This window comes from Gimesia sp., from assembly GCF_048260065.1.
GTDB lineage: Bacteria > Planctomycetota > Planctomycetia > Planctomycetales > Planctomycetaceae > Gimesia.
The window spans coordinates 22,205-79,875 of the sequence record NZ_JBLXHC010000020.1 but is presented as its reverse complement, the minus strand read 5'-3'; the positions used below and the strand labels follow the sequence as shown (position 1 = coordinate 79,875).

Below are 57,671 nucleotides of genomic sequence, written 5' to 3'. Positions count from 1 at the left end.
TGACCATGAAGACTCACTTTAAGCGTTTCGTTTCGAGCTGTGCAGTGTTCTGCATTGCTGGAGCCGCGTTCGCTCAACCGCACCCGCCCCTCACGAAAGAGGCGGCTGAGCAGGCCGGCAAACAACAGGACCTCAGCAAATGTCCGGTCATGGGGGGATCTAAAGAGTCTGCCATGCGACATACGGCAGCAGGCAGCATGTCGAACGGGGACTGGTGGCCGAACCAGCTGAACCTGGACATGCTCCATCAGAACTCGAAGAAGAGTAATCCGATGGGCGAAGATTTCAACTACGCCGCGGAGTTTCAGAAACTCGATCTGGCAGCCGTCAAGAAAGACATCAAAGAGTTAATGACCACCTCGCAAGACTGGTGGCCGGCGGACTACGGGCACTACGGTCCGCTGTTCATTCGCATGGCCTGGCATAGCGCGGGCACCTATCGCGTGACCGATGGTCGCGGCGGTGCTTCCGATGGCACACAACGCTTTGCTCCACTCAACAGCTGGCCCGATAACGCGAACCTCGACAAAGCCCGTCGCCTGCTCTGGCCGATCAAACAGAAGTACGGTCGCAAAATTTCCTGGGCTGACCTGATGGTTTTGACCGGAAATTGTGCGCTGGAATCAATGGGATTCAAAACATTCGGATTTGCCGGCGGACGTGAAGACGTCTGGGAACCACAGAAGGACGTTTACTGGGGACCCGAAAGTGAATGGCTGGGCGATAAACGTTATTCGGGCGACCGCGAACTGGAGAACCCGCTTGCCGCCGTGCAGATGGGTTTGATTTACGTCAATCCGGAAGGACCGAACGGCAAGCCCGATCCGCTGGCGGCAGCCCGTGACATTCGTGACACCTTCGGTCGGATGGCGATGAATGATGAAGAGACGGTCGCGTTGATCGCCGGCGGACATACATTCGGAAAAGCACACGGCGCCGCCAGTCCCAAAGGCAACGTAGGTCCCGAACCGGAAGGTGCGAGCCTCGCGGAACAGGGGTTAGGCTGGAAGAACAAATATAAAAAAGGAAACGCAGGCGATACAATCACCAGTGGTCTGGAAGGTGCCTGGACCTCCACGCCGACCCAATGGTCGAACGGCTACTTCGATAACCTGTTTGGTTATGAATGGGAACTGGTGAAAAGTCCCGCTGGTGCATATCAGTGGACTCCCAAAGAAGCGTCAGCCAAGGGAACCGTTCCCGATGCACACGATCCGGAAAAATCACATGCCCCCATGATGTTCACGACCGACCTGGCGCTCAGAATGGATCCCGCGTATGGCAAGATTTCCAAACGCTTCCATGAAAATCCGGATGAGTTTGCTGCTGCCTTCGCGAAAGCGTGGTACAAGTTGACTCACCGCGATATGGGTCCTGTTTCCCGCTGTCTGGGACCGGAAGTGCCCGCAGCACAGTTGTGGCAGGATCCGGTGCCGGCCCTCGATCATAAGCTGATCGAAAAGGATGATATTGCAGAATTGAAAGCCAAAGTTCTGGCATCGGGATTAACGGTACCCGAACTGGTCTCGACCGCCTGGGCGTCGGCTGCCACATTCCGTGGTTCCGATAACCGTGGTGGTGCCAACGGTGCCCGCGTGCGTCTGGCTCCGCAGAAAGACTGGAAAGCCAACGATCCGGCTCAACTGGCAAAAGTGCTCAAGACTCTGGAACAGATTCAGTCTGAGTTTAACAGCGAGCGGACCGACGGGAAGAAAGTTTCTCTGGCCGACCTGATCGTTCTGGGTGGTTCTGCTGCTGTGGAAGCCGCTGCGAAAAAAGCCGGTCATGAAGTGGAAGTACCATTCATACCCGGACGTACCGATGCGACTGATGAAATGACAGACGCCGCCGCATTCGCTGTGCTGGAACCCAAGGCGGATGGATTCCGTAACTATCAGGATCACGGTCAAGTTTACGACCGACCTGCGGCGGAGATGCTCGTGGATCGTGCCAACCTGTTGACGCTGACAGCGCCTGAAATGACGGTCCTTGTGGGAGGCATCCGGGTATTGAATGCCAATGCGGCGAATTCACCACTGGGTGTGTTCACAAAGCAGCCGGGTACTTTGACGAATGACTTCTTCGTGAATCTGCTCGACATGAATACCAAATGGGACAAGTCCAAAATGTGCGAGCACTTTTATGAAGGTCGCGACCGCAAGACGGACGAACTCAAATGGATGGCCAGTTCAGTCGACCTGGTGTTCGGGTCAAATTCACAACTGCGGGCGATCGCAGAAGTGTATGGCAGCGAAGACGCCGAGCAGAAGTTCGTCAACGATTTCGTAGCCGCCTGGACGAAGGTCATGAACCTGGACCGATTCGACCTGGACCCTGCGTTACAGAAAGGAAGCAAAGCGGTGGCAGTCGGCCAGCGCTGAGCTGCGACCCGTTTCGGTAAAGTGAGTGCGCGGAGACTGGCCGATCGGCTCTGTGAGTCGATCGGTCAGAGCGCAAGCAAGTAAGAACATTGATGCCCGCTTCGATTTCAACAGGCTGAAATCCAGGCGGGCATCTTGCGTTAGGAATCGCAGCCTGATAAATTAATTAACATGAGATCAGTTTTGTGTTGCTATCTAGCTGATCGCAGCCAGTGCTCTCGGAAGCAGCGAAAGATTTGCAGAACCGACGCGTTTCTGGCATCGAATGAGGTCGATGATTTTCTTGAGAACATTCACTCATAAGAAGTTAGGAATGAACGAACCTGTCGAGGGTACAGGAAGTCAAACAGAACCGGGCCTGTCCAGTCTGCTGGCCCGCATCAAAAACCAGAACGAATTTCAATCTGCGGCTGCCTCCACGCGACAGTCGATCATTGCCGCCCTGGGGGACTCGGGGGCTGTGGCTGATTCTGCTGTGCCTGACCTGCTCGCAGCTTACCAGGCACTGCCAGACGATGCGGAAGTTATCTCCCGGGCATTGAAACAGATCTGTCGGGATTCGAAAACAGCGCCGGTGGAACTTGTGAAAGCACTGACCGCTGATGATCTGCGGATCAGTGATCTGGCGGACGAACTGCTGACGGAGGCCGCCTGTCTCAAGTACGCATCCGCGAATCTCTGGGTGATATTGAACGATCCGAACTCGCCGGTGAGAGATAAAGCCGCCTCCCATTTGCAGGAGATTGGCAGCGACGACAGGCAACTGGTCTCAGTGCTGATCGAGCTGCTGGAGGAAGCGGAACCCAGCTGGGAGACTCAATCTGTGCTGAAGTCTGCGTGGCTCTATGCGTTACCGGAACTGGCAAGACTGATCTGTGATCCATCCAGATCCCCGCGCAGCAGACTGAGGGCAGCTGCCATCATTCTGGAAATCAACAGTATCAAGAGGATCAAACATCTGACCGATCGGTCTTTCCGGACTTTGGGCAGGGCCGATCAAGGTCTGCTGGAAGCGGCTCTGGAGGGAACGGATTCCTGGACGCGTTCCTGTGCGGCCTGTGCACTTTCAGGTTCAGATTCACGCCACCCGAAGATTTATGACACGTTGATCGACGGGCTGCAGTCGTCGCAGGCGGAGCTTCGTTGTTGCTGTCTGAAGGCGCTGGGCCGACGTAGGAATGAGCGGGAGCAGGTGGACGCGAATGTGACCGCGCGCTTAATCGAGCTGCTGGAAGATCCCGATCCTGAAGTGGTCTCTGCCGCCGACGCTCTGCTGGCGCAGTTACGTTTTACATCCGCCGACTGGATTGCGTTGATCGGCCTGCTGGAACAACGGACTTTAAGCTACCGGGTATTGAGTTTGTTGCGGGAACAGGAAGAAGTGCCCGTAGTCGCAGTGACACCCTTGATCCGTGTTCTGTGTCATGGCGGCTTCGAGAGGGAACAGGTCAGGCTGCTGATCGACATACTCGTCCAGGCAGGACGCCCGGCCTTGAAAGCAATGCGCGCCGTTGTGCTCGACAGCAGTCTGTCAGGAAAAATACGTGCTGCTGTGTTGCGCGGCGCAGTGAAGATTGCGCCCGCGGAACCGGAAATGGTTTCCCTGCTGTCCGGTCTGCTGGAGTCGAACGAACCCGAGTTGCGGATGACCGCGGCTATTGAAATTGCGGACAAGCGGGAGGATTGCCAGCCACTGATTCCGCTGCTGGTGGCGGGGTTGCAGAGTGCAGACTACGCAATGAAACACTCTGCGCTGGAGGCTCTCAAAAAGATCGTGGCACGTTCACCGGCAGTGCTCGCTTCCGTCATTCCCCATCTGAATGACGTGCCACGAGAACAGCGTTTGATGCTGACGTTTTCTTTCTATCATCAGAATCAACAACATCCGGAATTGCGCAGGGCGATGTGGTCATTACTCCATGAGATGAACCAGGGGGAGGACGAACGGCTGACGCGGTCCATCGTGCTGCGTGAGTTGATTTGCGTTGAGCCCGAATCATTTCTGCTGGAGCTGCTGACGGATACGGATGCCGATCTGGTGCAGGAAACACTGGTGGTGCTGGATGCTTCCGGTCTGTCGCTGTCAGATCCGCTGCGCGATCAGCTGGAACAGTTTCTTTCAGGGGCGAATCAGAAGACCAGGTTGCTGGCGGCACTGATCCTGCTCAAAGCGGATTCCCGGAATGATACGCTGCGGATAATAATGAGCGAGATTTTAACGGGAGACGACAGCGAACTGTTTCAGATCGCGATTGCAGGATTAGAGAAAGTGCCTGCGTTCGATACGAAATGGGCTCCGCTGCTGATCGATTTATTGCAGAAGCAGGAGGCCCGGTTCCTGGCCATCAGGCAGTTGGGAACGCTGGGAGCCGCCGCCGAACCGGCCATTCCGACGCTGGTCGAATATCTGGATACCACCAGTTATTTCAAGGTCTGTGCAGAGGCGCTCCAGCAGCTGGGGCAACTGGCCGTGCCTGCGATTGCTGTACTGCGAGCGCATCTGCAGAAGAAAGGGTCTCTCCGTGAAGCGTGTGCGGCACTGGCATGTATCGAAGAAGATCACAACCCGACACTGGCGATCCTGACGCAAAATCTGGAGCAACCCGATTTGCGCTCCAGAACCTGCCTGGGGCTGGCCTGTTTTGCGGAAGCTTTGCCGACGGAGGTGGAATCACTGCTGCTGGAGGTCTTACAGAGTGATGTGGAGTATGATCGGAGCGGGGCGATTCGTGGGCTGGGTTCCCTCAAGACTAAGACAGCCTGGCAACGGTTAGTCCAGGTGCTGGAAACAGAGAATCCAAACTTATGGCCGATGGCGGCTTCTGCATTGGGAGAAATCGGACGGGAACCCGAGACTACGGTGCCACTCCTGATTGACGTGCTGAATTCGGAGTCCTGGCAGGCCCGTCAGTCCGCCGCACATGCGCTGGGTCAATTTGGAGCAGCGGCTCAGTCCGCCGTGCCGGACCTGATGACTGCATTAAACGATGCAAGGCACTTTTCAGCGGCCGCTGGTGCCTTGAGCGCGATTGGCGCACCAGCGATCGCAGTCATTCCCCGCCTGATCGAAATGCTGGACAACGGAGAGTATCGCTGTGAAGTGCTGCGGGTGCTGACTCGGTTCGGCCCCGTGGCAAAAGCAGCCCTGCCCAGGCTGAAGGAGTTGGCAGCAAATGTCTCCCGCTGTGATCTGCCTAAGATCAGAGCCGTGATCGAAGCGATTGAATCGCCGGAGCTGACCGGGAAAGAGTGACACAGTTCCCTCGAATTCAAGCCAGATCGTTACCGGAAGGACTCGGTTGCTCCGCACAAGCGGAGGGCTGATTCCAATCGCTGATCGTGGTTATTGATACACAATGTTAGAGGAGTCTCTCCCTCGTTATCTCGAACGTTGGGGTCTGCACCGGCTGCCAGCAGAATCAGAGAGGCTTCGTATTGTCGATTCAAAGCCGCTACGATCAGAGGAGGAGAGTCGCCTGGCTCCCGGACACCTTCAACATCTGCTCCATGTCGTAGCAGAAGGGTGACAGCTTCCAGGGGACCGCCATCGGCAAGTTCTTCGATGGCAGATTTGAGTGGAACCCATGTCGGAGAATCGGATTGCGGGCGATTCGGATTCTCACCTTCAGCAAGCAACTTTCCCAGGAGCTGAAGATCATGATTTTCCAGGGCATCAAAGAGATCCATTGCTGGTTCCTGTGAAAGTTCCTCAGGACAATTGTGAGTTAAGCCGGATTCATAAGTTAATGACGGGATGCCTCGGTTTGAACCTTCAACCTGGGATATTGAAATGAATTTCAGAAAACTTTGTCAGGCTGAGGTCAAATGCTCTCTTGTTATGTGATTTCATTAGTAAAGACAATTCATTGGGCAAAAGATTCCATTCCGATTCTGGTTCTAAGATTCTTCGATTGAATAAAGACAAAGCTAAGTCTGATTGCCACTGTTCCATTTGATAACTATCTTCCCATTCCATTATTGCTGAGGAAATATCATCAAGTAATTGAATTCTGATAATATGTGCGCCGTTCTCATAAATGACGCTCCAGGTATCATGAGAATTTACATCGTCATCAGTTTCGGCCCAAAAAGCAGTAGTGAAGCAAGCCTGATATTTATCATTGAGTTCCTGGTGATAAAATTTTAGCGGTCCTTGATCAGCAAGGAGTCGGCAACATCTGGGCATTTGATTAAGAACTACATTCATGTGCGAGGTGCTATTTTGGATGAAAGGGCTTAAGGGACTTTTAGGGTCCATAAAAAATGCCGCGACTCTACATTTTTTACCAAAACCAATCATTGCAAAATGACCATTCCAATTGTCAACCAGATATGTATTGTTGCTCCATCCCTGAATAGACGCATACTCAGGCTCAAAAGCTGTCATGACCGCGTTGACGATCGAGCCAAGTAGTGCCCCTTGCCAGAGGCTTGATACCGTGGGAAAGGTATCTCCAGGCATTTTCTTTTCCCCTTATCGTCCAGAAACAGGTTTATTCTTCGGCAGGGCGGCTTTGATTTCCTTGGCAACCTGCTGTGCGAGTTTGTCGGAGCCTGCGGGTTTGAAGTGCACGTTTCCCGGGCCGGCCCAGAGGGACGCGTCGAAGCCTGATGCGAGCTGGTGCAGATCATTGATTTTGATGCCGTGCTGTTTCATGATCTTGGCTGCGACCTCGTTGTACTTTAAGTCATCGCCGACGACGCGGCCTGCTTCTCCTTCCGGGACCGGAGTGGTGGTGGCCCAGATCAGCGTGGCTCCTGTTTTTTCGAGTTGCTTTACGAGTGCTTCCAGATTTTTCTCGTACTGGTCGAGAGGGACGGAGATGGTGCCGTTAACTTTGTCGCGGTGTCCCTGAGTCTTTGAGTCGGGGTGCCGATAGCAGAGGTCGTGTAATCCCCAGTTGAAATGGATCACATCCCAGTCGGTTTTGCCCAGCCAGCGCTCGAGATTCTGCAGTCCCCGTTTTGTATCGCCGCAATTCGCTTTGACGCGCTCCACATGGGCAGTTCCTTGGAGCAGCTCGATCGTCGGTTTGGTATAGCCGATGGAAATCGAGTCGCCGATGATCAGCACTCTGGGGAGATCGGTGTCTTTCCTGGTGCCCTGTTTTGAATCATCGTTCTTTTGAGCAGTGCCGATCGAAGTCAGGCACAACAGTGTGAGGAACATCGTGAGAAGTCTGAATGAGTGAGTCCATCGCGTCATGTTGCTGTTCCTGCCGGGAATGAAATGCGAAACTGATTTCATCCAGTATCAGATACGCTCAGACCGGGGTCAAGCGGGTGTGGAGAGAAATCAACGGTCGTTCCGTGAAACAAGCGTTTGTTGTTTTCAGCATGCACAAAAAAAGCGTTTCGGCCCGTGATGACCGAAACGCCAGAGTTTGAAACAATCTTGCGAGACTCGATTCCGCTTTCAAAGCAGATCAGTATTCGCCAAGTACCTCGCCGTCGGACATGTTGCCCAGGAACTTATAGGTTTCGCGGTTTACGTTTTCTGAGATGAACCGGACGGCACCATCGCAAAACAGAAAATGTGCGCCGCCCACGTGACGGCTGCTGGCGCTGGCCTGGTTGGAACCATTGGGAATGAACGCGTCCGAGTCGTTGGTGCGGAGTAACGTCGCATACTTTTCGCCGTCGTAAGGACGACCCGCCCAGACTGAACCTTTGCGGAGCGATCCGCCCGGATCATCGTCTTTAATGGAAATGCCATCCCACATCCGTTCGCCGGACGCCATCGTGTTGCTGGTTCCGTCGGTGATGTCACGCATCCGTGTGCTGCTGTTATAATTGAAGATGCCGCGTTCGTCTGCGTCATCACTGCGGTCGTACCACTCGTCATCATCAACGCCTTTACTGCCGCTGACGCCGGGATAGTTCGACTTGCCGAGCCCGACACCATCTTCATTATTAGTGAATCCGACGTAAGTATTGATTCCACCACTGGCATCGGAGGGGCAGATCAGAATGGGAACGACCGTCTGAATCAGACTGCCGGCGGCGCTGGCAGGAAAGTTCGCTCCGTTGGGAGTCAGTTGATTATAGAGCGGTGCCTGATCGATGTAAGGGAGGAGGAAGGTGTTCCAGCCCCAGTTACCCAGATCGGGGTCCGGATCGCCTGAACCGTCGTCGAACATCAGAACGCCCGGCGGTAAGACGTTGTGAGTGTCGTGGTAGTTGTGCAGTGCGATGCCGACCTGCTTGAGATTATTCTTGCAGGTGGATCGACGAGCCGCTTCACGCGCCTGCTGGACCGCAGGTAACAATAACGCAATCAGAATGGCAATGATCGCAATGACGACCAGCAATTCAATGAGCGTGAAGCCTCGTTTGTGGGTTAACTCTTTCTGTAGCATTCGAAAACCTTTCTACTGTAATCCGTATCTCGTTTAACAAACGTTGAGTTCCAGTTGATCATTCATGAGCGACTCGGATTTCTTTACTTCTGTGTCTGTTCCGACTTGCCTGTCTCAGTGTTTGTAACCACTTCGAACAGGGCGGTTGTACCGCTGATTTCATAGGAGACAGCGAGCAGCGGTTTTCCCGTCGGGCTCACGTCGGCAGGAATGAACGTCAGCCCTTCCGGCCCCAGGTCGCCTGCCTCTGGTTTCTTCGGCGATTTATCGAAGTTGCGCGTGACCACATAGTCACAGAAGACGGGCTGCTTCGGATTGGCGAGGTCATAGACCATGATGCCGCTGTGTCGCTCCATGCCGATAAAAGCGACGGGCCGACCTTCGATCATTCCCACAACCAGCCCTTCAGGCTCCGGTCCTTTGTTATCACTGCGGTCATCGACGTCATTCGACTCGTGATCGGCGTTGAACGATTTAGGAAACCGGTTCGCAATGATCCGCTCGAATTCGTTGCCATTGTTATAGAGCAGCTCACCCTCCGCATTGCGGATCGAGAACGACCGTCCGCCAAAAGAATAAATCGCTTCATAAAGTCCATCACCGTCAGCATCACCGTTGGAGGAGGTCACCATCAGTCGGCCGAGTGCAGTGGGAGCTTGCAGTTCTTTGGCGTTGGGGAATACTTTCGGGTCGAGTTTCAGATCACCGACACGGGTTTTCTCACTGAAGCCATCGACGTCGCGGTGGTCCCCTTCATCCGCTGTAATCACGTATGTGTTATGGTCGACTTCAAAAGCGTAGATGGCGTCAGGCTGGTACATGCCTTTGACTGGCCAGGTGCGAATTTGAATTTTCTTCCCTTTGTTACTGGCATCGAAGGCGTTTTCGGGAAGTGAATGATCTTTGAAGCCCAGTGGCACGAGATCGACGAGTTGACGCGATTCGAGATCGATGATGGCAAACGCATTGGCTTCCTGCAGCGACACCCATGCGGTTTTGGAATCGGGGGACACGGCAATGTATTCCGGCTCGAAATCCTGAGCCGGTGTTGCATCCTTTCCGAAGACCCGTACGCCGGCGGGTATCTTTGACATGTCATTGTAGGCTTTGAAGTCAATGTGAATGATCTTGGCATCGGAAACTGCTTCCACGCCGTCGGTCAGATCAATCAGAGAGACACTGCCTTCCGGATTTCGTGTGTAGTCTTTTGTCGCTTCTCCTTCGTTGGCGGTAATCAGCCAGTGGCCATCCGGTGATATGGTGACCATGTCCGGTTCGGGGCCGACGTGAACGGTTTTCAGCACGTCTCCTGCGGGGGAGAGAAAGACCACCAGGCCCGGGTCCTGCTTGGGATCGGCTGAGAGGGCGGCGGCGATCACGTTTCCTTTTGCCGTGATCGAGTTTGGTTTGGAACCAAATTCAGAGAGATCAATCGACTTGAACAACTGCGGTTCGGCCGGGTTGGTAATGTCGAGAATATCGACGGCGACCCGCTCCCCGTCAACGACAAAGAGCCTCTTCGAATCCGTATCGAAGGCACAGATTTCCGCAGACGATTTTTTATCAGAACCGTGGTGATATCGCCCGAGAAACTTCAGACCGACGGCATTGGACGCCGCCGGGGGTTCCGGAAGGGGCACGGCAACCTCACCAGCTCCATCACTGTGAGGCTGACTGTTGATCGCGGTTACCTCATTGCCTGAGGTATCGGAACAGCCGGAGACTGTGAGGCAGCAGACGCTGAGAATCATTCCAGCAAAAACGGAGAGGAGGTGCAAGCGCGCCTTCACTGCAGTCTGTGGTGAGGTGTAAGTCATGATGTAATTCTTAAACAGGTGCGGTGTCAAAATCAGATGCAGGTGCGACGATCTGGCGCTAGATGGTCAAATGCATGGGTCTGAATCTAGCAAGAGTACATGAAGAAGATGAGAAGATATAATGAATGTTTAAGATGCGCTCCGATTCGTCTGCAAATGTTTGCCGACGGGAACCGGGATGTCTTCAGCGAGCAGCCTCTATACAGGCTGATTTGAAGGCGTAAGAGAATTTCATTTCCTGTCTGACAAAAATAAAATGACTCGAATCAAAAAAACGAATGGTTAATTAATGATGAAAATTATCGAAAGGTTACGTGAAGACGTTCTGTCGCAGTTCTTCATGCCGTCATGGGGCGGTGTGCGCATCTCTCTCTGCTGATCAACGGTGCCGGTCACGGTTTTTCGATTGTTTTCTGATTTTCAGAAACTGCTGAAAGTTTGTTGAAAGTAGCGAACCGGTTTTCAGTACATCCTGTCTATAACCAGCAGTTGGCAAACGTGGTTTATCGACGCTGAACAATCTGCCTTGCGAGTGTGAGGGACGCACGATGGTTTTCGAAGCCATCAGACGGGGTTCGACTCCCTGGCGAGGTACTTGAAACATCTGTCCCTGGAGTGTGCCGGATTCGCACGCGAGCCCGCGAAGCTCGTAGATCAGGTTCAATTCCTGACGGGGGCATTTCACTGACGCTGGCTCCTGATGGCCGGGGAACTGCCTGCAAAGCAGTTTGAAGTGGGTTCGATTCCCACCGGCGTCTTAAACTGACCAACTGCCGGTTCGGACTACATCTCTTTGATCTGGAAACGATGTCTGAGTCATTCCTTCGCTGGCCGGTTTTTAATACATACAGAGCTCAACTGCCTGTCGGGATTACATCGTAACTATGACGGTCCTAAGGTAGCGGACCAGGAGCAATTCTGGAAACGTGAGCGCGAGAAGATCTCTCTGAGAAACGCTCGTGCGTGCTCACTGTCGGTCTCACATGCGATCGATAAGAGCGGCAATCTCGACGATCACTTCGTTGGGCTGTTTTAAGACAGTGGCGACTGCAGCCTGGGAATACATATGCGCCGTCCAGTGCGTCTGGAGATCAGAATCTGATCGGCGGGTTCAATTCCCGTACGGAAAAAATTCTCAAGCAAAACTTCGTCGCCAGAATATATTACCGACTACTCATTAAAAGACCTGACCCATTTAATACCCATTAATGACATTTTAATGAAACTTTGATCGACTGCCAGACTGGAGTACATGGTTCAGGACCCGGTGGTTGCGGGTTCGACTCCCGCCGGCGCTATTTTGAATTGATGTCGCGCCGTAGCTCAACGGATAGAGCACCGTAAACGCTCTGGTTTACTACTTCGTCGATCATTTTTCAAAAGAGACATAACCGACTGCCGAATGGGAGTACATGGATCATACCCCGGAGGTTGTGGGTTCGATTCCCACCAGCGCCATTTTGATTGTGTGTCGCGCTGTAGCTCAACAGGTAGAGCACCGTAAAAACTCTGATTCACCACTTCGTCGGTTTTACAACAGACAGGAGACGATCTGTCAGACACAGATCACATGCAATCAAGGAGACCGAAACTTTGATCGTCGACAGGCTTCAACTCAACTAGTATCACATTCAAACAGGACCGACTGCCGACAGGGAATACATTGTCAACCAACGTTGTGGGTTCGAGTCCCACCAGCGTGGAGTGTTTAAGCACTCGGCGCTGTAGCTTAACTGGTAGTCTGCATTAAAGGGGTCAGGACTCATTAAAAAGAGACCTGACCCCTTTAATGCGATCCTTTTTCGCCGGTTCCATTTTTGAAGGAGGCTATGATGGCCAATAAATCTTTGTTTTCGAATCGACAGAATCAGTTTCCACGTGCAGAGGCACGCAATGCAGCCGGCGGTCCGGCTTACAAGTATGAGCCGAAGCATGCGCTGGCGCAGCTGGCAGCAACAGGTACGTTTAACGGCGTGTTCTACGCGAGTGGACAGTCTCAGCTCAATGAACTGCGTACGCTGATTAACCAGGTGGACGACAATCGTTTCCTGGCGCAGCTGGCCGTGTACGCGCGGGAGCGGGCCTGCATGAAGGATATGCCGGCGGCGCTGCTGGCGACACTGTCAACGCGGGATACCGAGCTGATGCATCGTGTGTTCGATCGCGTGGTTGACAACGGTCGCGTGCTGCGGACGCTGTTCCAGATGATCCGTTCGGGCCAGTTCGGTCGTACGGGTCTGTCTTCGAGTCTGCAGCGGGCGTTTCAGCGCTGGCTGAACGAAGCTTCGGTGGGACGACTGCTGTCGGCTTCGATCGGTCACGATCCGAGTCTGCGCGACGTCCTGCGACTGGCGCGACCAACGCCCGTTGACAACGAGCGGCGTGCGCTGTTTGGCTGGTTGACAGATAAGGAACCGGCTAAGTGGGCACCAGCAATTGCTGCGGACCTGCCACTGCAGGTGCAGGCGCTGATTGCGTATCGCCGGGCAGAGACAGAGCGCGAGCAGGCTGCGATTGCAGAGAGTCTGTCTGTGCGCTGGGATCTGCTGGCGGATGCGGCGAAAGGTCCGTTGGTCTGGCGTGCGATTGCCCGTCAGATGGGACCGCAGGCGCTGCGGATGAACCTCAACACGCTGTTGCGTCATGACGTGTTCAGAGACTATGCGATGATCGACGATGTGGCGAGCCGCCTGGCGGACGAGGATGCGATTCGACGTTCGCGGCAGTTTCCGTATCAGTATCTGGCAGCGTACCTGAATGCAGCGGACGAGATTCCACAGAAGGTCAAAGCAGCTTTGCATGAAGCGGCTGAGATCGCCTGCGGAAATGTGCCTGAGTTGTCAGGACCGGTGGTGATCGGTCTGGATACGTCCGGTTCGATGACAAGTTCGGTGACGGGTTGGCAGCATCGCAGCGCTTACAGCAAGATGCGCTGCGTTGATGCGGCAGCGCTGTTTGCAGCGGCGATTCTGCGACGTAACCCGGACAGCGTGGTGATTCCGTTCGATACGCGGGCGTACGACGTGCGCGTCGACCCGGCCGACTCGATTCTGAGTCTGTCGGAGCGACTGGCGAAGTACGGCGGCGGTGGAACGGACTGTTCGATTCCACTCCGCGAAGCCAATGCACGGCTCAAGCAGCGTGCGTTTGCCGGCTGTGTGCTGGTGAGCGACAACCAGAGCTGGGTGGGTGCGGGACGCTACGGTTCAACGGGCGTGATGACTGAGTGGCAGACGTTCGCCCAGAACCAGCGGCGACTCGGCGTGACGGATCCCAGGCTGGTATGTATCGACATCCAGCCTTACGGTTCGTCACAGGCTCCGGAGCGCGACGACATCCTGAATATCGGCGGCTTCAGTGACGCGGTGTTCAACGTGGTGACGTCGTTCCTGGGCAATAGCGCCAGCCGCTTCGTTGCAGAAGTCGAGTCGATCGAAGTCTGATCGACGCGGTAGTAATCAGGGACGCCCCTGGTCTGAGAAATCGGGCCAGGGGCTTATTGTGGTTTTGATGAGAATATCAGCTATGATAGAACGTTATTGATGTTTAATGTATCAAATTAAACATATCGAACCTGTATTCAATCAGACGAATTCCGGGTTGTACTCAACAAGGACTTATATGCTGACAATCCCACTCAAAGAGTTCGCACTGACTGGAGAATTTGGACCAGTTAAAATTGGCATGCATCGGGATGAAGCCGTTGCGCTGCTGGGGAAACCCGGTTGTGAGTCAAATTGGTCAAAGCGCTTCCGGTGGATTCCTTTATGGTTGTTATGAGTTTTTCTATCATAATGATACCGGGGAAATACACACCATGCAGAACGATCACCTGCAGGCGGATTGTCTGAATCATGGTGACATGTTTTTATATCGAAACAAGTATTTCCGAATCGATCCCTGGTTTTTAAAGGCGGGAAAAGATTTTGCCTTCCCGGAGGTTGTCGATTTCCTGCATGACGAACAGATCTCATTTCGAATTGTCAGAAGATCAGGATCTGATCGAGAAAGAATCGAATTTAAAAGTGGCGTTCATTTCGAATTCAATGAGCGATGTGATGCCAAGACCGGCGAAGTCACTAACGAAATGGTACTCTTCGCGATCAGCCATCGCCCTTTGCACCATAACCCGGAGTTGTATGAAGTGGTGTACCAGAGCGGCAATGATTCTTGAATGTTCCGCCTGGAGCGCACCCTGGGGCAGTCTTTACTTGACAACGCAGCTTGGTTAAACAAAATTACACTTACCCTGTCGTTGATGAATGATTCAGTTCGCGTTTCGTTCAGCACATGCTGTCTTGTCAGAGGAGACTCTCCCATGTTCGCTACTGAGGAAGCCCGCAGTGCAAGGTATTGCGAAAGCAGCCCGCGACTCAGCAACCCTGCGTACTCAATCGAATCCACTGATTCGACTTTAAATAAAAGGTGACACTATGCCCAAGATGGAATTTGATTTCCAAGGTTTAATCCAGCTGCTGGCCAAGAATCTGTATAGCGAAAAACGGGTCTTCATCCGCGAGCTCATCCAGAACGCACATGATGGGATACTGCGTCGCCAGTCACGTGAACCCGATGCGTTTTCGCCCAGGATCGATGTCGAAAGCCGACCAGACGAACTGCAGTTCATTATCCGCGATAACGGGCTCGGCATGGACTTGAATGACATCCGCGAATACCTGGCTGTCATCGGCCGCGGTGCCACACGACTTGAAAAGGGGGACGTTACCGGATTGGTGGGCCAGTTTGGCATCGGCTTTCTCTCGGCGTTCATCGTGGCTGAGCGGGTCGAAGTCGAAACACGGAAGGTGGGGGACGACGATGGGTGGAAGTGGTCAAACAGCGGCACAGAGGATTACACGGTAACCAAGGTCAGTAAAGATTCATTTGGAACGACCGTGACGGTCTTTCTGAATGGGGAAGCGGACAAAGGGGTCATCCATCCGGAAGAAGTCGACAATGTCATTCGTAAATATGCCGACATGCTGAAAGTGCCGATTCATCTGAACGGCAGCCGTGAACCGATCAACCAGATGATTATGCCCTGGGAACGTGACGAATTGAACGGGGAGACGCGTACCCGGGAAACACAAGCCTATCTGGCAAAGACCATGCCCGACAGCCCGCTTGCCATCATTGATGTCGACATCGCGGACCCTGGTCCAACGCAAGGGGTCCTTTACATTTCCGACCAGCGTTCGCTGCCTCACCATGAACAGCCTCCGGGAAAGGTGAGGCTTTATCTACAGAGAATGTTTCTGTGTGAAACGACGGATCTGCTGCCGCCGTGGGCCCGGTTTGTCCGGGGAGTAATCAATACTTCCGCAATCACCCCCACCGCTGCGCGTGACAACTTCGTGCATGACGAGACGACCGATCGCATCAAAAAGGAATTCGGACTCCTCATCATTGAACGCTTACGTGAACTTTCGCTGGACGAGCCACAGCGCTTTCAGAGAATCCTGAAATACCATGATATCGGCATCAAGGCAGCCTGCTACGAATACGATGAACTGTTCCGCAACGTGGCCAACCTGCTCGAATGGCGGACGAATTGTGGTGGTAAGTCGAGTGAAGAGGAGAGCTATAGCGGATATTACTGGCGACGCCTGCCTGAAATTCTTTCGGCGTTGCCTAAGTCGGAATCCGGGCCCCAGGCCCTGCCCTGTTTCTCAACGGCGCTCTCGGCGAATCAGTATTTCAATATGGCGGAATCTGCAAACTCGCTGGTGATTGACGCCAGTGGACCCTTTGAAATGTTGCTGCTGGAGCAATACGCAAAGTTCGAAGACGTGTCCATTAAAATTATACGCGTCGATCAGATTGATGACCCGAATATCTTTCGCCACCTGGAGGAACATCAGGAAGAGGTTCGCTTTCAACGTCTGGCAACACGCATGGAACAGGTGGTTAAGCCCCGAGGCAGATCAATCCGTGTCGAGGCCCGGAAGTTCAAGCCAGCAGACCTGGCTGCACTGATTCGCACCACCGAGCGTTCCGAGATGCACCACCAGGCAGAGGATCTGCTGAATCAGCCTAATACACCACAGAGTATGCGTGAGATGGCGGAGACACTGCTCAAGATGACCACGGCAGAATCGATGCGGCTCACCATTAATGCGGACAACAGCCTGATTCGTGATATTGCCGAACATCCCGAGTTGTTCGGCGAACCGGAAGTGGCTGAGATTCTCAGCGGAATCTACAACAACGCGATTCTCTTTAATCAGGACCTCTTAACTACGGAAAATACTCAGATTCTGAATCAGCAGATGCATCGGCTATTGATGAGATACTGGGAAACCGTGTCTGATATGGAAGAGGCGGTATTGCTGCAACCGGAGAGGGACCAGCCCGAACTGGATGTGGTGCCTGCGAAAAATCCGGAACGACAGCACCGCTGTATCTTCATGGTGACACCAGAGGCTGCGGAATTTGACGACATCATCGACGCCGTCCGCACCGTTGTCGAAGACCGCTGGAAATGTGAGTTGCTCCTGGCTCGTGACTTGAAGCAGAAATCGACCGACGGCATTCGTCGGCTGATGAATCGGGCTGACGCATTTATTGTCGAGTCTACGACCATGCAACCGCAGCAGATGCTTGAAGCCGGCGCCGTTCGCTTTGATCCCCGCTCACGTCCCGCTGTGTTTCTGCGGGACGAGACGCACGAACTGCGAGAGGAGATGAGCTTCGATCCAGGCAATCAGAATTGTATTGACTACAGCGAGCGAGGAGACAAGGCGCTGGTGGAGTATCTCGACCACGAAATGCAGAACGATGTCCACATCGCGAAGCTGCTCAAGGATTCTGCGCGGCAGCGTTTTCTCTCCTCCCGTAGACTCGTTGAGCTGTTTAAGCCAGTCACGCTGGACGCATTAATCGTTCGTACCCTGGTGAGCAGATTCCCTACCGAAGAACGCTGGCGAAAAGTGACCGCGGAAGATCTCGCCGACTGCCTGGATGAACATAAGGGCTTCGCCAGCATACTTCTTGATAACGTCCACAAATCACTGAATTGAAGGCTTTAGCAAATGGGACCGGAAGCATATATACTGATAGATCATGCGTACGAGGCTTACAGGCAGGGACGCTTTGCGGAAGCAGGAGTGCTGTATGGGCAACTATGCAACGATGCGAAGAAGGCAGGCGAAGACGAATTCGCATTCCAGTTGGGTTTGGACGAATCGCAAAGCCTGCTGCGATCGGGTAAACCGCTGGGCGCATTGAATCGGCTGCTTTCCATGGAGTCGTGGGATGCGCCGGACCATGAGTCTTTGTGCCAAATGAGAGAAGAGATTTTCAATCTGCTGCGGCTTTACAATCCCGATAAGACGCAGTTAGAAACGCGGCTTGCAGAACTGGAAAGTCTTGCCAGAAACGCTCTTGACGGAGTTGTTGCCGACTTCTGGTTGTATGAATTTCTGTTTTTGGAAGATCAGGGCAAAGATGAGAAGGCGCTCAATGCCACAGAGCTGGCCTGGTCGGAGCGCGGCGCAGAGACCATGAACCATGCTCATGCAATTGCTTCTAACGGATGCCTGGCGAACCTGCGCCTGAATCGACGTGCGCAGGCCGAAGACTGGATAAGAATTATGGAACGTGATGGCGAGACCGAATGCCCGGGATATCGCGCCGACCTCGCGGACTCTTGTGCTGAACTTGCCCTTTATGACGGTCGTGCTGAGGACGCGTTTCATTATGCACAGCAGTCACGCCTGGTCGCCATGGAATATGCGGATATGAAGCGCGTCCACGACGCCATTGAAAAACAGGTACGTGCGCGACTGCTTGATGCGACAAACGGTGATCCCGTCGATCGCAGGTCCGACGTGATAGACGTTCTCAAACAGGCGCTTCCCGGGAAACGCAGCGTTCAATTAGAGTTCAGTTTCAGTCTACTGATGCTTGACATCCGGCTCGCCGCAGTACGCTGGGCTGTGGGCATGCAACCTGCAGAAGATTTCTGGTATCAGTCACCGCAAGTCGTGGCCAGTGCGCTGCGTGTCACGAAAGACGAAGTGATCCGCCGGATTGAGAAGACACAGGCTGCCCTCCAACGTACGGACAGAATCGCGCGTCGAGTGGATCAGGCGTTTGGCTGTGACTGGCGCCAGGAAATGGGCAATCTTCGGAGAGAGCGGCTCCAGGAGATTGTTTCCCACCTGGATTGAGGCGTGACTTCCGCTATCGTTGTCAACGAGGCGTAATCAGGAATCAGTTGACGATTCAGGTGGGGATATACAGGGGGAAGATCCGCCGACTGCCTGGATGAACAATAATAGCTTCGCCAGTATACTTCTTGATCACGTTCACAAAACACTGAATTGAAGGCTGCCATTAATGGAATACGATGCAAACATTCTGAAAGAGCATGCGCACGAAGCTTACAGACAGGGACGCTTTGAGGAAGCGGGAATGCTGCTGGGGCAACTCTGCAACGATGCGAAGCAGGCTGGCAACGACAAAATTGCATTCCAGTTGGGGTTGAGTGAGGTGACTTGCCTTAAGCGTGCGGGAAAACCGCTGGAAGCCTTGAATCGACTGCTTTCCATGGAAGCCTGGGAGGCGCCGAACCACGAGTCTTTGTTCTCTATGAGAGAAATGACTGTTGATTTGCTGCGGCTTTACAATCCCGACTTGACGCAGTTAGAAGCGCGGCTTGCGGAACTGGAAAGTCTTGCTGAAAACGCTCATGACGGAGTCGTTGCCGACTTACGATTCTGTGAGTTTGAATTTTTGGAAGCTCAGGGCAAGCATGAGAAGGCCCTCAATGCCATAGAGCTGGCGTGGTCGGAACGCGGTGATGCAACCATGAATCACGCTCACGCAACTGCTGCAGCCGGATGCCTGGCGAACCTGCGACTGAATCGACGTTCGCAGGCCGAAGACTGGATAAAAATCATTGAGCGTGATGGCGAGACCGAATGCCTGGGATATCGAGCCGACCTGGCGAACGCCAGGGCTGAACTTGCCCTGTTTGATGGTCGTGCTGAAGACGCGTTTCATTATGCACAGCAGCAACGTCTGGTCGCCATGGAATATGCGGATATGATACGCGTCCAGGAAGCCATCGAAAAACAGGTACGTGCGCGACTGCTTGATGCGACCAACGGAGATCCTGGCGATCGCATGTCCGGCGTGTTAGACGTCTTCAAACAGGCGCTTCCCGGGAAACGCAACGTTCCATTAGAGTTCAGTATCAGTCTGCTGATACTTGATATCCGGCTCGCCGCAGTCCGTTGGGCTGTGGGCATGCAACCTGCAGAAGATTTCTGGTATCAGTCACCGCAAGTCGTGGCCAGTGAGCTGCGTGTCGCGAAGGACGAAGTGCTCCGCCGGATTGAGAAGACCAGGGCCGCCCTCCGACGTTTGGACAAAATCGCGCGTCAACAGGACCAGACGTTTGACTGTGACTGGCGACAGGAAATGGTCAATCGCCGGAGAGAACGTCTTCAGGAAGTGGTTTCCCACCTGGATTGAGGCGTGACTTCCGATGTCGCTGTCAACGGGTGTGATGAGGAAACACAGGACTCAGCTCTGCATGCCCCGCATCCCCATCAATGTGCGACCGAACGATAGGCTTCAGTGCAGGGATACTTCTCATCGAAACAGCAGGTACCAAACGCCTGTTGATTCTTTTGACTGAATTGCGGGTCTAATCCAATGAGTCCATAAACTGTTGTTTTCCTGATCAATATGTGAGGTCGTTGGTGACTGAAGGGAGTCGATCTATTATAAGAGAGAGATTCCTCTTTTTCAGGCTCCAGGAAAATAAGGAACATCCTGATGTGGTGTTTTAAATTAACATGCTCCTGTGGATTCGTATCTAACGTTCAAGGTTATGGGAGAGACCTTTTTTCATCACCCGATTATTACGTTCCCGTAGTTGTGGACGATGACGAAAAGTTACATTGTATTTGTATCCAACCACGGGAAGGTGAGTCCGAGGATGAGTTTTTCGATCGTCTTGATTCTTCCATTGAGGAATGCTTTGCAGAACAATTTGGCGAGAATGCGACACTGATGACTGGATTGGGGATACGCGGCGACCAGATTGTGAAATGTCCGCGTTGTGGTCAGGAACGGGCAAAGTTTGAATTTGCTGGTTTCTAGACTGTGTCCCGTTTTACTGTCGCTTCTCCAGGTCCATTTGAACGAGTACATTAGATTGACAGGCGATATGGTTAAATGTGATGCGCTCTGGATTTGTGATTGTGTCCCGGGCTGATAAAGGGGAGAAGTTTCGAGTTTCTTGCCATTGGCAATGACGCATTCTAATCAAGCAGCGCAATCTGGCCTGCATTCGATGGATTTAATCTTCAGGGGTTGCCACATATGGACTATGAAATCATCGATCGCGCGCTGGGGCGGGGTGGTCAGCCACCGGAGCCCCTGGAGACGGGGGTTACACCAGCCGAGCGTGATGCACTGCTCGCAGAAGCATTGTGTTTTCCCGAGCGCGCCTTGCCAGCCGGGGAACTGGCTGACTGGGCGATCGTTCTGATGGATCTCGGAAAACAGCCGGCGGTGCTGGCTGCGGTGGCTGTGCTGGAGGTCGCCCTGAGTGAGACGCCTGCGGAACGTGCTGATGTTGAGTTTGTCGAGAGGGTGCTGACAGAGTTACACATCTGGCTGGAGAGTTCACAGTCGGTCGATGACTTGCGGCGCCTGGGCGATCTGTGGTGGAGCCTGACTCGCAACCCACCTGCGTCAGCTCATACGTCACTGGGAGATGCTGCCTGCATGGCCTGGTATCTGGCGGGGTATGACCCCGAAGGCTGGGACAATCCACCGGAGGAGCCTGAGGAACTGCGCGACTGGCTGGCGGAAGCGGCTGAAAATGTGATGGCGATTGTGGATGTCTTCAGCCTGGTACAACAGGCTGTGGGACCGGAGCAGGATGAACTACTCGTCAAAAGTGTACGTCGTGCGGTGGGGCACTGGCGTGAGATGGACTCGATGTGATGTGCTGAGCATCAGAGACACGTTGATCTGGATTTGACTGGGGGAGTCATCTATTCTGTGGGCTGGGAAGTTCTTAACAGATTCTTTCACCGTAGACTCGGATTTCCTGTGCGATGAACAGAGTAGACTCGACCTGGTGCTGGCTGCGGTTGGCGGCTTCAGTGACGCTGTGTTCAACGTGGTGACGTGGTTTCCGGGTACCAGCGCCAGCCGCTTTTTTCGTTTGTCTGCTTTGTTGATAATGCTTTCGTCAATATTCTCTTGACAATTCGCGATTCGTTCAACGAATATATACTAATGTTACCCTTGATGGGTTTTGCCGAACTCAAGCAGTGAATTTCAGGTTCTCATAATGTTCGAAACTCTGTTTGCGACTTCGATTCTGGTTTCCCTCATCGCCGTGCCGTTGGTTTTATGGCTGGGCGGGCGAAAAGTGCATGACGTATTCCCTGTTCACGGCAAGTGGTCGATTTTATTGAGTTGTGTTCTGGCTTTGAACGTGGTCGCGGCGATCGTACATTTGGGTTTCGGAGCGCGCGTTTCAGGCGTCAACGCACTTTATTGTGGGGGGATGCTGTTCCTCGCATTCATCTGGGCTCGAACGCTCGCGCTACTCTCTCATCAAACTGCCCCCTGATCAGGCGCTGGATACGTCGCCGCGGAGGCCTGCTGTGAGTAATCCAATTCCGACACCAGCAACACACAGCGCTGACGGACATGCATTGGCAAGGCCATCACGACTGTGGCGATTTTTACGGTCGGTGGTTGTTGCCGTTCTTGTGTGGTGTTGCTTCGTTGCTCTGGGGGCGATCATGGGGGGGATACTCAGTTGCTACACGGGCAAAGTTGAAGAAATTCCGAAATGGAATGGATGGTCGTATTTCATGTTTTCAGTGAAGGAATTCACTTCGTTTGGCGCAGTTCTTTCTTTTCCGTTTGTGATGCTTGCGTTTGCAGTTTCCTGGTTTACATCGGGGGCGAACAAAGAAATCTGATTGGAAAGATGCTGACAATATGCAGTCTTATCTGGAAGGAAACAGAACATTTCGTGCTGTTGACAGCGTGAAGAATGACCCTCTGGAATTATGAGCCAACTCTGCTGATTTGCGGGCAGAGAATGATTTCATTTTTGCGGGCCGGAAAAGAGGGCTTTTTCTTCTTCCTCCTGCACGATGATTTTCGGGCGGATTAACAGGAAACTGCGGGTCTGCTCGGCGCTGGTATTCTTGAACACTTTCGCATCGGTTTTTTTATCCGTGACAGGGACTCCTGTCTGGTTCGCTTTCTGCTGGACGAGTTCGATGAGGATCGTCTGGTGATCGGGAACCGTATTCACGCAGGTCCACATGGCGGCAGCAGACGATTGGGGGTTGCTGACCCGCAGGTTGAGACGGACGTCACGGCGGTCTGCGGAAATGACCGGCTGGATATAGCAGGGGTGCTGCAGCGGGTGCTGTTTGCCGCCGGTGGTGTAGTTCGTCACGCCAGCCGTCTGTGCATTGAGCAGGGTGACCTGGGGCGCCTGGATCAGATTTGTCCGGGCTTTGCTTTGTGCCTCGTTCAACAGCAGGGCCACTTCTTTGTCTGTGAGGATGATGCCTCCGAGGGGGCCGTTGTTCTGTGGCTGCGGACGGGCGGTTTTCTGCTTGTCGAGATCGAAATCGAGGCCGATCTGTTCCCAGAAGTCCTCTGGTACGTTTTCGAGAAAATGCATTTCCAGCGAAACCTGGCAGTCCTGGAGTCGGCGGAGTCGAGTTAACAGGTCCTCGATTCGCTGATGCGTCTGTGAGGTCTGGCGGATGACGAGACTCTGCGAGGCCGCATGCGGGCGAATTGAGCCATTGCCGCCGACGGTCTCCCAGCTGTCGGGGTCTACCGTCGACTGGATGAGGTCGATGAGCGATTCGAAATCGATTGCAGGCGTGTTTGCTGCGGACGCTGTTTCGTCAGCAGGCACCGGACCGGCGAGGGGAATGGGAACCGCTAAATCGGCAACCGGATAGCTCGCGACGTACGGCTTTCCCAGGGAGCGTGTGCGGCTGGTGATGACGACGACTTCGTCTCTCATGACATACGCGAGGTCCAGAGGTTCCAGCAATAGATTGAGAACACTCTTCGACTTAATGCCTTTGACTTCGATGGTGACGGGAGTCCTGGGGGTCAAGCCGACCTCCTCCAGTCCGAAGGAATCGAGGAAGAGGTTAATGCCGCTCCGCCGGGAGATTTCTCTTAACACTTCGGACAGAGGCATTTCTTCCATCGTCAGTGAAATCGGTTGCTGGAGTGCTTTCCAGGTCTTCAATTCGAGGGGAGAGGTATTCGCCGGTGGTTTTGCGTTCGAGGAATCTGCTGCGTCGACCAGGGAAAAGGCGGCGCTCAGGGTGAGCATCCAGAGAGTGAGAGGTAAGAAATGTCGCATGCTTTGCTTCCTTTCACGACTGGGCGGCCCCAGTTCGATGTAATCCATTCTGTTCCCAGCGGGTCGGTCTGACGGACCCGCGACAGGCCTGCGTGTGGCTCTGACAGCAGCGGCGAATCGCATCCACTTGCCCTCAATGGACTTGGATGATTGCCCTGTTTCGTCCGGCAATGAACTGCTATTGTTTAATCACAATTGTTTACTACCAGAGCCTCGGCACTCTACCCGCAGTGCCGGAAATCTGTCAAGAGGAACCAGAGTCATACCCGCTGTCAGGGCCGTGAAGGGGACGATTATGTAAACGGTTTTGATGGGCATTGGGGTTTCCTATGGTCCTGTCATAAAATGAGATCACTTTTATTTTGACGCGGGATAGTGAAATGAAGAACTTAATTTGTTTTGGTTTTTTTAGGGAAACGGTTCCGCAACTGCGACACAAACTTGCCAGTATCAAAACAGCCGAGTTCCTGGACTCGCCACATCCTTTGAAATACCTGATTCTGCGGTATCTTGAGGAGGGAAAAGAGTGGGGTTTGTCCTCAGGACATGAGATTTACGATCCGTTTACCACCCCTCCTACCGATCAGACTTTTGTTTCTATTAAGAAGACCGATGGAACCTGGATCTGGCCTGACCTGATTACTTATTTTGTTGACAAGTACGATTTCGCTGTGCCAGACGAGTTCATGCAGAAGATGCGAATGCATGGTTTTCGCGTTCCGGAGGTCACTCTGGAAGCGCCAGATGATTCGCAATTTTTACCTGAGAATTGCAATGTCGTACAGAACACTACGCCGGAAGATGTTGAAGATCTTCAAAGGGCGGAAGCCTTTCAAGACCGTTTTCCCGAGATTGCAGACGAACTGTCGGAACTGTTTGCGGAGTGTGCCACGTTTGAACAATTCTGTGAAACCTGCAGCGCGAACATTGGTAAGATCGTTGAACTACTCGAGCTCGATTCACTTGGTGACTATGCTCGATATTGTGTATCCAGTCTTCTTGAGAATTCACCCATACCGCCAAAATATGTGGGTTTGAATGGTGCAGTAGCGACTCAAGAAGAAATCGAAGAATCCCGAACAAAGTCATTTCTGTTTTGGATGCCGACTGTGGACAAATTTCCGATGAGCTGGAGCGAGGAAAAAGTGGTCTGGCTGGAACGACACGAAACTGAGTGGTGTATGAACATCGAAACCTGGAAGGAATCAGCCGCACGATACTACAGGGAAATGCGATTGTGACAGGCAGCAGTCTGTTTCAGAGTCTTCAGATTGAAGAGGGAGTCGTCACTGTGGTCGTTGTATTTTACGGAGTGTGAGTGTGGCAACTGCTTGCCGTGATCACGATTTTGTGTCTCGTCATCACAGACCGATGCTGTTCTCTCCATGCGAATTCTGTCACAATAAGAGCCGGAGGAAAACTATGCCCGACCGGCGACAACATCGTGGTGCCCATCCGCAGGATCAGAGCCTGTTTAGTATCAACGCAGAGCCTTTGTTGCGCCAGGCGACCGGGGATCTGAGCTTGTTGCTGACCCGCGGCTATGCGCCCGTCTCAACTTTGAAACTGGTGGGGGACCGCTATGATCTCAATGCGCGACAACGGACTGCTGTGGGGCGTTGTGCCTGTGGTGAAGACGTAGCTGCGCGGCGTGCAGCGCATCAGGTTCAGGCAGAGGACCTCGCGGCGCAGGGATTGTGGATCGATGGTTATAACGTGCTGACATCGCTGGAGGCGGCGTTGTCGGGGGGTGTCATTCTGCAGGCCCGTGATGGCTGCTATCGGGACATGGCCAGTATGCACGGCAGCTATCGCAAGGTGGCCGAGACGATCCCCGCAATTCAGATTCTGGGAGAGTTACTGGCGGAGTGGAAAGTTTCCCGCTGTCGCTGGCTGCTGGATCAGCCGGTCTCCAACAGCGGGCGGTTGAAGACGATGCTGCGGGAAATCAGTGAGCAGCATGGCTGGAACTGGGAGATCGACCTCGTGCCTGATCCTGATCCCGTGTTGAGTGCAGCCGATCAGATTGTGGCTTCCGCTGACAGTCAGATTCTGAACCAGGCCGAACGCTGGTTCAACCTGGCACGCTGCGCTATTGAGACCCGGATTCCCGATGCCTGGGTCGTGGATCTGTCGCGGGTGGGATTGAAGGAATGATACAATTCTTTCAGGGTTTATTTTCGCGCGTTCTCGCTTCCTGGGATTTGTGAGTCTGCCCTGTTTGTTTCCTGTTCGCTGCGCTCACCCCGAATTACATTCGGGGCCATCTATTGATCTGTCGGGAGAGTGAGTGCCGAAAGTTCAATCAACCGTAATCAGGGCCAGACTGAATCTAAATAGCTGACCCTGATTACCATCTCTCAGGCAACCTCCGGAATTCCTGTGTGTTCTGCCGGGCGCGGGGCGGAGGTGGGCCAGTGAAACCGACGCTGATCTTCGGGGATGGGAACATCGTTGATGCTTGCTTCACGGCGGCGCATCAAACCTTCGTCATCAAATTCCCAGAGCTCGTTGCCGTAAGCGCGAAACCATTGACCTGCCGCATCGTGATACTCGTATTGAAAGCGGACGCCGATACGGTTTTCGGAATAACTCCAGAGTGCTTTGACGAGACGGTAATCGAGTTCCCGCTCCCATTTACCAGACAGGAATTCCCGGATCTGGTCACGACCCTGCAGGAACTGATCCCGGTTGCGCCATTTTGAATCCGGGGAATAGGCCAGAGAGACCTTCTCCGGATCCCGGCTGTTCCAGGCATCTTCCGCGGCACGGACCTTGGCGGTGGCGGTTTCGAGTGTGAACGGTGGTTTAAGTGCGGACATGATATTCTCCTTTATGGGCCTGGGTTTGTATTAAACAGACAGGTCTGTTTATATATTCGTAAAAAAGAAAGCGGATGGCCTCATTCAAAAACGTAACAATTTGATTGTACGTTATACTAAAATAATAAGGCTATTATTTCAGATGAAGTTCAACCGGGGCTAACGTCCTGCGGCTAATGGGTCCTTCCTGCAATCGAGCGTCTGAATGATTGAAGTATACCGCTCTGTCTATATGGAGTCAATTCGAATTCGACCGGATCAAGGATGATTTTTCGTTTTTAACAGCGAGATTTATTTACGGTCCCCCGAACGCCTGGTCGTCTTCGCGGAGGTCTTGCAGTGCGCGGTCGACGATGCGGCGGAACTGCTGTTCCAGTTCGTCGACATTGCGTTTGTCCTGAGGGAGCATCATCCAGCACATCTGCAGAGCCTGTCGCACACTCTGATCCACCTGTGCCGGGCTGAAGAACTCGCGCATTTTGTCGAACGACTCTTCGTCATCGGGGTCGAATGTCTGAAACGCCATGGGATTAGATCCTTTCTGTAGTAGTGTGTCGAGTGCTGAAACAGTTGGTATCAGTGGGCGTTCAATTGAGTCTGTGCCTGTTTCAACCAGTTGTTGACCCGTTCTAGATCGCGTTCTGCATGTTTCTGATTGACGGAAAGGACAGGGGCGATGTCGGGTTGATCAGCGTAGTGGATTTCGACCATTTGTAACAGATAAGCAATATCGCTGTTGTGAGCGCTGCGGGCTCGCGCTTCGATCGTTGACAGGGGATACTTTCGTACTTCCCGCTTTTCATCATGGAATAAAGAATGTGTCAGTTCATGCCCGGGTTGAAAGGTTAAGAGATCCTCATCGCTGCGGGGGAATGTGCCTTTTTCATCTGCGTAGGCTAAGATCCACCAGGCCACCTTTCGCAGGTACTCATTACTCGTTTTCACCTCTACCATATAATTAAAACCACTCTGAACCAGCCGAAACGTGTAGAACGACAAGACAGCAGCACAGACGAGAAAGAACACGAGCACCAGTTTTTTTGTTCGGCTGCGAAGGGGCATCAACGGCTCCTGGTGAATCATTCGCGAAAATCGCGCAGTTCGTTTGTGATGAGAAATCTGTTCGGAACCAGAAAAAAATGGTCCCTCCTCATTTTATGTATTTGCGCATGACATGCTACGGCAGATTGAGTTTGTCGCGCTGATGCCTTGCTGCCGGGATGGAAGTTTGCCTTAATCCAGATCACCGGTGTGTCGACGTCGTTTTCGTCTTCTGGTTGGGGGATCGTTACCGGCACTTGCCTTCAGTTGCTTTCGCTTCTTCTTTTTGGTTTTCTGCTTTCGGTCGCGATAAAATGTATAATGATCACGTACGATAAAACCACCCATTAAAACAAAGAGCAAAGGGGCGAATAACCCCAGGGTAACCATCCAGTTTGTACCTGATTCCAAAACAGACCTGGAGGGATCGTCTGGAGAATAAAAGGTCTTGTGTACGGAGCCAACAGGATATTTATTAGCGACCTCTACTGCATGGCTGTAAATAGGAGTGTTAAAGCTGCGCCAGCTGACATTCGAACTGTTGTAGTCCTTGCCGTCCACGGTATAGCGATAGGAAATTTTCGGGTCCCACGATGGTTTGCCTCTCACATCCTCCTTAACGACTTCAGACTTGGTGATCTCAGCATCAGTCTGTGGCCAGGAAGCACTTTGACGTGCCTGATTGAAACTCCTGTATGTCGGCATAATCAGGAAGGGGGCAATCACAACGAAGGATATGCCGACAGCGGTTTTACCAAGAAGAAACCAGTCTGGATCTCCTTCGTGTGGAGAGAACAGGCTCATTTTATTCCCCTGCAAATGTTGCGGATATGAAGGGAGTGAGGGCTTTGAAGGTTGCTGATTCTGGAATGAATGTCTGGTTGAAGCATTACCAGAGACTGACAGCAAAAGCAGTTTAAGTGAATCATGATTCAACCAATTTAAAGCGTGCCTGCTTTTCAATTGATAGGTTATTTGAGAATATAACGATCGAGTGTATCTGAATTCAAGACAGAAGCAGATGATTGGCCTGTTCAACACTGGACCAGGGCATTTTCTAGCTGAGCGTATTGTATTGAAAATACTGAAAACAGGTATGTCCGTGATTTGAGGTATGGGGATGGGCAACTTCAATACTCTTTTACCGAGTATTCGACCAGAACGGGATTTTTGCTACCATGAGAGACACGAAACGACGCGAAAAGAATGTGGTTCGCAGGGAATCGTGAAGTAATATTTATTGGAACTATCTGTATGAACGGACTGTTAGAAATTTTGTTTCGTAACTCGCAGGCTGGGGCGACTCAGGTCGGGTAATTGATGTTTTTGAAAGATGTCTCAATTCATGCAGACAAGGCGATTGTTTCGACTTATAAAGATGGTTTCGTGGGGAAATTTGCGCGGGATGTGACCTGTTGCATCAATCTGTTCCTGCGACTGATTCACCGAAAAATTGAAACGGCTGGAACAGCCAAGCTCGTATTGATGTTTACGGATGACAAGTCGCTGGTCAAAGAACGCCACCATCTGTATCCCGAACAACCGGATGTGCTGATCTTTACGTGGCTGTTTCCCTTTGACAAATATGTTGAGGCATCCGAGCTGAAAAAGAAGCAGATGATATTTTCAGCAATGACTGATTGCATGCTGTATCTTGCCAATCAGTATGAGTGGGATACGCGGCCTTTGAATGAAGCACGGAAACAGGCTGAACAGGCTGATTATCAGTTCAATGGTTACCTGAAACATTCCTGGAGTTCTCCCGATTCCGTGTGGCGAGTGCGAATTTATTATGAATGCGGGCTTGAGTTTATGGAGTTCTCCTGCTGTCTGTTTCGGAATCGATCCAAAACGGAATTGTATCGCAAAAAGATGGGACGTGTTGTGCCTGGGCAAAGGGGATATCGAGTTGAGGAATCGAATGGGAAATGGCTTTCCCAGACTCAATTTGAATTAATCTCACCCACCTTCCAACGCATCGAATGGGTCGTTGATTTCGCCGAGGTCATGGCAGGCAGTGACCAGTAAAGTGATCGCCAGCGGCTGGTTGAGTGATCCGACTGATTTTTGCTACCACGAAAGACACGAAATGACACGAAAAGTGTTTGATTCGGGTAACTGGTTCTGGATCACTGGTGCCAGTCAAAATGGCTGCAGCTTCACTACTGGTGGAGGTACAACCTGGATGAATCGATCAACGGTTCCGGACACCTTTAATTCGTCCTTTTTTACTTCACGGAATCTTAATGTACCTGGTTAAAGAAAAGTAATCAGGCAATCAACGAATCGCATATCATGACAAATTGGGAAGACGAATTACAGGAATACAGTTATCTGTGGGAAGATGATCATTGGGTTATCCTGAGTCGGTATGATCCAGAAATTCAGAGAACGAGATCCCTGATCTTCGACACATCGACGGGGATGGCACTCATCATAGAAAATAATGAGTTAGCTGAGATTCTTAAATCAGAAATGAAAAGACGCGGTTGTCGGGTGATGGATCCGGATTCTTTGGACTTGAACGAATTTTCATTCGATTTCGAGGATCAGGATTCTTGATTTGATCTCGATCATTTATTTAAAGATCAAGCCCCTGATGATCCAGGGAAGAAAGCGTAGAGCAAATCACAGAGGACATGGCACCTTAGATCTTCTTTCGACCGTATTCCCTCATGGCGTCTTTGTGTAGTGACAGGGCTTCAGGAACTATTGTCGAAAAAGTATTTTTACTTTCGCTGAAGTTCATCAAGGGCAGCATCATGAGACATAGACCGAATACGAAACCATTCACGGTCTGCATCTGGTAATGATAATACTGATTGTCGAAATGGATCACATACCTGACTCAGACCCAAACATTGCATTAACAATATCAGATGAGCTGGAGTAGTCTCCTGGGCCAGTCGATCTTCATCTTCTGTAACAGCAACAACTGTCAGAAGGCTAAATTCGCCAGATGAATAGCTAAAGCGAAGATTCATTTCATCCGTCCAGAAATACATGGCGCGAATAGCCCCAATCACATTCAATTCCGTTATTTCATCACTTAAACCCGCCCACATTATGTCTTCTTTATCTTTAAAAAAAACTAGTGGCAGACGGTAGCCAAACCATATATCTCCCTGCTCAAAAAGCCATTGAGTGGTTAGCTGATAAAGAAGGTCTACTGGCCATTCCATTAAATCATATGATCTAACTGAAAACTCCCACGGATATGTCTGTTGATTTTCTTGCTGTAGTTGCGTTATTCCAAGAGTCATTGATAAAAAGTCGTTTCGATCAGCAGTTGGATTAAAGTTCATTGCGCAAGCACCTGGAAGCAAGAATTGCTTCCAGGAAAAAGGAGTAACAGAGTTGGGCGGCTCTGTATCCCCCAAAACTTCCTGGACAGCATCTCTTATTTCATTCCATCTGTCTATCCATGATGAATCTTCCTCTAACTGTGCCATTGTTTTCTTTCTCTAGTGTGATCCAGGGAACGGAATTCGATTCAAAACGTCAGAGTCTACAATGCGTGGCACCGACATCAGTCATGAGCCAATTCCATTCAGGTACCAATAATTCATCTGCCTGTTTGGGGGGTTAAACCTTGGTTTATGTATTGCTGCCGCGCTTTGAGAAGCTACCCCTCAAGTGCTCCTTTACGTGCATTCCACTCCCAGGGTTTCACATGTAAATTTTTAGGATCGGTTGCATGGTAACCTGCAGCTCGTGCACTAATATGATCAACAACAGGTTTTCCTGGGTGCCCTTGTTTATATACTGGACGAGCCAGATCGGAAACTGGATTAAGTACACGCGAATTTGCGACATCATCAGTTGAAGCCGCACCTTTCTTAAGGCATAAGCCACCATTATGGACCAGCACGCCAGAGTCGGCAACAAAGTAGGTGTGTTTGACCTGGACTTCGAGGTTATAGACCGGTTCTGGCGGGCCGCGGGCTGTGATGCTGGTGACGCGGGTGATGCCGTTTAAAGTCTGCAGATGTTCGCCCACGGAGAGACTGTCGGCTCGGACGAAGGCGTCCCGGTCGACGCTCCGGATCGGGTGGTTCGGCGTCGTGCCGATCGGTTTGGATTCCACTTCCACTGAGGTGTCCAGGGTTTGTGCAGCTACGTGCTGGAAGGTCCCGGTGACGATCTGGAAGCCCGGTCCCGGACGGGGCGCGAGGGCAGAAAGTCTTCAATTTGGAGTACTCAAAGTTAAATTAACCATGTGACTGCGCTACACTGACACCGTTGCGCGATCTCAAATCAATAGAACAGTGGCAGTACCATTCAGCCCCGTGCCCTCTTTCTGTCCTAATAGATATCAGTAAGATTTGTAGAAACCCCAGTAAGAATTACGCCACTCATTTGGTTAAAAGTTCGAATTAATTTTCGGTGCAGTTTCTCTGCAGATTTTGAATTATCAAATTCGACTTTCACTTTGATTTTAAGCGATTGAGTTATGATTTCTTTGTCTACCTTCACGACACCTGAAATGGAGTCTAATTTTTCAATTAACTTTTCGATTAGACCTGCTTCTTCATTTTCCGGTTGCCGGACAACGAATTCAAAAATTGTTTCATTCATGGTTGTGTTGTACTCGGGAAGTATTTCATCCCTTGGCTATTTAGGGCTTCAATGATACTTTCCGAACCTTTCCAATATCTTTCGTCATATTTGATATTGTATCCTGGATATTTGTTTTGAAAATATCTTATATAATTCATTCCTTTTTTTAGATGAGACTCGGTTGCCTTTGATGTTATATCAAAAATATTAATATACTTTTCCTTGTGGTTAATTAAGATCAGGTCTGGTTGAACTCCTTCGGCAATCCTTCGATTAACGTAAGCGACTTGAAATTATCTCCAATCTCCTCACCTTCAAACTGACGCCACAATCGCCTGAATCGACGGTCATAGGCACGACCAGTTTTCGTCTCCCATTGAGTAGCAGCGTTTTGAGTGCCTATAGAAGATAAGTCACAATTCGCGCCATTATGTACCAGCACTCCTGAGTCGGCAATAAAGTAGGTGTGTTTGACCTGGACTTCGAGGTTGTATACCGGTTCCGGAGGTCCGCGAGCGGTGATGTTAGTGATACGGGCAATGCCGTTCAGGGTTTGTAGTCTCTCGCCCACGGAGAGACTGTCGGTCCGGACGAAGGCTTCCCGGTCGACGCTCCAGATCGGGTGATTCGGCGTGGTGCCGATTGGAGGTCGGACGCGATATTGATTCATCAAGAAGCAGTCACCCATCAGCATCTTTTCCAGGAGATAACTGAGGGTATTACCCATTCAGGGCTCAATTGGCTGAAGTTCAGACAGCATGGGAATCGTTAAGCTTTCTGAAACTCGAACGACATTAACTCCTCCAGAGCACTCAACCATTTGTCCGGAAAGTTCGCAGTTATTCTTACCAAAGGCGCGCAGACGCTGTCGGGCCCCTACCGTGAGATCGACTCTAATGTCATCACTGACTGGAGTTTTGACACCCGACGAAAAACTGCTGTTGATCTCATTAAACAGTGCCAGTGCTTCCTTGTCGCTTTCCACAACATCAATCTGGCCTGATCCCCCATTAAAGTCTCCATAAAACGCTGGTTCAACAAACAGCACCTCGTTATACCCCATCCAGACACATTCTTCGTCTTGCATGTCTTTGTAAGTCCGTTCGCATGACAATATGACACGCGTCCCGGCAGGGAGGTCAGTATAGTAACTAAACTCAATCACCGGGTGCCCTGCAGCATTCTGTTTTAAAGTCAGACTCAGTTCGAATAGATCGCAGGTGAGCATTGGTCAGATCCTCGGGCAGTCAATTTAAAGTTCCTGTCACGAATGGCAGCTTTATCTGTTCGTATCGGAGATACTAGAAACCGTTTTTAGGTTTGAAACCATCAACAGCTCATTAGGTCAGATTCAACATCTAATAAAAATTTTATCAAGTTGCGAGGGCAGGCAGAGTCAACAAATCTTTCAGCACATGCAAAAGGGGCAATCATTGCTTTCTGATTTGAAATACTATTGAATTTACCAATCACATAACGAAGAAAATAACACGTATCTGGAATTTCATTCAAGTACCAACCCCCGCCATATTTCTGTACAAACCACTCACCAATAAAATAACCAATGCGAGTAATGATCCAAGTTCGGTCTTCTTTTCCGATATGTTGATTCTCCATAAATTGACTTATTGATGGAAGAAAAGTGTCTGCTTCAACTAATACCGACATCATCCCGTTTGAGTGCGAATTCTGGTCATCTCATAAGTAGGATATGAATTCAGTTAATTCTATTCCGAGATGAACAACCTCAGTGATTTGCGGGGCACAATACTAGAGGCTTGGAAGAGCTTCGCTCGTATGTGGTATTGTCAGGGCAGCTTCGTTTCGACTATTCCAGAAGTCATATGATTCATCGATGATGAGTTTTTGATCCTTACGCATCAGTATGACGAATTCACCTAAAAAAAGCATGACAAGATCACCTGATTCACTTTGCAAAATTTCGCAAACAATGGATACAATCATTTCAGAGTCATCAGACATACTCGTAAATAGGGAACCAGGAGATATCAATATAAATCGATTGACTTTTACATCTAATTCCAATGCATAAAAGTCTTGAATTGACTCCTGCACCTCTTGAATATCTAAGACTAGGTTATTCTTTAGCAATGTAATTGTCTTTACTGTGGGGGATCTTCCGCAGTGAGTAGGATCCATACTGAATCCAAAGTGGTCGACTATCTTGCTTGCAATTGAATCTATCGAAGAGCTTGACCAAAAATTTATCGCATAGGTCATACTCATATTTTACCCCATTATGGCCAAAGTTTAAGGATGTTTCCTCTTTCATCAATAACAATCATTTCATCTAATCCGGGCATATGCCAGTCAGTAAATTGTTTTTTCAAATCAGAATATGACACAGAAGAAGTTCTCAAGTCAAGAACGATTAGTGATGCTTGGTGGGGTAAAAGGTGTCCGGGACTGAAAATGGTTGTGGTTCATTACTCAGACCAGATAATCAGTAAATGTTTCTGTCTCAGTCAGTCAGTTTCGGGAGCTGGTTTTCGCGACACAACATAGGTATGAGATCAATCCTGCAGCGGACAGGTGGGTGATCTGGAAACTGTTTGTGCGATTTCTCTGATGGTTTCCTGTTGTCTGCGACAACCCCGGATTTCATCCGGGGGCACCCTTTGTTTTTTATTCGTCTGATAAAGTCGGCCGCGGTTTCTGCAGACTGGGAGACAGCCGGGGCTAAGGCCCTGCGGCTGATCTGGCAGGTTCGAGGGATACTAACACTTCTCCCCCATTTTTACTTTCGTGTGGTTTCGTGTTTTTCGTGGTAGAAAAATCGATTTCGAGCGGTTCATCGGTTCCCATCGTGGTGTGAAACTGGTTTGTACCTCGCCAGGCGGGCGGACACATGGGTCGCGCCCCTACGATCAGGCAGGTTGGTGATCGGAAACCTAGTTGGGTGATTTCTCTGACTGTTTCCTGTTGTCTACGACAACCCCGGATTTCATCCGGGGGCACCCTTTGTTTTTTATTCGTCTTATAAAGTCGGCCGCGGTTCCTGCAGGTTGGGAGACAACCGGGGCTAAGTCTCTGCGGCTGATCTGGCAGGTTCGATGGGTAATAACACTTCCCCCCCCCATTTTTACTTTCGTGTGGTTTCGTGTTTTTCGTGGTAGAAAAATCGATTTCGAGCGGTTCATTGGTTCCCATCGTGGTGTGAAACGGGTTTGTACCTCGCCAGGCGGGCGGACACATGGGTCGTGCCCCTACGATCAGGCTGGTTGGTGATCTGGAAACTGCTTGTGCGATTTCTCTGACAGTTTCCTGTTGTCTGCGACAACCCCGGATTTTATCCGGGGGCACCCTTTCTTTTTCGTTCGTCTTATCAAAGTCAGTTGCGGTTTCTGCAGGCTGGGAGACAACCGGGGCTAAGGCCCTGCGGCTAATGGGGAGCGTTTTATAGGATATCACTCTGACTCCCTGATGATGCTGTTTTTGATCTTCAGTCGTTCGGGATTTTCATCTGGGGGGGTGGGGTGCGCATCTTTTATAATGCTTCGTGGACGGTGAACGGTGATTTGCTCACCATCACTGTTGGACGAGCCAGCACTGCCACCCGAACGAACCAGAAGTGAAAGCTGGACGAGCTAGAATTGCCAGTCGGCGTCTTTCTCATTCGTGGTGAAGCGAGTGAGGAGATTTGAACACAGTCACTGTTGGACGAGCCAGCAGAGGCACATAGCCGACGCGCCAACAGTGCCACCAGGGCACTTGCTTTTTTCGTTTTTTGCTACCACGAAAAACACGAAGACTTACGAAAGTTTGATGTGAATTTTCAGAATAAGGGATGAGGTAGAGTGATGGATTGTTTCTCTCGTTTACTTGCTGATGGATTTTTTGAGGAAGCTGATACCAGGTTCCGTCTGGTGTCATTGTGCGCGGGATTATTTTCTGCAGTGGCGTGGGGGTGTCAAGGGGGGATGAACAGAATCGGGTGGCGATACCGGTTGACAGGGGGCGGACAGACTGCGATGCCGGGGCGGTTCTGGGGTGATGAACGCCGATGTGTGGCGACCCACACGGGTACTTTACGAACTGGTGCGGTTTCAGGCAGTGCAAATCTGGAAAAAAGGGGCTCATTTATAGTGAAGACCGGGAACAAATGCGTGGTGTTTCAGTGTCTGTAAAACTGAGCACGCGCGCGACCCAAAACAACGCTTATCGCCGGCGGCGCGGCGGCGTCAAGTTCAGAATCCTCAGTATGACTTTGTGAAACCCCCTGTTCGGTGCGGAATTTACACTTTCCCTTTCGGGGCACTTACCGTTAAGATGTGTAGTATATACTTGTATTGTTTGAGCCGAAACAAAAGGCATAGTTCGTACAAACCGCCAGGGAAAAGGGGTTTCAGAGGGAGAAATTCCGAGAATGCCGTTTCTTCCGCGACTGTAATCGTTTAAATTCAACTCCTTACATCATCAGATTTTATATTGATCTTTGACCGGAATCCCGGTCGACCTGATTTGAGTATCAGCCCAATTTTGAGGAACAACAGCGTGAAATCTATCTGGGCGTATCTGTTCGTCTTGCTTTGTGTGGTGCTGTGTTTGACGGAACTTCCTGCGCAGACCGATCAGAATGGTGGCGGCGGTAATCAGGACCAGGCTCCGCGGACGGCCACCGTTGCTGCTGCACAGGGGAAGTATCCTCCTCTGCCGGTTCCCTTTTTTCGGGGGAACGACCCGCGGTATGTGAACATGCAGGGCTTTTATTTCAGCCTGTGGAAGTTCGTGCTTGTCATACTGGTGTTTCTGCTGTGGGCGAAAACATCGTACTGGGTGGATGACGACAGCCGCAGCTTGAAATGCAATACCGAATTCTGGAGTTCACTGATTCTGGTTGTGGGAGGGCTGGGTTTTCTGCTGACATTCTGCATGCCCAGTTTTGCCTTCGGGTTTGTGGTGCTGGCGCTGAGTTATGGAGCGCCGCTGGGTTTTTATATTCGTGAACGAAACGGGAAAGTTCCTGCTTCCAGCCGGGTAATGACTCCTCAGCACATTCGGAATATGACTCTGCGCTATCTGTCTCAAATGGGGATTCGCGTTGGTGGTAAAAAGACCCAGCAGGCGGCGATGGGACCTGAGATCCGGTTTATTGGCCGGTCTGCCACCGGTCGTGGCGATGACCCGGCCAGTTCGCGACGTGTGGAAAATTCGCGTGGGTTTCTGGCTGCGAAAGAACTGATTTACGATGCCATCATGCGTCGCGCGACGGACGTGCATCTGGAGCCAAAAGAAGATGAGTTTGGCATCCGTCTGCGTATCGACGGGGTAATGTACCCCACCGAAGGTTTTGACCGGGGCGTTGGTGAAGCCGTGCTGAACATCTTCAAGGTGCTGGGGGCGATGGATATTACCGAGAAACGGCGTCCCCAGGACGGGAGTTTCCGGGCGATCATGCCTGACCGCGAGATTGACTTTCGTCTGGCCAGTCAGGGAACGCGTCATGGTGAAAAGATGAGTTTGCGTATTCTGGATCAGACGAACTCCATCGCCTCGCTGGCCGAACTGGGAATCCGCAAGCAACTGGTCGACAAGATGTGTGCCATCGTCAAACAGCCTCACGGTCTGTTTTTATGCTGCGGTCCAACCGGTGCCGGTAAATCGACGACATTGTTTGCCGCTTTGCATGAGATCGACCCTTACCAGCGCAACATTATTACGATTGAAGATCCGGTCGAATACCGGATTGAAAACGTGTCACAGATTGAGATCAACCAGAAAGCGGGGCAGACCTTTGCAGAATCGTTAAGAAGTATTCTGCGTCAGGACCCGGACGTGGTGATGATCGGGGAAATTCGTGATGCGGAAACCGCGCGGATTGCCTGCCAGGCGGCGAATACCGGGCATATGGTGTTTTCGACGGTTCACGCGAATGACACGTTTACAGCCTTGTATCGTTTGATTGACCTGGAAGTGGAACCGTTCATGCTGGCCAGTTCCCTGTCGGCATTACTGGCGCAGCGTTTGGCGCGGCGGCTGTGTCCTGACTGTAAAGAAGAGTATCAGCCGAATCCGGAGTTTCTGAAGAAGGCCAACCTGCCACCCGATAAAGTGAAGTCCTTTTACCGCCAGCCGAAAAATCCGGAAGGGGTCTGCCCGACCTGTGGCGGCCTGGGTTACAAGGGGCGTATCAGTGTGGTCGAGCTGCTTGATTTTAACGAGCGGATGCGGGATATGATTCGGGATACCGCCAATATTTCCCAGTTGAAAGCACAGGCCCGGAAGAACGGGATGTTGTATATGAAAGAAGAAGGTTTGAGGCTCGTCGTGAAAGGGATTACTTCCATTGACGAATTACTGCGGGTCGTGAAGTAAGCAACAGCGAAAAAGTATTTCAGCGTGCAGTCGCATTCATCAATAACATTATCAATTGAAATCATCGTTATTCATTCTGGACTTCAAACATGATCGACATCTTACTGCTGGCTATTTTGGGGATCGTGACCTGGTCTGTTGCCAGTGAAGGCGCCTGGGGAGCCGGTTTTATCTTTGTCTCAGTCCTGCTGGCAGGTCTGCTGGCGATGAACTTTTTTGAGCCCCTGGCGACGTTTCTGACCAACAGTATTGCGAACTCCAGTGCCTGGCAGATGCGCTGGGACTGCATCTCTTTAATCGGGTTATTTGTGGGCTTCATTTTTCTGTTTCGTGAAATTACCGTCCGGATTGCGCCCGCCTACATGCACGTGCATCCGCTGGTTCACGAAGTGGCCCGCTGGGGATTTGCTGCGATGACCGGTTATGTTGCGATGGCTTTTCTGCTGACGGCATTACACACCTCACCATTGCCTCGCGAGTTTGCCGGTTTTACTCCGGAACGTAAAAACTTTTTTGGGGTGCTGGCACCGGATCGGGAATGGCTGGGATTCACGCAGTATGTTTCTGAAAAGTCCATGCGAAAAGGGGCACTGGGGCATATGTTCGACGGGCCGGAATATTCTTTCCCCAATCAGGAGAACAGAATCTGGCCTTCGTTCCCGATTCGCTATGCGACCCGGCGAGACTCTGGAGTGGGGATGGGAGCTGCGGCGAAACCATTGTCCGAAGATAAAGCAGATCGTTCATTCTGAAGCAGATCGTCCGGGAAGCCGGCTTTAACTCTTCTGATTTTGAAACAGCCGAACCAGCTGCGGGATGAAACGTTCGAAGGCACGTGCACGGTGGCTGAGATGCTGTTTGACAATCGGCGCCAGTTCTCCAAATGTCTTATGCAGTTCGATGATTTCGAAATAGGGATCGTAGCCGAACCCGTTCTGTCCGCGGGGGGCTTCCGTCATCCGTCCCCGGCAGCGGGCTTCGACCTGCAGGCAGATTTCACCTGAGGGATCTGAGAGCGCGACGTTGCAGACATAGGCGGCGGTTCGTTTTTCCCGGGGAACGCCACTCAGTTCCTGCAGCATCTTTTCGTTGTTCTTTTCATCGGTTGCATTCTCGCCACTGAAGCGGGCGGAATAGATTCCCGGAGCACCATCGAGGGCATCGATCATGAGTCCGCTGTCTTCACCGATCGTCCAGTGTGAGAGGGTGCGCGCGGTCTGCGCAGCTTTTTTAGCCGCGTTTTCACCGAAGGTGCTGCCGTCTTCGACGACTTCTTCTGCTTCCGGGAAATCGGCAACGCTCTGCACCTGAATACCATGCGGGGCCAGAAGCTCGGAAATTTCCCCTGCTTTTTTCTGATTACGACTGGCGAGAACGATGATGGGATATTGAGACATGCAACTGTTTTCAAAAGAGAGATCAAGCGAAGGCGACGAACACGGGAAGGCACGGCGCAAAAAAGAAGCCTTCCCGAATTCTGGCACTTTATCAGGCCTGTTGAACGGAGGGAAGGCTATCGCGATGATTGATCGAGTTGATCCGGATGCTTATCTGGCTTTGGGAACCTGCATCAGTACCGGTTTGGGATCGAAGACCCAGGACCGTAAAGGCGGTGCACTCGGTGAATTTCCGGGAATGATGAAGTACTCGGAGGTCATGGATTCGATACCGGTTTTCGGGTGTGGTCTCATTTTCGCACCAAACAGTTTGGCGTACGGTTCGATGCGGGGGTCGTCGGGACTTTTGAAAGAACCCACAGTGACAATGGAACGATATTTTTCATGCAGTACGTAAGCATCAATGTCTGTCGCATTGCCAGCAGGGAAGCCATACTTTTTCGCTTCGCGTAAGGACTTTGCTAAAAGCCATGCATTTCGTGCGGCTTTGTCGAGACTGCTTTCTTCGTCATCAGATGAGTTGGCTGCTGCTTCAGTAGCATTAGCAAATCGTGAAGTGGCAGTTTCTGTGACTGAATTTCCATAGAAGGAAGCAATGACCAGGGTGTAGTTGCCTTTGTTCGTCAGCAGAGAGTTTTCAATGCCGGAGTTGAGCTTGGCGATCAGTGGATCCTGTTTTTGCTGGGCGACTTCCTGCGGCGAGAGCAGTGGATTGATCGTGAGGAATGCACCGCTCAGAGGTCCGGGCTGTCCGGGAGTTTTTTTGTAGACACCATTTTCGGTAAGCACTTCCGGCTGGAAGTGTTTGATATATTTGAGAGTCTTCTGTGCGACTTCATCTTCACTGTCAGAATAATTGCCGGCGATCACCGAAATCATGGCGCGCTGGGCGGCATAGCTGCGACGTTCTTCGCGTCCCAGGCGGTCGAGTGTATTAAACCGCTGAATCACGGATTCCTGACTGAAGGTGTAAGCAGGGATGCCTCGTTTACGAAGTTCGAAGACCAGTTCATCAGCTGCTTCCTGGGCGCTCAAGCCTTTGGAACGCCTGCTTTCCGGGATATCACGCAGACTGGCGACCATGATCATCCATGGTCCATGCCTTTTGGTCAACTTGTATTTCTTACCTTTGACGGCTTCGATGCGCGCCTCTGCAACAGGCAGAAAACTGGTCGCGCAGACCGTCACGGCGATGGTAAAAATCAAACAATGTTTCAAGAGATGCATGGTCCGCATATCAGTTTCCCTTCTGAACAGCGTCCGAACCGGATGGATTTAAGTTTGAATGATTGAGGCTTCGTTTCCGACTTCATCCTGAAGGGAAACTATCGTCTCAAGGAGAGACGGTGATCGTAATAATGTTGAGCAGCCTCAGACATGCGCCGGGAGTCTAGCAGTTCTGCAAAAATGAGTCCAGAGCTGATTTTTCCTGCTGATTTTACAAGATGAGACGTGGGAAAAAGTCACAGGAGCGGAGTTGGCAAAGAGAAATGGTTTCCCCTGTCCGGGCGGCTAGTCTATAATCTAAGTGATTGTGAAATAATAAGATATCGAATTCGTTGATTCCGGAAGATGATGTATGCGTGTGCTTGTCGTTTCAGATATCCATTCCAACTGGGTGGCTCTTTCTTCGATTCAGGAAGAGTTCGACTACTGTCTGTGTGTCGGAGATCTGGTCGACTACGGGACCGATCCGCTGCCTTGTATTGAATGGGTCAGAGAGCATACGACCGCCTGTGTGCGCGGCAATCACGATCATGCCGTCGCACAGCGAGTGGAAGCAAAAGGCTCTACCGGCTTCCGCAGACTGGCATGTGCCACGCGACCGTTACACTGGGAGCTGCTGGATCGTGTCCGAATGAAATACCTGGCCCGATTGCCGATCTCACAACAGATTACGATTGAAGGGGTCACCTTCTACCTGGTACATGGCACGCCCCGCGATCCCCTGGATGAGTATCTGGGGGATAACGAAGCAGCATGGACAGCCCGTCTGCAGGGCATTAACGCGGACTTTATCTGCGTGGGGCATACTCATATTCCGTTTCACCTGGATCTGGGTGACAAGCAGGTGATCAATCCGGGCAGTGTCGGACAGCCCCGGGACGGAGATCCGCGCGCGTCGTATGCCATCATTGAAGATGGCAAGGTTACACTGAAACGTCAGGAGTACGATATTCAGGCAGCCATTCGCCAGATCGAAGCAGCAGGCCTGTCAGGAGAAGCACTGGAGATGGCTTCCAGCGTTCTCCTTAACGGGCGAATGACTTCATAGCGATCCGCGTCTGCAATTAAGCATGCGGTTCGGTCATGCTCATCGGGTCTAAAGCTTCCTTGAGTGTTTCAGCCGGCAGGATTTCCTGTTCGGTGCAGAGTTCTCGAATCGTCTTACCTGACTTGAACGCTTCTTTCGCTAATGCGGACGCTTTTTCATAGCCGATGTGCGGGTTGAGGCTGGTTACCATGGAGAGACTGTTTTCGACGGCTGCGTTACAGGCTTCTTCGTTGGCTTCCATGTTCTCCAGGCAGAGCTTCTCGAATTCGTTACAGGAATTCGCCAGCAGATGCACGCTTTCCAAAGCGGTGAAGCCCATCACGGGCATCATGATATTCAGCTGGAACTGACCACCTGCTGCTCCCGACATGGTAATAGTCTGGTCGTTGCCGATGACGCGGGTGGTCGCCTGCATCATACTTTCGCACATGACCGGATTCACTTTGCCGGGCATAATGGAACTGCCGGGCTGCAGGTCGGGGATTTTGACTTCATAGAATCCACAACGGGGACCTGAACCGAGCCAGCGGATGTTGTTCGATACATTGAACAGCGTAGTGGCGATGGTTTTCAGGATGGCGTGGCATTCTACCAGACCGTCGCGCTGGGCGTTGGCTTCGAAATGATCGGCGGCTTCGACGAATGAAATGCCGGTCAGCTTAGCGAGTTCAGCACTCACGCGACTACCGAACTCGGGATGGGTATTGATACCGGAACCGACGGCAGTACCTCCCACGGGGAGTTCATAAACGGCAGCCGCTGCATGATGAGCGCGTTCTATACTGAGTTCAATCTGCCGGGCGAACCCGCCAAATTCCTGACCCAGTCGGAGAGGTGTGGCGTCGGCAAGGTGGGTGCGACCGATCTTGATGATCTGATCCCAGTCTTTGGCTTTTTGTGCCAGGCTGGCAGACAGTTTTTCCAGCCCCGGGATCAGATGATTGTGAATACTGGAGGCGACCGCGACATGAATGGCAGTGGGGAAGGTGTCGTTGGTGCTCTGTCCCATATTCACATGATCGTTGGGATGGACGGACTTCTCAGGGGCAAAGCGGTCCTCTCCCAGAATTTCGATCGCGCGATTGCTGATGACTTCATTCACGTTCATGTTACTCGACGTTCCAGAGCCGGTCTGGTAGACATCAATCGGGAACTGATCGTCAAATTTGCCGTCAGCGACTTCGGTGGCAGCGTCGATCAGAGCTTTGATCTGCTCATCATTCAGCGGATTTTTCCCCGTGCCGGAAAGCTTTCCGATGTCGCGGTTCGCATGGGCGGCGGCCAGCTTGACCTGCCCCATAGCATGAATCAGACTCGGGGGGAGCGTATTGCCGGAGATCTGAAAATTCTCAACGGCCCGCTGCGTCTGTGCACCGTAATAAGCTTCTGCTGGAACCTGTACTTCACCCATCGAATCACGTTCGGTTCGAAACCCCGACATGGTCTGTTTCCTGTCTCGTTTAAAGTTATCAATTGTGTAGGTAAAAAGAGCCGGCTTTCAATCAATGGGAAAGCCGGCTTCAATTCTAGCAAGTTGTCCTGTTTTCTCAATCGCCGCCCGGTTCGGACAGCAAATTGTTAAGGCAGAGGCTGGGAGCTGCGGAGATAGCTGAACAGATCCCGGACTTCTTTCTCGGAAAGCCTGTCGAGTAGACCTTCGGGCATCAGCGATTTCTTCTGTGGCAGCATTTCATCAATATTTTCGCGTTCCACGGTGATGCTCTGACCGTCGGCACTGCGGATGACGATCACATTATTGTCCTGGTCAGCGAGGAACCCGTTCACGGTTCGGCCATCTTCGGTGACAATCAGATAAGTTTCAAAGCCTTCGCGGATTTCGTTGGAAGGATTGATGATATTCACCAGCATGCGACCGACGTCATCGCGTTTAAACGAAGTCAGATCAGGACCGATTTCTCCTCCCTCGCCAAACAGCTTGTGACATTTGCCACAGTTCTTCTGGAACAGTTTCTCGCCGGCATAGCGATCAGGTTCTTCCGTGGCTGCAGCGAGCATTTTCTGTTGTGCGGCGATCTGCTGCTGCATCTGTTCGGTTGTGGCACCGGCGATGGAACCGAAGTGCTTCGCGATGAGAGCCGTAATGCCTTCATCACCGTAGACGGTCATTTTACGGGCCGTTTCAACAGGCACGGTGGCTTTGTCGATTTTGCCAGAATCGATGGCACGAAGAAATTCATAGGCCCAGGGTTTGCGGATGGAAACCAGGGTCTGGGCGGCACTGCGGAGATCGTCAGACATGTTCGGGTACTGTGCGGCGACCACTTTGCCGATCGATTCATCCGGGTATTGCTGCAGGGCGCTGATGGCGGCAATCTGCAGTTGCAGATCACTGGAATTCTGAATGATCTTCAACAGCAGGGGGACCGACTGTGGAACTTTGACTTCACCGAGGATCTGAATCAGGTCGAGACGCTTCTGGTTGTCGGCTTTGGGATCGGCGACGATCTTCAATGCTTTTTCAACGGCTGCCTGATCACCCTGGCGCAGACCCAGCGACAGAGACTGTCCGCCGTACTTGGACATGGCTGTAATCAGCTCTTTGGGGAAGCTGGTTTGTGAACGACCCTTCATTGCCGTTTCAAATCCCGACATCAGGATCTCTGCATGCGATTTGTCCGGGGCGAGTTCCAGCAGGCGGGCGCAGACCAGGAGGTCATTCCGCGAACCGGTTGAAGCAAACCGCCGCATCATCCGCTCGAGAATATATTTCTCCACCAGCGGATACTGCCAGACTTCCGGTTTTTCAAAATACGCGAGCAGCTCATTCCGGTTCTCAGCAACCCGTTTTTCCAGCGACCACCAGAGGATCAGTGGTACATGCACGTCATCCAGATCTTCGGAGTGACTTAGTAAATTAAAGGCGATCGGCAGACCCGGTTCAGCCGGCAGGCGTCTGGATGAACTGGCGAGCTGGCTGCGGACCTGCACGTGCGGTTCGGTTAATGCCAGCGCAATCAGCTGCTGACCGATTTCAGGGGAGACCTGATGGTCGTCACAGAGCAGTCGAATGGTCCAGGCTCTGACATAGGGATCGGAATGCTGCAGTGATTTCTGTGCGACGCTTTCATCAAAACCGCCGCTCAGATTCAATGCCCAGAGTGCTTCTAATGCAGACTGGCCGTCTGAAGAGAACAGTTTCTGTTTGAGAGCAGGGATCACACTGGCATCTTTCCGGTCTCCCAACAGGCGGAGCGCCTGCTGGCGAAACCATTTGTTGGGATGATCCAGTACGGCGATCAATTCCTGCGAAGATTTCTTGCCGAGATCGAAGGGAGCCAGCGGCTGGGCATCTTTGGCGGTGAGTCGATAGATGCGGCCATCATCTTTTTCGACCTGGCCGGAATAATGCTGGCCGTGGGCGATCTGATGTTCGTACATGTCGCAGAAATAAATTGCACCGTCGGGGCCGAGCTTAATATCGACGGGACGGAAGCGTTTGTCTGTCGTGGCGACGGGGCGTTGCAGGTCTTCGGTCTGATAGGACGATCCGTCGGCGGTGACTTTACTTTCGACGACGCGCCCCTGCAGCGGTTCGATTCCAAACAGGTGTCCCCAGTATTTTTTAGGAAGCGTCTCTGCTTCGTAGATAATGAAGTTGTGAGTGAAACGGGGGACGTTGGCATGCTTCATCGCCTGAAAGTATCCGAAGGCGTATGGATTAGAAAGTGGGCCGTGTTTGCCGAAGCCTTTCTGGTAGTAGCTGCCCTGGGTGTAGTGGAAGCCGCGCGTGTTTCCGCCGTTGTGGCCGGAATAGAGTCGGCCTTTATCATCGAATTCGACGCCGAACGCGTTTCCACCCCCCTCGGCAAAAATTTCGTAGACCTGCTTTTCGGGGTGATAACGCCAGATCAGCTGTCCGAGTGATTGCACGGCTTCGCTGTCTTTCTGGCCGGGCTTTTTCACTTTTCCGGAAACGGTACTTCCCTGTGAAGAGTAGAGCCAGCCATCCGGTCCCCAGCGAAGGCTGTTGACGACCGAATGTGTGTCTTCCAGTCCGAAGCCTTCGAGGTGCACTACGGGATCGCCGTCGGGAACATCGTCGTTATCTTTGTCGGGATAAAATAACAGATAGGGCGGATTCAATACCCAGACACCGCCACGCCCTTTGACAAACGAAGAAGCAATATTCAAACCGTCTACAAACGTTTTGTGTTTGTCGTATTTTCCATCGCCGTTGGTATCTTCGTGGATGGTGATTTTGTCAGCCCCCTTTTCATGGTGTGGTGGAGGCAGAGGGATTTTATCGTAGACAGCGCGATGGTGCTTGTCTTTACTGAGAATCTTCAATCCTTCGGGGTAGGGATACTGCAGGTAATTGATGACCCACATGCGTCCGCGTTCATCGAAGTTCAGAAAGATGGGCTGCCTGACCTGAGGCTCGGCGAGCACCTGATCGATCCGGAGGTCATCGGGAACGGTGAACTGTTTGAGCGAGTCCGCCGGGCTGAAGAATTCACCGCCGGTATTATTGGGTGGAGGAACGGGAGGGGCTGCTTTCCCTGTCGAACTTTCGGAACACAGGGCAGAGATGACAGCCAGCAGAATGAACGTGCGATGGTTCATTATTGGGAATCCTTCTTTTGGGATAATGCAGTCGGTCTAAATCAGATCAGGGTGGGATGGAAGTACGGTCCCGCAGGAATGCTCTTCCGGGGATTAATAAATATCATTCAGAATCTGTTATCCAGTCTGAAGGGACCGCATGCCAAAATCAAGTAACCAGTAGAGAATGCAATCCGGTTTCTCTATCGGACTCATTTAATTTCTTGTCCGTTCTGGTAGTTTTCGAGCCATCTGTAGTGGAAATGAGTCGCTTTGTTTTCTTACGATAAATGATTGCTGATTCCTTAAAGGCAATCTGTGGTTTTCGTTAAATCGTTTCCATTCAGGACCAGACACTTATGTTCAAACGAAGCATGCTGACCGCGATCGTGTTGTGTTTATCTCTTTCTGTCTCCTCGTTATGGGCACAAACGAAGCAGACGGAAACGCATCCCCTGCCTGAAACGGTGGCTGAAAACGCAAAATTGCAGGAAGAGTATGCAGCGAAAGCATTTTTCGAAGGACCGATCTGGGATCCGGCAGGCAAGCGATTGTACTTCACATCTTTTGTGGATAAAGACACCAAAATTTTGAAGCTGGAAGAAACCAGGAAAGCGAGTGTCTGGCTGGACAATACCAAAGGGATTAACGGAACATACCTTTCTCTGGATGGTCGCATGCTGGGTGCACAGGCCTACGGGCAGCATGTAATGAGCTACGCGTTCGGCGAATCGGGGCCTGCGGATACAATGGTGATCGCCGCAAATCCGAAATGGAACCAGCCCAACGATGTCTGTCAGACACCGAATGGCGATATCTATTTCACGGACCCGGATTTCAAGAATCGTAAAACCAGTGCCGTGTATGTGAGGACAACTGACGGCAAAGTGAAGAAAATCATTAGCAGTATGCCGGTCCCCAATGGTGTGATTGCCTCAAATGACGGGAAGACCCTGTATGTGGGTGACAGTCATGAAAAACTGTGGCGGAGTTTTCCAATCCTGGAAGATGGAACTGTGGGAGAAGGACGAGTGTTTTTTGATCCCGCGACATCACGCAAAGATTCTCCCGATGGGATGAGCATTGATGCGGACGGGAACCTGTATCTTTCCGGTCGAGGCGGTGTCTGGGTGGCGAGTCCTGAGGGAAAGTCATTGGGATTGATTCTCGTCCCCGAGTTCTGCTCGAACGTAACCTTTGGAGGCGTGGATGGAAAAACGCTGTATTTCACCTGTTCCAATAAAGTCTACAGTCTGAAAATGAAGGTGAAAGGCGGACAGTTCCACTAAGATCTCTGCCAGATACGACAACAAAAAAACAGGCGCTGTCCGGATGAAACAGCGCCTGTTTTTGTATTTGAGACGGAGTAAGCGAGCTTACAGAATCGCGGCTCCTTTGACGTCGATCCCTTTGAGGGCCATCTTGAGTTCTTCGACGTTCGGAGAAATTTCGAACGCATCTGCGCGGCTGATAAATTCACGATCGATGAAACCTTTCAGACTGTCGTTAAACTGCTGCATTCCTTCATCTTTACCGATACGAATGGCAGCGGACAGTTTTTCATCCTGTTCTTCCAGCACCAGCTTGCGAACGGTCGGATTGAATGTCATGATTTCGACGATGGGCACACGACCCGGTTTGTCGACGATGGTTTTGAGCAGTTTCTGCGCGACGATGGCACGCATGTTAAACGCGAGACTGCCCCGCAGCGCTTTATGCATATCCTGTGGGAACAAGTCGAGAATACGGCCGATACAACTGGGGGCATTGGAAGCGTGAATTGTTCCGAACACAAGGTGCCCGGTTTCCGCAGCGTGGATCGCTGTGGAGAAGGTTTCCATGTCACGCATTTCGCCCACCAGCATGATGTCAGGGTCCTGACGCACGGCATGTTTCATTGCGATTTCGAAGTCTTTCACATCGATGCCGACCTCGCGCTGATTGATCAGACACTTATTCTGCGTGTACACGAATTCGATCGGGTCTTCAATCGTCAGAATGTGTTTGCGGTAATGGTCGTTTACCCAGTTCAACATGGACGCGATCGTGGTTGATTTACCACTACCCGTCACACCAGCCAGCAGAACCATACCCTGGTCAAACTTACAAAGCGACTCCATGACGGGAGGGAGATACAGACCATCGAAGTTGGGAATCGAGCGTTCAATTTTACGGGAGACCATGCCGGGAAAACCGAGCTGCACGAACAGGTTCACACGGAAACGCCAGGGCTCGCCTTCATGCTCGACGACATACGAAAAGTCGGCTCCCCCTTCATCATAGAAAATCTTCTGGTTGCGTTCATCCATCATCGGCAGGAAGAGTGCCATCATCTGATCGCGGTCGATGGGATCCATCTGCAGTTCCCGCAGGCTCCCTTTGACGCGGAGGATCGGTGCTTTACCGACCTGCATATGTAAGTCGGAACCGCCATGCTTGATCAACTGGCGAAAGACTTTATCGATTTCGTTTTCAGGACGACCCGTGATGGGATTGACGTCTTTGGGGGTTGCAGGAACTGTTGTCGCCATTAACAAACTCCACTTATGTATTACACTGAGTTCTGCTGCCAGAGCGTGCAGCTGACCAGACAGGAAATGTTGAATTGCAGCGAGGTCAGTCGACGATCTTCACCTCACGACGGACCACACTGGGGCCGCTATTACTATTTTGAGGACTCGGCTGGAACATGCAAGCTTCAATTCCTGCGATACCGGTAAATTTGTTACTCTCTCGCAGAAACGGGTAGACCTGTTCCGATTACCGGTTACACCCGATTCAGAGCAACTTCACTTTTGAAACGAATCGGAATTCCCCGCTCCGCCAGATAGTGTTTCGTTTCATCTACAGGATGTGTTCCATAGTGAAAGATGCTGGCAGCCAGCGCGGCGCTGGCTTTGCCTTCGGTCAGGATCTGATATAAGTGTTCAGGACAGCCGGCTCCCCCGCTGGCGACGACCGGGATTGTGACGGCTTCTGCGACTGCGCGTGTCATTGGCAGATCGTAGCCATCTTTCGTGCCGTCCGCATCCATTGAGGTCAGCACGATTTCTCCGGCTCCCAGGTCTTCGACCTTTTGCGCCCATTCGATGGCTTCCAGGCCTGTGGGCACACGACCGCCGTTTACATGCACTTCCCAGAACTCTTTACCGTCTTTCTGTACCCGTTTGGGATCGATATTCACCACAATACACTGGCTGCCAAATCGCAGGGCGGCTTCGCGGATCAAATCCGGATCTTTGACTGCGGAAGAGTTGATGGAGACTTTATCACAGCCGGCATTTAGCAGGGCGCGAATGTCCTCGAGTGTGCGAATTCCGCCACCTACAGTCAGGGGCATGAAGATGACTTCCGAAGTGCGACGGACAATATCGAGAATAATCTCGCGTTCTTCATGGCTGGCAGTGATATCGAGAAAGACGAGCTCATCGGCCCCCTGTTCTTCGTAACGAGCGGCAACCTCAACAGGATCTCCTGCGTCCTGAAGATTGACAAAGTTGACCCCTTTGACAACACGCCCTGCATGCACATCCAGACAAGGGATGATTCTTTTTGCCAGCATTGAACAAAAGCCTCGGTATTTTTGATGAAAAGTGATTGAATCTATCTTACTTGCCGGATAGCACTGTCTAGAGCGCATCACATTTAACCATAGCGTCTGTCAATCTAAGATACTCGGTCCAAAAGGACCTGGAGACGCTACAGTAAAACTGGACACAGTCTAGATTATACGACAGGGAAAGATTTCGGTAGTGTCCGGGCCTGCTCTCACCTGAATTGAACCCCAAAATTGCGAATCGGAAAGACTTTATTTCCTGCAGCATCTCTGTGTCGACTGGATTGGATCAAATAGATTGAGAGACGCGATGGTTCAAGGCAACCTGTTCTGGAATACGATGTGAAAAACAGTGAGAAAATCAAAAACCGGTTGACCCTTAATACATGACAACCGGTTTGATGAAGAATTTGAAATGAGGTTGTGTCCAGTTTACTGTCACGCGTTTGATAGCATTTGGATTGGGGGGGCATTGCACGATAGTCGCGATGCGACCCCGTAGCGTGCCAATGATCAAGTTTTTAATAACAAGCGAATGTTATTTATTTGACTTTACCGGGCTCTGTGCCCACGGGAGGAGTCACGGATGGATCGTCTTCTATCGGAGTGGTAGCCGCATCAGGATCGGTAGCGCCACCAGAACAGCCTGACATAGGCAGCAACAGAGACAGACATAAAAGACATGGAAATACCTTACGAAAATAATCGAAAAACACTTTCTTCTCCTTTAATTGTTTATCAAAAAAGGAACTCTCAAGGAGAGAACTGAGAACTCAGTCAGGACTCCCATCTGCGGGAGCCCTGACTGAAAAAGCAACTTAGTATTCGCCTATGGGCTGACCATCATGAATGCGTGTGAGCAGGGCATACTGAGTGTTATCCATATTTTCGCTCAGGAAACGAACTGCCCCATCTCCCATCAGCACGTGGCAGCCTCCTTCATGGACGCTGGATGCCACTGCGACATAGATGCGAGGGTCATCACTTGCACCGGCGCCGGTCGCACCCAGGGCATCGTAAGGACCATTGATATGATAACGTTTGTTGTTGATGTGGCTGGGATCGCTATTGGGGTGGTTCATGGCAAACGTTCCATAGACTCGATGTTGAGCCCATAAGGGAGAGTAGGCATCATCACGACGTCCATAAATGCAGCCTTCCGTCATGGCAATGGAGTTACTGAGCCCATCTGTCACTGCTTTGAATTTCGCAGCTCCGTTGAAACCAAACATGCCTTGAGACTGGGTTGATTTTCCGTTAGCCATAGCATTGGAACTCTCGCGGTAGGCAGAGTACAAGCCATTTCCAGGCCAGCCACAGTAATGCGAACCACCACAGAAGAGATAATTTGATCGGGCGGCAGCTGTCGCCAGATAGCTGGCATCCGTCCGGTCTTCAGGAGTCTGACCTTCATCGGAAGGGCATAAGAGTGCAGGCAGAATCACCTGTCCTAATGGAGTGTTCGTATTAGGCCACCCGCCTGCGACAGCAGTAAAGTAGCCGTTCGTTGCTCCACTGCTGGCAATGTTAAAATTCCATTTGTTATAGAGTGGTGCCTGGTCAATGTATGGCAGCAGTAATATGAAACCGGAATGGTTTAAGCCATTCGTTGCCGGTTGCCCTGCTATCGTTCCAGAGCCAGCCCCATTGATCACTCCGGGAGGCAGGATACCATGAGTTTCATTATAATTGTGCAGAGCCAGGCCTAGCTGCTTCATGTTATTAACACAGGCAGACCTTCTTGCTGCTTCGCGCGCCTGCTGCACTGCAGGCAGTAGCAGCGCGATCAGAATGGCAATGATGGCGATCACCACCAGTAGTTCGATCAGTGTAAAACCCCGTTTAGTTGTGAGTCGCTTCATGTTCATCTCCAGATGGATAAAGAAATAAGAGATAAGAATAATCACATTTTCGAACTTCAATAATGTGTTTCAGCTGGTTTGATAAAGCTCCTCTGAATGGGGCAAAACGTTTTGTTTGCCACAGGAATTCTATGAAAACTGGCAGATCAACTGTTGAATATTTAAGTTTTCAACAGTTGATCGCTGGTTAACGGGTTATTTTGAATCCAGTTTGAAATCAATGGTATTTTCACCCTGTTTCACATCTGCGGTCAGGGTGGTGTTTGTATTGTATTTTGCCGGGATGGGATCTTTTGTTTTCTTTTTCGGTGATTCCATCTCTTCGAAACCAATACCTGTTGCTGCTTCTGACTGGGACATATCGGCATCCGGATCGTTCTCGGGAGCCGGGGGTTGTCCAGTCGTAATGCGCACTTTATGTTTTCCAGGGACAGCTCCCATCGCATTACCACGATGGGCGAGTTCATACTTTCCGGTTGCATCTGTTTGTGCGGTGGAAGGATTTCCTTCATCGGGTATGAAGACAACAACCGCATTGGCCAGCGGTTGACCATCCATCGTGACTACGCCGGTCACTTTTTCGAGTTCGACTTCCGTTCCACCTCCTGAGCATCCAAAGCAACAAACAGTTAAAAATATCAAAGAAAAAATCAGCGATACCTGGTCTTTACAGCGCATTCAATAACTCCAGTATTTTGCATGAGAGACTATCTTAGAAGCTTTAGTAAGCAAGAAAACTCGGTTCCACCAGATTGGTGAAACCGAGTAAAAAGCACTAGCATTTGTGTGTGAATTAGAATTCACCGACAACGTTTTTATCATCGATACCACACAGGAAGATCAGGGTATCGCCGTTGACATTTTCGCTGATAAAGCGAACGGCACCATCACCTAAGAGGAAATGGCAGCCGCCTTCATGTGAGCTGCTGAGTCCCCAGCCATTTGTAGATCCGGTGTTGCTGATACCATTGATCATATAATAGGAGGACAGAGCCTGGTCTGAGTTTGTGGACCAACCCTGGAAGGTTCGCACCACTGCGGTGTGATAAGGCCACTCGGCATAAACACCTGCGGTAGCATTGGTTGTGACACCGTAAGGGCCAATCCAAATCGCACCATTATACCCACCTTCTGTGGTTCTTTCTCCAAGCATAACGATATTACTCATTCCATCTCGGAATGATTTAATGCTTCTGGCATTGTGATTATTCCAGGCAGAGTTGACACTCGAAATCGTAGTGGTACCAGGCAGCAGGCGAGCACATGAGTAAAGACCAACATAGTTGGACTTACCATAGTTACTAATGTTTGGATTCACACCATCTGCAGGATCTGAAGGGCAGGCGAGTGAAGGAATTGGAGTCTGAACGAGACTCAACTGCACGGCAGCCCCGGTGTGATTGAGTCGCCAGGGATGGTTCATGTCAATCTGGTTATAAATGTTTGCCTGATCCATAAAGGGTAGCAACATTACATTCCAGCCAAGATGACTTTCATTGGGATCATCGTCAGCCACTACACGTCTAGACTCAATGTGCATGGGGGGGAAAATACGATGTGTTTCGTGGTAGTTGTGCAAAGCAATCCCCAATTGCTTCATGTTATTTTTGCACGTTGATCTGCGTGCTGCTTCTCGTGCCTGCTGCACTGCCGGCAAAAGCAGGGCAATCAGAATGGCGATGATGGCAATAACCACCAGAAGTTCGATCAGGGTAAAACCCCGTTTTGCAGAAAGCCGTTTCATCTAGGTCTCCGGTTATACAAAGAGAAATAAAAGAAATGAAAAGCATTTCTTACTCTCATCCGGCCTTTGTAAGCGATATGAAAACGGCGATGCAGATAAAAAGTGATATGTATCAGTACAAGAGTTTATTTGCGCACAAAATACGCAGTACAACGATACATAAAATATCTGAGCACAGTCAAATTTCCGTTAGCTGTCAAAGAGCGACTTTTTTTAATAACAGATAAGAAATAAGAAACTTGCATCTATCAACAAAGAACTGTCCGAAAAGACAGAGATCTCTTTTTTAAATTGTAAAGTCGCACATCTAGAAATGTGCAAAGAGACTGAACGTTTTTATTTAAAGAATTAGTTTTTGATTTGTCAATAAAAAAATCCATGCCGGGCATTAAATATTTTCCGAAAATAGCCTTAACTGGCAATATTTATTGACTTTAAGTAGGACTGCTTTTCTTTGAAATATTATATTTGGTGAAAAATTTGTGGAATTTCAGGGTTTGCACTCAATCTGACCCCCGGGAAGGTGAAGTTTGTCTAAATTTTTTCATGTGTGTGGGAGGTCATCGCCTATTTTTTTATGGAAGCAGGCAGGAGACACAAGTTAAATCAGCGCCTGGATCGGGAGTGTGAAGATCAATTTACAGGAAGTTCCGGTTTGTCTTTTCAGAAAGTGCTGACTGTTGGTGATTTGAAATCAAATTAAAATCAGAAATGCAAAAACCGGTTGCCCCTGAGAGAGGCAACCGGTTTGATGAAGAATTTCAATCCAGTTAAATGCAAATGATCAAGCTTTGAATAACAGGATATGGGTTTTAATTTTTCTTTGGAGCACCTGTATCTACAGGAGGATTGATAGATGGATCATCTTCTATTGGATCTGATGTTCCCCCATCAGTTTGAGCTGCGCCTCCCGAACAACCCATCATTGGTAGCAGCATTGCCAGACACAAAAGACAGGGGCATACCTTACGAAAAACTTTGACAAACACCACTAACTCCTTACTAAAAACGAATCAAAATGAACTTCCCAAGGGTAATCAGGTTGCTCAGTCAGGGCACCCGAAATGGGGCCCCGACTGAAACGCGGTTTAATATTCACCCGTGGGTTGACCATCATGGATGCGTGTGAGCAGGGCGTACTGACTGTGGTCCATATTTTCGCTTAAGAAACGAACAGCACCATCTCCCATCAAAACATGGCATCCCCCTTCGTGAACACTGGATGCCACTTCGATATAAATTCTGGGATCATCTGCTGCACCGGCACCCGTTGCACCAAGCGCATCGTAAGGTCCATTGATATGATACCGTTTGTTGTTGATGTGACTGGCATCAATATTAGGGTGGTTCACTGCGAATGTTCCAGCGTAACGATGCTGAGCCCATAAGGGAGAATAAGCATCATCGCGTTTCCCGTAAATACAACCTTCCGTCATGGCGATGGAGTTGCTGAGCCCGTCAGTCACTGCTTTGAATTTAGCAGCACCGTTGAAACCAAACATACCCTGATATTGAATTCCGGTCTGACCATTCGGCAGATTACTCGACGATTCGCGATATGCAGAGTAGAGATTTCCTCCTGGCCAGCCATTACCATGTCCGCCGGCGCAGAATAAGTAATTTGATCGGGCGGCGTTTGTTGCCATCCAGCTGTTATCGGTTCGTACTTCCAGTGTCTGGCCTTCATCAGAAGGACATAAGAGGGCAGGGAGAATAACCTGTCCCAGTGGAGTGTTTGAATTAGGCCATCCACCTGCGACAGAAGTGAAGAAGCCGTTTATTGCTCCACCGCTGGCAATATTAAAATTCCATTTGTTATAGAGTGGTGCCTGATCAATGAATGGCAGCAGTAATGTAAAACCAGTGTGGTTTAAGCCGTTCGTTGCCGCTTCGTTTCCAAAGCCTGCGGTTCTTGCTCCTGCCGGGTTAATGGCACCGGGAGGCAGTACACCATGGGTTTCGTTGTAGTTATGCAGAGCCAGCCCTAACTGTTTCATGTTATTGATACAGGAAGATCTTCTTGCCGCTTCACGTGCCTGTTGTACTGCTGGCAGCAGCAGCGCAATGAGAATGGCAATGATGGCGATAACCACCAGTAGTTCGATCAGTGTAAAGCCCCGTTTGACTGTGAGTCGCTTCATATTCATCTCCCGGTTGATAAAGAAATAAGGATGATTACTTTTTCGAACTTTTGCCCTGTCTTTCAGCTGGGTTAAAGCTCTTGTCAAATTGCAATAAAGTCAGTTTCCTCCAGTAGTTCTGTCAGAATTGACAGTCAGTTTTTAAAAGAAGTTTGCAGATTAACGGGCTATTTTGACTCCAGTTTGAAATCAATGGTATTTTCACCCTGCTTCACCTCTGCGGTCAGAGTGGTGTCTGAATTGTATTTTGCCGGGATGGGATCTTTTTTTGTTTTCCCTTTCGATGAATCCATCTCTTCAAAACCAACTTCTTCAAAACCAGCTTCTGCTTCTGGATCCAGATCGGACATATCGGCATCCGGGTCAATCTCGGGAGCCGGAGGTTGTCCTGTCGTAATGCGCACTTTGTGCCTGCCAGGAATGGCTCCCATCGCGTTGCCTCGGTGGGCGAGTTCATACTTTCCGGTTTCGTCTGTTTGAGCTGTGGAAGGATTCCCTTCCTCGGGTGTAAAAACCACGATGGCATTCGCTAGTGGTTTTCCATCCATGGTAACTACGCCGGTCACTTTTTCGAGCTCAACTTCCGTTCCACTGCCTGAGCACCCCAGACAGCAAGCGGATAAGAAGCTCAATGAAAGTATCAGCGAAATCTGGTCTTTACAGTACATTCAATAATTCCAGTAACGATTGCGTGAGATTAATATCACAGAAGTTTAGCAAGCAAGAATGCCCGGCTTCACCAGAATGATGAAACCGAGCGAATAGCAATTACAATTTCATGTGGATTAGAATTCACCCACGACGTTTTTGTCATTGATACCACACAGGAAGATCAGGGTATCGCCGTTGACATTTTCGCTGATGAATCGAACGGCACCATCGCCTAACAGGAAATGACAGCCGCCGCCGTGAGAACTGCTCAGTCCCCAGCCATTCACACCAGTGCCGGCATTGTTCTTGCCGTTAATCATGTAGTACGAAGACAAAGCCTGATCGGAGTTGGTTGTCCAGCCCTGAAACGTTCGGACTACCGCAGTGTGATAATACCAGTTCCCGATGTAACCGGCTGTTGAATGCTGGGAGTTATGTGCCCCGGCCCAGATCGCACCATTGTAACCACCTTCGGTGGTTCGTTCGCCAAGCAGAATCACATTACTCATCCCGTCCCGAAACGATTTCATGCTTCTGGCAGTGTGATTTGCCCAGGCTGAGGTGACCCCGGAAAGCGTCGTCGTGCCTGGCAGGAGGCGATAACATGAGTAAGGCCCTACATAGTTCGACTTACCAAAGTTACCGATATTCGGATTCACGCCATCTGCTGGATCGGAAGGGCAGGCGAATGCAGCGAGTGGTGTTTTGACGAGAGTCGGCTGCAGAACCGTATTCGAGTTTGACGAATCACGCCAGGCAGCGTTCATATTGATTTTGTTATA

The 57,671-nt window shown here is 51.0% G+C and carries 48 protein-coding genes and 2 tRNA genes (1 of these 50 cut by a window edge); 19 read left to right on the top strand and 31 right to left on the bottom strand.

Going from position 1 to position 57,671, the window contains the following annotated elements:
- A protein-coding gene (katG, locus tag ACN0YN_RS27120; protein ID WP_417388101.1) for a catalase/peroxidase HPI crosses the window boundary here: on the top strand, window positions 1-2,381 show its 3' portion. 1 nt of this gene lie to the left of the window's left edge; the window shows 2,381 of its 2,382 coding nt (coding positions 2-2,382); the start codon is cut by the window's left edge — 2 of its three bases fall inside, at window positions 1-2; the stop codon is at window positions 2,379-2,381.
- A 313-nt stretch (window positions 2,382-2,694) separates the two neighbouring features.
- The gene (locus tag ACN0YN_RS27115) at window positions 2,695-5,634 is read left to right on the top strand and encodes a HEAT repeat domain-containing protein (protein ID WP_417388100.1); all 2,940 of its coding nucleotides are present in this window, start codon (window positions 2,695-2,697) and stop codon (window positions 5,632-5,634) included.
- 29 nt (window positions 5,635-5,663) lie between these two features.
- Here the strand turns inward: ACN0YN_RS27115 and ACN0YN_RS27110 are convergent, their stop codons facing one another.
- The 6 genes from ACN0YN_RS27110 to ACN0YN_RS27085 all read right to left on the bottom strand — a co-directional run bounded on the left by ACN0YN_RS27110 (window position 5,664) and on the right by ACN0YN_RS27085 (window position 11,242).
- Complete coding sequence (locus tag ACN0YN_RS27110) at window positions 5,664-6,068, bottom strand: ankyrin repeat domain-containing protein (protein WP_417388099.1); 405 nt, start codon at window positions 6,066-6,068, stop codon at window positions 5,664-5,666.
- 85 nt (window positions 6,069-6,153) lie between these two features.
- A complete protein-coding gene (locus ACN0YN_RS27105; protein WP_417388098.1) occupies window positions 6,154-6,843 on the bottom strand; it encodes a hypothetical protein in 690 nt (229 codons plus the stop codon).
- 12 nt (window positions 6,844-6,855) lie between these two features.
- Window positions 6,856-7,587, bottom strand: a complete 732-nt coding sequence (locus ACN0YN_RS27100) for an SGNH/GDSL hydrolase family protein (protein WP_417388097.1) — start codon at window positions 7,585-7,587, stop codon at window positions 6,856-6,858.
- Window positions 7,588-7,807: 220 nt separating this feature from the next.
- Window positions 7,808-8,740, bottom strand: a complete 933-nt coding sequence (locus ACN0YN_RS27095) for a DUF1559 domain-containing protein (RefSeq protein WP_417388096.1) — start codon at window positions 8,738-8,740, stop codon at window positions 7,808-7,810.
- A gap of 83 nt (window positions 8,741-8,823) precedes the next feature.
- Window positions 8,824-10,557: a choice-of-anchor I family protein gene (locus ACN0YN_RS27090; RefSeq protein ID WP_417388095.1), complete on the bottom strand. Its 1,734-nt coding sequence runs from the start codon at window positions 10,555-10,557 to the stop codon at window positions 8,824-8,826.
- A 379-nt stretch (window positions 10,558-10,936) separates the two neighbouring features.
- A complete protein-coding gene (locus ACN0YN_RS27085) occupies window positions 10,937-11,242 on the bottom strand; it encodes a hypothetical protein (RefSeq protein ID WP_417388094.1) in 306 nt (101 codons plus the stop codon).
- Window position 11,243: 1 nt separating this feature from the next.
- Here ACN0YN_RS27085 and ACN0YN_RS27080 point away from each other — a divergent pair.
- The 10 genes from ACN0YN_RS27080 (at window position 11,244) to ACN0YN_RS27035 (ending at window position 22,159) form a co-directional block, all read left to right on the top strand.
- Window positions 11,244-11,315: transfer RNA gene (locus ACN0YN_RS27080), tRNA-Cys, on the top strand.
- Between the two features lie 555 nt (window positions 11,316-11,870).
- Window positions 11,871-12,015: transfer RNA gene (locus tag ACN0YN_RS27075), tRNA-OTHER, on the top strand.
- A 374-nt stretch (window positions 12,016-12,389) separates the two neighbouring features.
- Entirely contained in the window at window positions 12,390-14,000 is a 1,611-nt protein-coding gene (locus tag ACN0YN_RS27070; RefSeq protein WP_417388093.1) for a vWA domain-containing protein, read from the top strand.
- 284 nt (window positions 14,001-14,284) lie between these two features.
- Window positions 14,285-14,731, top strand: a complete 447-nt coding sequence (locus ACN0YN_RS27065) for a hypothetical protein (protein WP_417388092.1) — start codon at window positions 14,285-14,287, stop codon at window positions 14,729-14,731.
- Window positions 14,732-14,990: 259 nt separating this feature from the next.
- Window positions 14,991-17,576, top strand: coding sequence for an ATP-binding protein (locus ACN0YN_RS27060; protein WP_417388091.1), 2,586 nt, complete (start codon window positions 14,991-14,993; stop codon window positions 17,574-17,576).
- 12 nt (window positions 17,577-17,588) lie between these two features.
- Entirely contained in the window at window positions 17,589-18,728 is a 1,140-nt protein-coding gene (locus ACN0YN_RS27055) for a hypothetical protein (protein WP_417388090.1), read from the top strand.
- Between the two features lie 169 nt (window positions 18,729-18,897).
- Window positions 18,898-20,037 carry a hypothetical protein gene (locus tag ACN0YN_RS27050; RefSeq protein WP_417388089.1) on the top strand — a complete coding sequence of 380 codons (1,140 nt, stop codon included), beginning with the start codon at window positions 18,898-18,900 and terminating at the stop codon, window positions 20,035-20,037.
- Between the two features lie 306 nt (window positions 20,038-20,343).
- Entirely contained in the window at window positions 20,344-20,670 is a 327-nt protein-coding gene (locus tag ACN0YN_RS27045; protein ID WP_417388088.1) for a hypothetical protein, read from the top strand.
- 222 nt (window positions 20,671-20,892) lie between these two features.
- Window positions 20,893-21,522 (top strand): hypothetical protein, encoded by a 630-nt coding sequence (locus ACN0YN_RS27040; RefSeq protein WP_417388087.1) that lies wholly within the window; start codon window positions 20,893-20,895, stop codon window positions 21,520-21,522.
- 352 nt (window positions 21,523-21,874) lie between these two features.
- Window positions 21,875-22,159, top strand: coding sequence for a hypothetical protein (locus tag ACN0YN_RS27035; RefSeq protein WP_417388086.1), 285 nt, complete (start codon window positions 21,875-21,877; stop codon window positions 22,157-22,159).
- A gap of 486 nt (window positions 22,160-22,645) precedes the next feature.
- On the opposite strand, the gene ACN0YN_RS27030 is transcribed toward ACN0YN_RS27035, so the two are convergent.
- Window positions 22,646-23,941: a hypothetical protein gene (locus ACN0YN_RS27030; RefSeq protein WP_417388085.1), complete on the bottom strand. Its 1,296-nt coding sequence runs from the start codon at window positions 23,939-23,941 to the stop codon at window positions 22,646-22,648.
- 380 nt (window positions 23,942-24,321) lie between these two features.
- On the opposite strand from ACN0YN_RS27030, the gene ACN0YN_RS27025 reads away from it, so the two are divergent.
- Both ACN0YN_RS27025 and ACN0YN_RS27020 read left to right on the top strand, forming a co-directional pair.
- A complete protein-coding gene (locus ACN0YN_RS27025) occupies window positions 24,322-25,182 on the top strand; it encodes a hypothetical protein (protein WP_417388084.1) in 861 nt (286 codons plus the stop codon).
- A gap of 181 nt (window positions 25,183-25,363) precedes the next feature.
- Entirely contained in the window at window positions 25,364-26,098 is a 735-nt protein-coding gene (locus tag ACN0YN_RS27020) for a DUF434 domain-containing protein (RefSeq protein WP_417388083.1), read from the top strand.
- A 203-nt stretch (window positions 26,099-26,301) separates the two neighbouring features.
- Here ACN0YN_RS27020 and ACN0YN_RS27015 read toward each other — a convergent pair whose 3' ends face one another.
- From ACN0YN_RS27015 to ACN0YN_RS27000, 4 genes are all read right to left on the bottom strand, one after another.
- Window positions 26,302-26,763 carry a DUF1348 family protein gene (locus ACN0YN_RS27015; protein ID WP_417388082.1) on the bottom strand — a complete coding sequence of 154 codons (462 nt, stop codon included), beginning with the start codon at window positions 26,761-26,763 and terminating at the stop codon, window positions 26,302-26,304.
- A gap of 295 nt (window positions 26,764-27,058) precedes the next feature.
- Window positions 27,059-27,289, bottom strand: coding sequence for a hypothetical protein (locus ACN0YN_RS27010; RefSeq protein ID WP_417388081.1), 231 nt, complete (start codon window positions 27,287-27,289; stop codon window positions 27,059-27,061).
- 50 nt (window positions 27,290-27,339) lie between these two features.
- Window positions 27,340-27,825 carry a hypothetical protein gene (locus ACN0YN_RS27005; protein WP_417388080.1) on the bottom strand — a complete coding sequence of 162 codons (486 nt, stop codon included), beginning with the start codon at window positions 27,823-27,825 and terminating at the stop codon, window positions 27,340-27,342.
- 171 nt (window positions 27,826-27,996) lie between these two features.
- Window positions 27,997-28,608: a DUF3592 domain-containing protein gene (locus ACN0YN_RS27000; RefSeq protein WP_417388079.1), complete on the bottom strand. Its 612-nt coding sequence runs from the start codon at window positions 28,606-28,608 to the stop codon at window positions 27,997-27,999.
- A 516-nt stretch (window positions 28,609-29,124) separates the two neighbouring features.
- Between ACN0YN_RS27000 and ACN0YN_RS26995 the strand changes: the two genes are divergently transcribed.
- A complete protein-coding gene (locus ACN0YN_RS26995) occupies window positions 29,125-29,832 on the top strand; it encodes a hypothetical protein (protein WP_417388078.1) in 708 nt (235 codons plus the stop codon).
- Between the two features lie 701 nt (window positions 29,833-30,533).
- On the opposite strand, the gene ACN0YN_RS26990 is transcribed toward ACN0YN_RS26995, so the two are convergent.
- The 8 genes from ACN0YN_RS26990 to ACN0YN_RS26955 form a co-directional block, all read right to left on the bottom strand.
- Window positions 30,534-31,256, bottom strand: a complete 723-nt coding sequence (locus ACN0YN_RS26990; RefSeq protein ID WP_417388077.1) for a hypothetical protein — start codon at window positions 31,254-31,256, stop codon at window positions 30,534-30,536.
- A 173-nt stretch (window positions 31,257-31,429) separates the two neighbouring features.
- Complete coding sequence (locus ACN0YN_RS26985; RefSeq protein ID WP_417388076.1) at window positions 31,430-31,897, bottom strand: Hint domain-containing protein; 468 nt, start codon at window positions 31,895-31,897, stop codon at window positions 31,430-31,432.
- A 212-nt stretch (window positions 31,898-32,109) separates the two neighbouring features.
- Window positions 32,110-32,382, bottom strand: coding sequence for a hypothetical protein (locus ACN0YN_RS26980; RefSeq protein ID WP_417388075.1), 273 nt, complete (start codon window positions 32,380-32,382; stop codon window positions 32,110-32,112).
- Window positions 32,383-32,602: 220 nt separating this feature from the next.
- Window positions 32,603-33,091 (bottom strand): Hint domain-containing protein, encoded by a 489-nt coding sequence (locus ACN0YN_RS26975; protein ID WP_417388074.1) that lies wholly within the window; start codon window positions 33,089-33,091, stop codon window positions 32,603-32,605.
- A complete protein-coding gene (locus ACN0YN_RS26970; RefSeq protein WP_417388073.1) occupies window positions 33,092-33,592 on the bottom strand; it encodes a hypothetical protein in 501 nt (166 codons plus the stop codon).
- Between the two features lie 101 nt (window positions 33,593-33,693).
- Complete coding sequence (locus ACN0YN_RS26965; protein WP_417388072.1) at window positions 33,694-33,981, bottom strand: hypothetical protein; 288 nt, start codon at window positions 33,979-33,981, stop codon at window positions 33,694-33,696.
- A gap of 153 nt (window positions 33,982-34,134) precedes the next feature.
- Entirely contained in the window at window positions 34,135-34,611 is a 477-nt protein-coding gene (locus ACN0YN_RS26960) for a SitI3 family protein (protein WP_417388071.1), read from the bottom strand.
- 453 nt (window positions 34,612-35,064) lie between these two features.
- Window positions 35,065-35,796 carry a hypothetical protein gene (locus ACN0YN_RS26955; RefSeq protein WP_417388070.1) on the bottom strand — a complete coding sequence of 244 codons (732 nt, stop codon included), beginning with the start codon at window positions 35,794-35,796 and terminating at the stop codon, window positions 35,065-35,067.
- 1,083 nt (window positions 35,797-36,879) lie between these two features.
- Between ACN0YN_RS26955 and ACN0YN_RS26950 the strand changes: the two genes are divergently transcribed.
- Window positions 36,880-38,700: a GspE/PulE family protein gene (locus tag ACN0YN_RS26950; RefSeq protein WP_417388069.1), complete on the top strand. Its 1,821-nt coding sequence runs from the start codon at window positions 36,880-36,882 to the stop codon at window positions 38,698-38,700.
- A gap of 89 nt (window positions 38,701-38,789) precedes the next feature.
- Window positions 38,790-39,452, top strand: a complete 663-nt coding sequence (locus tag ACN0YN_RS26945) for a CvpA family protein (RefSeq protein ID WP_417388068.1) — start codon at window positions 38,790-38,792, stop codon at window positions 39,450-39,452.
- 24 nt (window positions 39,453-39,476) lie between these two features.
- Here ACN0YN_RS26945 and rdgB read toward each other — a convergent pair whose 3' ends face one another.
- Entirely contained in the window at window positions 39,477-40,097 is a 621-nt protein-coding gene (gene rdgB, locus ACN0YN_RS26940; protein ID WP_417388067.1) for an RdgB/HAM1 family non-canonical purine NTP pyrophosphatase, read from the bottom strand.
- Window positions 40,098-40,247: 150 nt separating this feature from the next.
- The gene (locus ACN0YN_RS26935; RefSeq protein WP_417388066.1) at window positions 40,248-41,333 is read right to left on the bottom strand and encodes a hypothetical protein; all 1,086 of its coding nucleotides are present in this window, start codon (window positions 41,331-41,333) and stop codon (window positions 40,248-40,250) included.
- Window positions 41,334-41,676: 343 nt separating this feature from the next.
- Between ACN0YN_RS26935 and ACN0YN_RS26930 the strand changes: the two genes are divergently transcribed.
- Window positions 41,677-42,372: a metallophosphoesterase family protein gene (locus tag ACN0YN_RS26930; RefSeq protein ID WP_417388065.1), complete on the top strand. Its 696-nt coding sequence runs from the start codon at window positions 41,677-41,679 to the stop codon at window positions 42,370-42,372.
- A 16-nt stretch (window positions 42,373-42,388) separates the two neighbouring features.
- On the opposite strand, the gene ACN0YN_RS26925 is transcribed toward ACN0YN_RS26930, so the two are convergent.
- Entirely contained in the window at window positions 42,389-43,813 is a 1,425-nt protein-coding gene (locus ACN0YN_RS26925; RefSeq protein WP_417388064.1) for a class II fumarate hydratase, read from the bottom strand.
- A 137-nt stretch (window positions 43,814-43,950) separates the two neighbouring features.
- The gene (locus ACN0YN_RS26920; RefSeq protein WP_417388063.1) at window positions 43,951-46,956 is read right to left on the bottom strand and encodes a PVC-type heme-binding CxxCH protein; all 3,006 of its coding nucleotides are present in this window, start codon (window positions 46,954-46,956) and stop codon (window positions 43,951-43,953) included.
- 338 nt (window positions 46,957-47,294) lie between these two features.
- Between ACN0YN_RS26920 and ACN0YN_RS26915 the strand changes: the two genes are divergently transcribed.
- A complete protein-coding gene (locus ACN0YN_RS26915) occupies window positions 47,295-48,224 on the top strand; it encodes an SMP-30/gluconolactonase/LRE family protein (RefSeq protein WP_417388062.1) in 930 nt (309 codons plus the stop codon).
- Between the two features lie 87 nt (window positions 48,225-48,311).
- Here ACN0YN_RS26915 and ACN0YN_RS26910 read toward each other — a convergent pair whose 3' ends face one another.
- From ACN0YN_RS26910 to ACN0YN_RS26875, 8 genes are all read right to left on the bottom strand, one after another.
- Complete coding sequence (locus ACN0YN_RS26910; RefSeq protein ID WP_417388061.1) at window positions 48,312-49,466, bottom strand: type IV pilus twitching motility protein PilT; 1,155 nt, start codon at window positions 49,464-49,466, stop codon at window positions 48,312-48,314.
- A 236-nt stretch (window positions 49,467-49,702) separates the two neighbouring features.
- Complete coding sequence (hisF, locus tag ACN0YN_RS26905; protein WP_417388060.1) at window positions 49,703-50,497, bottom strand: imidazole glycerol phosphate synthase subunit HisF; 795 nt, start codon at window positions 50,495-50,497, stop codon at window positions 49,703-49,705.
- Between the two features lie 812 nt (window positions 50,498-51,309).
- Window positions 51,310-52,353, bottom strand: coding sequence for a DUF1559 domain-containing protein (locus ACN0YN_RS26900; protein WP_417388059.1), 1,044 nt, complete (start codon window positions 52,351-52,353; stop codon window positions 51,310-51,312).
- A gap of 195 nt (window positions 52,354-52,548) precedes the next feature.
- Window positions 52,549-53,031, bottom strand: coding sequence for a carboxypeptidase-like regulatory domain-containing protein (locus ACN0YN_RS26895; protein WP_417388058.1), 483 nt, complete (start codon window positions 53,029-53,031; stop codon window positions 52,549-52,551).
- A 115-nt stretch (window positions 53,032-53,146) separates the two neighbouring features.
- Window positions 53,147-54,097 carry a DUF1559 domain-containing protein gene (locus ACN0YN_RS26890; protein WP_417388057.1) on the bottom strand — a complete coding sequence of 317 codons (951 nt, stop codon included), beginning with the start codon at window positions 54,095-54,097 and terminating at the stop codon, window positions 53,147-53,149.
- A 1,088-nt stretch (window positions 54,098-55,185) separates the two neighbouring features.
- A complete protein-coding gene (locus ACN0YN_RS26885) occupies window positions 55,186-56,238 on the bottom strand; it encodes a DUF1559 domain-containing protein (protein WP_417388056.1) in 1,053 nt (350 codons plus the stop codon).
- Between the two features lie 167 nt (window positions 56,239-56,405).
- Window positions 56,406-56,906: a carboxypeptidase-like regulatory domain-containing protein gene (locus ACN0YN_RS26880; RefSeq protein WP_417388055.1), complete on the bottom strand. Its 501-nt coding sequence runs from the start codon at window positions 56,904-56,906 to the stop codon at window positions 56,406-56,408.
- 117 nt (window positions 56,907-57,023) lie between these two features.
- On the bottom strand, window positions 57,024-57,671 hold a 648-nt coding region (locus ACN0YN_RS26875; RefSeq protein WP_417388054.1), incomplete at its 5' end, for a DUF1559 domain-containing protein.

What these genes read in the sequence shown, in the direction of transcription:
- ACN0YN_RS27115 (WP_417388100.1), top strand. Translation starts at nt 2,695, where the DNA reads ATGAACGAACCTGTCGAGGGTACAGGAAGTCAAACAGAACCGGGCCTG.
- ACN0YN_RS27110 (WP_417388099.1), bottom strand. Translation starts at nt 6,068, where the DNA reads ATGGATCTCTTTGATGCCCTGGAAAATCATGATCTTCAGCTCCTGGGA.
- ACN0YN_RS27105 (WP_417388098.1), bottom strand. Translation starts at nt 6,843, where the DNA reads ATGCCTGGAGATACCTTTCCCACGGTATCAAGCCTCTGGCAAGGGGCA.
- ACN0YN_RS27100 (WP_417388097.1), bottom strand. Translation starts at nt 7,587, where the DNA reads ATGACGCGATGGACTCACTCATTCAGACTTCTCACGATGTTCCTCACA.
- ACN0YN_RS27095 (WP_417388096.1), bottom strand. Translation starts at nt 8,740, where the DNA reads ATGCTACAGAAAGAGTTAACCCACAAACGAGGCTTCACGCTCATTGAA.
- ACN0YN_RS27090 (WP_417388095.1), bottom strand. Translation starts at nt 10,557, where the DNA reads ATGACTTACACCTCACCACAGACTGCAGTGAAGGCGCGCTTGCACCTC.
- ACN0YN_RS27070 (WP_417388093.1), top strand. Translation starts at nt 12,390, where the DNA reads ATGGCCAATAAATCTTTGTTTTCGAATCGACAGAATCAGTTTCCACGT.
- ACN0YN_RS27060 (WP_417388091.1), top strand. Translation starts at nt 14,991, where the DNA reads ATGCCCAAGATGGAATTTGATTTCCAAGGTTTAATCCAGCTGCTGGCC.
- ACN0YN_RS27055 (WP_417388090.1), top strand. Translation starts at nt 17,589, where the DNA reads ATGGGACCGGAAGCATATATACTGATAGATCATGCGTACGAGGCTTAC.
- ACN0YN_RS27050 (WP_417388089.1), top strand. Translation starts at nt 18,898, where the DNA reads ATGGAATACGATGCAAACATTCTGAAAGAGCATGCGCACGAAGCTTAC.
- ACN0YN_RS27045 (WP_417388088.1), top strand. Translation starts at nt 20,344, where the DNA reads ATGTGGTGTTTTAAATTAACATGCTCCTGTGGATTCGTATCTAACGTT.
- ACN0YN_RS27040 (WP_417388087.1), top strand. Translation starts at nt 20,893, where the DNA reads ATGGACTATGAAATCATCGATCGCGCGCTGGGGCGGGGTGGTCAGCCA.
- ACN0YN_RS27035 (WP_417388086.1), top strand. Translation starts at nt 21,875, where the DNA reads ATGTTCGAAACTCTGTTTGCGACTTCGATTCTGGTTTCCCTCATCGCC.
- ACN0YN_RS27030 (WP_417388085.1), bottom strand. Translation starts at nt 23,941, where the DNA reads ATGCGACATTTCTTACCTCTCACTCTCTGGATGCTCACCCTGAGCGCC.
- ACN0YN_RS27025 (WP_417388084.1), top strand. Translation starts at nt 24,322, where the DNA reads ATGAAGAACTTAATTTGTTTTGGTTTTTTTAGGGAAACGGTTCCGCAA.
- ACN0YN_RS27020 (WP_417388083.1), top strand. Translation starts at nt 25,364, where the DNA reads ATGCCCGACCGGCGACAACATCGTGGTGCCCATCCGCAGGATCAGAGC.
- ACN0YN_RS27015 (WP_417388082.1), bottom strand. Translation starts at nt 26,763, where the DNA reads ATGTCCGCACTTAAACCACCGTTCACACTCGAAACCGCCACCGCCAAG.
- ACN0YN_RS27010 (WP_417388081.1), bottom strand. Translation starts at nt 27,289, where the DNA reads ATGGCGTTTCAGACATTCGACCCCGATGACGAAGAGTCGTTCGACAAA.
- ACN0YN_RS27005 (WP_417388080.1), bottom strand. Translation starts at nt 27,825, where the DNA reads ATGCCCCTTCGCAGCCGAACAAAAAAACTGGTGCTCGTGTTCTTTCTC.
- ACN0YN_RS27000 (WP_417388079.1), bottom strand. Translation starts at nt 28,608, where the DNA reads ATGAGCCTGTTCTCTCCACACGAAGGAGATCCAGACTGGTTTCTTCTT.
- ACN0YN_RS26995 (WP_417388078.1), top strand. Translation starts at nt 29,125, where the DNA reads ATGTTTTTGAAAGATGTCTCAATTCATGCAGACAAGGCGATTGTTTCG.
- ACN0YN_RS26990 (WP_417388077.1), bottom strand. Translation starts at nt 31,256, where the DNA reads ATGGCACAGTTAGAGGAAGATTCATCATGGATAGACAGATGGAATGAA.
- ACN0YN_RS26980 (WP_417388075.1), bottom strand. Translation starts at nt 32,382, where the DNA reads ATGAATGAAACAATTTTTGAATTCGTTGTCCGGCAACCGGAAAATGAA.
- ACN0YN_RS26975 (WP_417388074.1), bottom strand. Translation starts at nt 33,091, where the DNA reads ATGGGTAATACCCTCAGTTATCTCCTGGAAAAGATGCTGATGGGTGAC.
- ACN0YN_RS26970 (WP_417388073.1), bottom strand. Translation starts at nt 33,592, where the DNA reads ATGCTCACCTGCGATCTATTCGAACTGAGTCTGACTTTAAAACAGAAT.
- ACN0YN_RS26965 (WP_417388072.1), bottom strand. Translation starts at nt 33,981, where the DNA reads ATGGAGAATCAACATATCGGAAAAGAAGACCGAACTTGGATCATTACT.
- ACN0YN_RS26960 (WP_417388071.1), bottom strand. Translation starts at nt 34,611, where the DNA reads ATGAGTATGACCTATGCGATAAATTTTTGGTCAAGCTCTTCGATAGAT.
- ACN0YN_RS26945 (WP_417388068.1), top strand. Translation starts at nt 38,790, where the DNA reads ATGATCGACATCTTACTGCTGGCTATTTTGGGGATCGTGACCTGGTCT.
- rdgB (WP_417388067.1), bottom strand. Translation starts at nt 40,097, where the DNA reads ATGTCTCAATATCCCATCATCGTTCTCGCCAGTCGTAATCAGAAAAAA.
- ACN0YN_RS26935 (WP_417388066.1), bottom strand. Translation starts at nt 41,333, where the DNA reads ATGCGGACCATGCATCTCTTGAAACATTGTTTGATTTTTACCATCGCC.
- ACN0YN_RS26930 (WP_417388065.1), top strand. Translation starts at nt 41,677, where the DNA reads ATGCGTGTGCTTGTCGTTTCAGATATCCATTCCAACTGGGTGGCTCTT.
- ACN0YN_RS26925 (WP_417388064.1), bottom strand. Translation starts at nt 43,813, where the DNA reads ATGTCGGGGTTTCGAACCGAACGTGATTCGATGGGTGAAGTACAGGTT.
- ACN0YN_RS26920 (WP_417388063.1), bottom strand. Translation starts at nt 46,956, where the DNA reads ATGAACCATCGCACGTTCATTCTGCTGGCTGTCATCTCTGCCCTGTGT.
- ACN0YN_RS26915 (WP_417388062.1), top strand. Translation starts at nt 47,295, where the DNA reads ATGTTCAAACGAAGCATGCTGACCGCGATCGTGTTGTGTTTATCTCTT.
- ACN0YN_RS26910 (WP_417388061.1), bottom strand. Translation starts at nt 49,466, where the DNA reads ATGGCGACAACAGTTCCTGCAACCCCCAAAGACGTCAATCCCATCACG.
- hisF (WP_417388060.1), bottom strand. Translation starts at nt 50,497, where the DNA reads ATGCTGGCAAAAAGAATCATCCCTTGTCTGGATGTGCATGCAGGGCGT.
- ACN0YN_RS26900 (WP_417388059.1), bottom strand. Translation starts at nt 52,353, where the DNA reads ATGAAGCGACTCACAACTAAACGGGGTTTTACACTGATCGAACTACTG.
- ACN0YN_RS26895 (WP_417388058.1), bottom strand. Translation starts at nt 53,031, where the DNA reads ATGCGCTGTAAAGACCAGGTATCGCTGATTTTTTCTTTGATATTTTTA.
- ACN0YN_RS26890 (WP_417388057.1), bottom strand. Translation starts at nt 54,097, where the DNA reads ATGAAACGGCTTTCTGCAAAACGGGGTTTTACCCTGATCGAACTTCTG.
- ACN0YN_RS26885 (WP_417388056.1), bottom strand. Translation starts at nt 56,238, where the DNA reads ATGAAGCGACTCACAGTCAAACGGGGCTTTACACTGATCGAACTACTG.
- ACN0YN_RS26880 (WP_417388055.1), bottom strand. Translation starts at nt 56,906, where the DNA reads ATGTACTGTAAAGACCAGATTTCGCTGATACTTTCATTGAGCTTCTTA.